A 50,025-nucleotide genomic window follows, 5' to 3' on the forward strand; every position below is an offset into this window, starting at 1 on the left:
GCGTTTTCGATAGAGCAACACGAAAACAAGCGCCATAGAGCTTTTATAGTGAGGGTTTAATATTTGGTCCCACAAATAACGGTCTTTAGTCAAAAAGAAATAAATCCTAGTTAATTGATGAATCATATAAGAATTTCAATTGGATTTCAGGTGAAATATTGATAAAATTCAATTAATCGAACTTTTATTAAAATAATTTATATTTACAAAGAAGGTGTCTGTTTTGGAAAAGAGATTTGAAACATTAGTTTTGCACAGTGTAGAAAAATCAAAGAAACCGATAAAAAGCAAGGTAACACCTATTTATCAAACTTCTGCGTTTACTTTTGAAGATTTAGATGACATGGAGGGGTATTACCAAGGGGAAGGGAATTACTTATATTCTCGTGTTGGCAATCCAAATACCGATGAACTTGGTCAGGCGGTTGCAGCACTCGAAGGCGCCCCTGCAGGTGTTGCCACATCATCAGGGCTTTCAGCTATATTGGCAGCGGTTCTTACCGTGCTAAAAAGCGGTGATCATATCATTGCTGCGGAAGATGTTTATGGGGGCAGCTTCCACTTATTAAAAGAAGAATTAAGTCAACTGGGGATTGAAACAACATTTGTGTCCTTCTCCAATCTGCAGCATGTGGAACAGGCTATTCAGCCAAACACAAAGCTATTGTATACAGAATCGATCACCAATCCCCTTTTAAGAGTGGAGGACATTGAAGCTGTTGTTCATTTTGCGAAAATGCATCAATTAGCTGTGCTTGTTGACAACACATTTGCAACTCCCTTACATTGCAGCCCATTTAAGCTCGGCGCAGATTTAGTCGTTCATAGTGCAACGAAATATATTGGCGGTCATAGTGACGTTACTGCCGGGGTCGTTGTCGGAAGAGCAGATTTAGTAGAAAAGGCGAAAGCGAAAGTCGTAAATCTCGGCGCAAATGTAAGTCCATTTGAAGCTTGGCTTACATGCCGTGGGCTTAAAACACTGGCCCTTCGTATGCGAACCCAAACCACTAATGCAAGAAAACTAGCTGAGGCTCTTCAGGGGAATATAAATATATCCAAGGTGTATTATCCTTTTAATGAAGCAGAGACAGGATATGGCGCAATGGTTACGATCGAGCTTTCAAAAAGTATAGATGTTAATCAATTCTTTAAATCCCTTTCATGGGTAAAATTAGTTCCGACCCTTGCCGGAGTTGAGACAACGGTTTCGCATCCTTTACTGACCTCTCACCGTGCCCTTCCACCTGAAGCAAGCGAAGCGTTAGGTATTACGAGAGAGGTCGTAAGGATCTCTGTTGGCATCGAACATCCGGAAGATATTATTGCAGCCTTTGAGCAAGCGATTAAAAATTCAATAAAATAGTTTCTGAGCAGAAACCATTCATGGCTAGAACGCTGGCCGTGAATGGTTTTTTTATATGTTTCCGAAATTAATTCTCGCTCGCTAATTTTGTTTTGCTACGTCTCAAGTCCTATAATAATTTAAGGTTGAGGTCTATAGATGAAAGTGAAATTTTCCTGTATCTTTATAGAAGAGAAGGAATTTTTTATAGCTGAAACCTGTATTTACTTCATACGTATATATATTAAGAATTTTATCTTTATTCAGCATTAGTCTTTCACTTCTAAAGTGATAAGATTAATGCAAACAGGTATTCAATTCAGCAGGGGGTAAAGCCCTAGCTGAATAAAGATAAGCCTCCGGCGGATGCCTCAGATTTTTTAGAGGAAATTATCGAGCTCGCTCGATAAAAATCTGGGCGCAAATTCGCCCAGGCGAATTTGATTTTAGGAGTCGATTAAATATGAATCAATTTTTAGCATTTCTATTACGAATGTTAATTGCTCTTCCAACATCGTCCAGTGTATGGCTGCTAAGCTATTTTGCCTTTAACCAAACATTCTGGCTCTCAGGTGCCATTGGTTTTGGGGCCGGAGTTCTTGCTTATTTAATGACAGGCATGATACAAAAGCAAAGGTTCTTAAAACGCCATCAACTGACAAGGAAGGAATACCAATTTATTAAGAAAAACATCGATGATTCCAAACGAAAAATTTCCCGCTTGCATAAGGCGCTTTTCTCGATTCGTCATATTCCTTCTTTGAAGCAAAGAATGGAACTAATGCGAACAACGAGAAAAATATACAGGCTAACGAAAAAGGAGCCAAAACGTTTTTACAAAGCGGAACAATTTTACTTTTCCCATTTAGATTCAGCCGTTGAGCTTTCGGAGAAATATGTGTTTTTATCCGCTCAGCCCAAGAAAACATATGAGCTCGACCAGTCACTTTATGAAACACGCCGTACCCTTGAACAGTTGACGGCCATGGTAGAAGAGGATTTATATAAAGTCATCTCAGATGATATTGACCAGCTGAACTTCGAAATTGATGTCGCCAAGCATACAATTAAAACCATAAAGGATTCACGAATTATCGATGAAAGCAGGAGATTAAAATGAGTGAGCACAATCCAACTCTTTTAAAAAACACAAGCAGTACAAACTTAATGGATGATCTGCTATCTAATCCATTTGGGGAAAATCTTGAGCTGACTAGCAAAAATGAACCGATAAAAGAAAAACCTGTTAAGCTGATTGACGTGATTCCAGAAGAAAATAGACAAATGGCATACGAGCTTGCTAAGCAAATTGATCCGACAAATCATCAGGCGATGATCTCTTACGGGACGCCTGCACAGTCAAAGCTATTGTCCTTCTCCAACTCGATGCTCGAACAAGTCCAAAAAAAGGACATCGGGGAAGTAGGGGAAATCATTAGTGAATTAATGATGAAGTTTAATGAAGTGAATCCAGATGATTTGAAGGGGGAGAAATCATCCTTTCTTTCACGTATGTTTGGCAGAATCTCAAGCTCGATACAAGAGACTTTGTCCAGATACCAGAAAACTGGCGCACAAATTGACAGAATTAGCGTAAAGCTTGAACGCAGCAAAAATATCCTGCTTTCAGATGTGGTCATGCTTGAAAGGCTTTATGAGAATAACAAAGAATATTTCCATGCCTTAAATGTTTATATTGCAGCGGGTGAAATTAAGCTCGAGGAATTGCATGATGTAACGATTCCAGCATTAAGGAAAAAAGCCGAAGAGTCGAACGACCAAATGAAGTTCCAAGAAGTCAATGATATGATTCAGTTCGCAGACAGGCTAGATAAACGACTCTATGATTTGAAATTAAGCCGAGAAATTACGATTCAGAGCGCTCCGCAAATCCGTCTAATTCAAAATACGAATCAGGCGCTTGTTGAAAAGATCCAATCGTCTATTATGACTGCTATCCCGTTGTGGAAAAATCAAGTAGCCATTGCCCTAACGCTGATTAGGCAACGCCATGCGGTAGAGGCACAAAAGCAAGTGTCTAAGACAACGAATGAGCTCTTGTTGAAAAACGCTGAAATGTTAAAAACGAACACCATTGAGACTGCAAGAGAAAATGAACGTGGCATTGTTGATATTGAAACATTAAAGAAAACTCAAGAAAATTTAATTTCTACACTGGAAGAGACTTTAAGAATTCAGGAGGAAGGACGCCAGAAGCGCCGCCTAGCTGAGCAAGAGCTGGCAACAATGGAAAGCGACTTAAGACAAAAACTGCTTGAAATCAAAGGATAAATATAGCCTTTAAAAAGGAAGAAGATCTACTAATCAAACGCTTGATTAATAGATCTTCTTTTATTAATTAGTTGTTTGTTCTACACTTTTTTCATTCGTTACTGGTAATTTGATTAGGACCTCTGTTCCTTCATTTATTTTACTATTGAATACGATTGAACCATTATGAGATTGCACAATCTTGTAGCTGACAGTCAGACCTAATCCTGTTCCTTTTTCTTTGGAAGAATAAAACGGCTCGCCGATTTTTTCCAGCCGTTTTTCAGAAATACCACAGCCCTGATCCTTCACAAAAATGGGGACTTCGCCATTCTCTTCCGGTTTTAAATAGACGTCCACTTTTCCTTTGCTTGGGGATGCCTCAATGGCATTCTTGATGATATTGATAAAAAGCTGCTTTAATTGATTTGGTTCGCAGTCTATCGTATATTCTTGAATATCTGAAATAAAATCAATTTGGACATTATATAAATTGGCATCAGATTGAAGCAATGAAATGACCTCAAATAGAATGAGATGGATATCGGCACGGGTAAACTGGACCTGCTGGGGCTTAGCCAACAGGAGCAGCTCCCCGGCTATATAATTAATTCGGTTTAATTCGTCTAGCATAATTTTATGATATAAATGATCTTTTTCGTTCTCCTTCTGAAGCAGTTGAACAAATCCGATGAGCGAGGTAAGCGGATTGCGAATTTCATGTGCCACACTTGCAGCTAGTTCACCAACAACGGACAGCTTTTCTGTTCGTCTTAGTCTTTCCTCCGTTTGCCTAATATGGGTGACATCCTTTCCGTAACCGAAAATCCCATCGATTGTCCCATTTACGATGATCGGAAGATTCGTGCATTGCAATGTGATGATTTCGCCGTTCTTATGGGGCAGCTTAAGCTCATACTTTTGAACACATTCTCCTTTTAGGATATTAGAAATCGCCTTTTGGATTGCCTTTTGTCCTTCTAATGGCAGCGAGTCTTTAATATTTTTGCCAATTATTCTTTGATCATCATAGCCAGTAACAGCTTTAAATTGCGGATTTACATTTGTTATGATTCCGTTCAGATTGATCATATAAACAATATCAGGATTATATTCAAATAGGGATTTATACTTTTGCCTGCTTCTTTTTAGCAGGTTTTCAACGATCTTTCTTTCTGTTATATCTCTTCCAATAATGACTAGACCCTTGCGGCTGCCGTCTTCATGAAAGAGAGGGACTTTAATCGTGTCAAACGTTTTTTGCAGACCATTCGGAAGAGGGATGACTTCCTCAATACGTGTGATCCCTTTATTCTTCCAAGCCTCTTCATCCGATACCTCACAGTAGATTAACGCGTCCCGGTAAAACTCTGTATATTCTGCTAGTTCCGAGTCCTTTTTTCCTTTGTAATCTACATCCTCAAGCTGAAATAATTTTAAGCCAAATTCATTGGCCTCGATCCAGCGCCCTTCCCCGTCCTTGAAGTTCACGAAGTCAACCATTGAGTTGATAAGGGTTGATAATCGCCTTTCTTCTCCTTTAAGTTTGTTTGATCGTTCCATCTTTTCCATAAAATAATAAAATAGCCAGCCGGTTGTAAGTATATAAAGCAGTTCCTTCATTCTTTCGATCGTATTGATAAGTGAAGAAGGCTGAAATTGACTAAGAAGATAGTTGGTGCCAAAAATCCAAATAATACTTATCATTATGTATAGGATAAAGAGTTTCTTTTTGTTCATTTGATTCGTGTAACTCCTGTTCCATACCCGAATGGAGAAAATAATCATTCCATTTCCCTATGTTCGTAATGGTATAGTTATAACTAGAAAAATAAATTTCCAGTCCATAAACATTTTATCCTAGTTTGATAGACAGTAAAAGACAAAAAAAATTACTGGAGTGACATTATATTGTATTTAACCATTGAAGAAACAGCAGAATATTTATCTGTCTCAGTAACATATGTGGAGAACTTAATTTTACAAGGAAAAGTTCGAGTCTTACATGATAGTGAAGGGGCGGTATTGGTCTATAGGGATCAGTTTAAGACACATTTTGAACAGCTGGAGAAATATAAAAATTTAGTCAAGGAATTGGAAAATGAACCAATTCCAGAGGATCGAGATATTAAAGACGAGGACTAGAGTTTTCTTCCCTTCATGAAGTCCATAATAGTAGAGAAGAATAGGGCTGAATTGTATAAGTCACATTATTTTACAAAGAGCCTTTATTTAGTTAATCTAATATTATGAAATTATATTTAGGAGGAAACAAGTTATGTACGATATTACAATAATTGGAGCAGGGCCAGCAGGAGGAAGTGCGGCATTATTCGCTGCTAAAGCAGGAAAAAAGGTATTAGTCATTGATAATGATAAAAGTGTAACGAAGCGTGCATGGTTAGAGAACCATTATGGCGTGCTTGAGATTTCAGGTCCAGATTTAGTCGAGGTTGGGAAGAAGCAGGCTGCTAAATTCGGTGCTGAAATTGTTGAAGCATCCGTTGAAAATATTGAAAAGTCAGAGGCTGGATTCGCGGTTCAAACAGATAATCAGACATATGAATCTAAGCATGTGATTCTCGCAACAGGCTTTTTAACAGATCTTGCCGAAAAAGCAGGATTAAAAACAAAAGATGGTACAGAACCGAGAGTTAAAACGATTTTTGATGTGGATGTAGCCGGAAAAACGAATATTGATGGAATATGGGCAGCAGGCACTGCTGCAGGGGTAAGCGTGCACACGATCATCACAGCAGGAGACGGCGCAAAAGTTGCCATTAATGTGATTAGTGAGTTAAATGGTGAACGTTATGTTGACCACGATGTTTTAAAATAATTTGGATGAGCCAGCCTTTAATGGGCTGGCTTTTTTCGTGCTTATTTTTCGACAAAGCTGCAAGTCATGCTTTATTACCCGTGTCTTTTATCCTTAGTTAAACAAAAATGGAAAAAAATAGATTATTTGTCCTACCTCGGAGTAGTTACAAATTCCCTTCCTTAATATTTAGAATAGTTTAATATTTTTATTAATCTATGTCTTAGGAGGGATTCTATGAAAAAACCATTATTATCTATGGCGCTAGCAACCACATTAGCCTTTGGTGCGGTCGGCACTTCGGCTGTATTTGCGAAGCCGAATGAAGTTGGACAAGCTCAGCCAGTTAATGTATTTGATCACAAAGTCATCGATAAGATTAATGCAGAAAATATTTATAAAAATATTGAACATTTATCTAAAACACCACGTGTGGCTGGTACAGAAGCTGAGGAACAAGCAGTCAAGTATATTAAAGAACAATTCGAGTCATATGGATATGATGTTGAATTACAGCCGTTTACTTTTTATGGCTATACACCTCCAAGTTCGATTGAATTGAACGTAAATGGCTATGATGGAGTGCTTAAACCAAGTTCTTTTACATACACAGTAAGCGGCAATGTTTCGGGTGATCTTGTTTATGCAAACTTAGGAAAGAAAGAGGAGCTTGCCAATACAGATCTGACTGGAAAAATTGCTCTCATCAAACGCGGTGATATTAGTTTCGCTGAAAAAGTGTTAAATGCGGCTGAAAAAGGTGCTGCAGGAGTTATTATTTTTAATAATACGGGCGGTGCAGTAAACGGAACGCTTGGCGAAGCCAATGATAAATATGTTCCGGCTGTCTCTTTAACGCAAGCGGAGGGCGAGGCACTTCTTGCTAAGCTAAATGCAGGAACCGAATTAAGGACAAGCTTGAAAATTGAGGGTGCTAAAGCGGGAGAAAGTCTTTCCCATAACGTAATCGCTACGAAAAAACCGACAAATAAACAAAAAGATACCGGTAAAGTAATTGTCGTTGGGGCTCACCACGATTCAGTTGCAGGTGCACCAGGAGCAAATGATGATGCCTCCGGAACGGCAACGACACTTGAGCTTGCACGTGTATTTAAAAACGTGCCGACTGATACAGAAATTAAATTTATTACATTTGGCGCGGAAGAGCTTGGATTAATTGGCTCAACCTACTATGTTAACAATCTATCAGATGACGAACAAGAGCGCACGATTGCTAACTTTAACCTTGATATGGTTGGAAGCAGGGATGCGGGAGATTTAGTCTTGCTTACTCTTGATGGGAAGCCTAACCTAGTGACTGAGCTTGCCCAGGCTTCAAGCACAAGACTTAACGGAGAACCAACTCCATATGGCCAAGGCGGACGCAGTGATCATGTTCCATTTGCCGAAGCAGGAATCCCAGCAGCATTATTTATCCACAGTCCGTCTGAGCCTTGGTACCATACACCTGAAGATTCCATTGATAAAATCAGCAAAGAAAAGCTTCAGGATGTAGCAGAGATTGTGGGAGCAGCAGTTTATGACCTAGCTCGCTTCGACAACATGGGACCAAAGCCGAAAAAAGGCCCTAAAGTAAAAGCTGATAAAGATCAGCGCCATGAGCAGAATATAAAATAGTATTGAATAATGAAGTCAGTTCTCTATTGTGAGAGCTGGCTTTTTTCTTCATGGATTCAAATAAAATGAATTTGTAAAGATTTCCATGCTAAAATAGGTTTAATTATGTGAAAGTGAAGGAAGAAGGAAATCATTTTGAAAAATATACAAACCTATCTTTTGCTAATAGCGATTATGATGGCTTGGGGATTTAATGTGCCAGTTGTCAAGATACTTGTAGGTTATTTTCCGCCCGTTACCATTACCTCTTTGCGAATTTTTACGGCAGGGATCTCAGTCTTTCTCATTATGGCTTTGATGCGGAAAATTCGAAGGCCGAGTAAGGAAGCATGGAAGTTTATTATTTTTGGCAGCTTGTTCAACGTAGTCGGCCATCATTTCTTCTTATCAGTAGGTCTTACGAATACAACAGCTACAAATGGGGCGCTCATTTTAGGAACGGGCCCATTATTAACGGCCATTCTTTCGTCAGTTATCCTGCGTAATCGGGCAACGTGGATTCAAATTCTAGGATTCCTATTTGGAAGTGCAGGGGTTTCCTTTATCGTTTTATCCGGTGAAGGAGGGTTATCAGGTCTTTCGATAGGTGACTTACATATATTCTTTTCGATTCTTTCACAAGCCCTAAGCTTTATTCTTATTAGCAAGGCAGCGAAATCAATGGATCCACGGTTATTAACCGGATATATGCTGGTCTTGGGAAGTGTTCTTTTATTTTTTATTAGTTTGTGGCAGGAGCCAAAAGGGTTTGAAGGGTTATTCGGAGCCCCTATCCTTCTATGGGTTGCCTTCTTTTCATCGGCATTGCTTTCAACAGCCTTGGGGCATATGTTTTATAATGCAGCAATTAAAAAAATCGGACCCGCAGAAGCATCCATTTTCATTAATTTAAGTACGTTTTTCTCATTAGTTGGTTCGGCTGTTCTTCTGGGAGAAATCATCACCTCCATTCACTTATTAGGTTTGCTATTCATTGTTTCCGGTGTTGTTCTTGGATCAGGTGCATTGGAGGAATTGCTCCGGAAACGGAAGAAAAGGGGGATGGGGCAGACACAAAACGCCAAAAAGGGATTCCTCTAAGGAGGTAATCCCTTTTGCTGTTTCAATAACCTTTGTGAAAATCTACTAAATTTATTGGAAGCCTCTCGTCCTTTAGATAGCTCTTCAAATTCGGGATAAAAATATCCTTAATGACGCGGTTATCATAATGTTCAGTTGATCCGGCTGTATGTGGCGTGATGATTACATTTTCAAGCTCCCATAAAGGACTATCTTCACTAAGAGGCTCTTTCTCAAATACATCCAAGCCTGCGCCAGCGATTTTTCCTTCAGTTAGAGCCTTGATAAGCTCTGATTCTACAACAATATCGCCTCGGCCAATATTAATGAAGAAGGATGAAGGCTTCATGAGGTCAAATTGTTCTTTTCCAAATAATTGCTTTGTTTCCTCTGTTAGCGGAAGCGTTACAACTACATAGTCACATATGGGTAATACTTCATTTATCTGATCGAGCGAATACATCGTATCAACATGTTCTTCAGGTAAGCCAGAACGGCGGAATCCTAAAACATTCATGCCAAATGCCTTGGCAATTTTGGCTGTTTCCTTGCCAATGGCCCCTACCCCAAAGAGACCCATTGTTTTGCCATGCAGTTCAAGCTTTAACCCAGAATGATGCCATGTTTTTGTTTGCTGATTTTTCACATATGTATGTATTTTTCTAGTAAGCCCGAGCATCAGTGCAAAGATAGTCTCGGAAATTGGGAAGGAATGAACCCCATTGGCCGATGTTAACTGGATATAACGATTATTGAATTCTTTCAATGGCATGCTATTTATACCTGCAGACCAAGATTGAACCCAACGCAGCTTAGAATCATGGGATAGCACATGTTCAGTTAATTCTTTCTTCCAGCCTGCTATAATTTCCGCTTCTTGTAAATGATCTTGCCAAACTGTATTATCTTTTCCAACAATAAGCTCCCAGTCTGGAATAACTTCTTTTATGGCTTCAACTGAATCCTCACTTAAATTTTGGGTAACGATTAGCTTTCGTTTCTCCACAAAGACTCCCCCTAATTCATGATATGTATATCATAGCAAAAAAAGGAAGATCCAATAAGGATAAATAGTTCCGTGGAGAAAGGCTGAGCATTCATTTTTTCAAATATGCTAGTTGAAGAAATAAATGCGGACATAAAATCCGTTATTTTCATTAAATGACCTTAATTTATAGGCTAAGCGGATACTGTGTACGTTATTTATGAAAAACAGAAGGAAATGACTGCTTTTTTACAAAATAGAGGAAGCTATGTCCGCAAGCATAAGGAAATCCCCTATTTTCCTACAAATAAGGGACCTTGTGTCCGCCAAGCTTCAGATAGGCAAAATTAATGTACCCCATCGACAAAGCGGCCATAATCTGGGATGGCGATCTTATCAAATTCATTTACTAGCTTTGTTAAACTTTCTGTTAATATATCCCCTGATATTGGTATGCCATGGCCAGTTACAGCATAGGCAGGTTGTAGGGCGAATAGTTTTTCAACCGACTTGCGTGATGACTCCCAGTCAGGAGTTAAGTATCTTGGAGGCCCGCTTATTTCAAATTCCTGTGTTAAAACCTTGTATAGAGATTCTTGCTTAACCGTAACAAAGACATCACCCGCAATAAGGGCACGGTCACTTTCTCTAAATAACGAAATATGACCAGGTGTATGCCCTGGTGTATGAACCCATTTCCAGCCCTGCATTTCAGGAACGTTACCATCCTCAGGAAGAGGGTGAACATGTCCCGAAATATTGATTGCCTCATTTGGGAAAAAAGGAGAGATCTTTGAAATCATTCCGCCTTCAACAGATGAATCAGGTTCTACATAATTTTTCTCCCCGGTTAAGTAAGGGAGCTCTAGTGTATGGGCATAGACAGGAACTTGCCAGTGATTAATTAAATCAATAATGGCTCCAACATGATCGAAATGCCCATGTGTTAAAATAATGGCTTTTGGTTTTGCGCCCTCACCGTAGAGCTCTTCAGCTGCATCGATCATTTTTCTGGCAGATTGGGGCATACCTGCATCAATCAATACCCAATCTCCAGGGGTGTCAGATAGAGTGACAAAACAAACATTGACGATCTGAACGGTATAGCATTGTACGCCTTGAGCGACAGTTTGCAGCATGCCACTTGCAACAGATGTCATCGGCATAAAGCGTTCAGTTGAAGGACTTCCTTCCAAATTCATACGGTTTTCTTCCATTGGGACCCCCTCCTATTCCTTTATTCAAAGTGTCCCCTCGCTTGAAGTGGGGTATACGGATGGTAAGAGAATCCCTGTCAAAAAAACAAAGAGCCCTTTTTGTAAAAGGCTCTTTGTAGATTCATAAAGATGGCGCAGATTATGATAAAAATTCTTGGGGATTTAACCCTAATTCCATACAGATTTCTGAAACGATCTGCTTTTCACTAGGATCGAAATGACCGTCTGCATAGCCAAGTGCGATACAATAACGAGCAACAAGGCGAGCAATTTCAGGCTTCGATCTGACACGTCCTAAAGCTCTAAATGCTTCGGCACGCCCGATAATAGAATCACGTTCGATTTTTTGGACGAAGTAATTAAATTGCTGCATCACTTTGTTTGTATCAAAAACGCGCAATTCTTCGCTTTGATTGACAAATTCCATCATTTTTTGTCGCTCGGATGGGTCCAGTCTTCCATCTGCTAATGATACGAGTGCACATGCGGCAACAACAGCATCCATAACATCCTGGCTTTTATAGCGGGCAAATAATTCTTGAGCTTTTCTTTTTTGCTGATTGGCCCATTGTGTATAATCAGTTTGATTAGGAGACCAGACGTTTCCACAGCTGTTGCATGTGAATTTAAGCTGATTTTTTCCAATAAAACCACCCAATAACCCGATAGGACCAAGGATTAACCCGCCAATTGCTGCCTTTCCCAGACCAAAGCCTTTCTCACCAGTTCTTACATTCGAAGATCCACATCGGGTACAATTAATATTGTCTCCGCCATAAGATTGCCCTGAGGAATATCCTTGACCATATGTAGGCTGATTATAGCTCGCCTGCTGTCCATAGGCTTGCTGATTGTAAGGCTGATTCTGATGCCCAGATTGATTATAGCTTGGTTGATTATAAGAAGGACTGTGTGTATTTGTTTGACCGAAAGTCGGCTGATTATAGGATGTATGTTGTTGGCCTGAAAATGATTGAGCTTGCTGAGAGCTTCCGTATGTTTGATTGATGGGCGGAGCTTGATAAGCAGGTTGTGCAGGAGCAGGCTCATCATCTACATGAACGCCAAAATTTCTGCAAAGTGCGGCTAACCCGCCTTGAAAGCCACTTGCAATGGCATTGAATTTCCACTCTCCGTTATGGCGATATAGTTCAGCTGTCACAATGGCCGTTTCTACTGTAAAATCACGTCCTAGGTCGAAACGAATTAATTCCTCATTTGTCATAGCGTTAAAAATTCTCACATAGGCATTAGAAACTTGTCCGAAGTTTTGCTGTTTTACATGTGCATCATGGATTGTGATGGTGAATGCAATTCGGTGAATAGAAGGAGGAACTTTATTTAATTCGATTGTAATTTGTTCATCATCACTGGCACCAGCTCCGGTGCGATTATCGCCGCTGTAAATAACCGAACCATTTCCGCCTCTAGGATTATTATAGAATACAAAATCCATGTCGCTTTGGACCTTGCCAGAAGGGCCAACTAAAAATGCTGAGGCATCCAAATCATATTGTGAATGACTGTGGCTAACATCCCAGCCCAAACCAGCCACTACAACCTCAAGACCTGGATGAGCCTTTGTTAAATCAACTTTCTGTCCTTTTCGTAACGTAACACCCACTTTAAAAACCACTCCAATCCCTATAGATTCATATAATTAAGTAACTTTTCTCTGAATTTTAATTTCAATTATTATTATAATGCAGAATGGAATCAAAAGGAAAATGATAACATCCTGGCTTTTATTTTAAATGGTATACAGTGAGTTTTATGCAAAAAATGAACGCAGTCAACCATAAAGGAGATGCTTTCATTTTTTTAGATTCCTATAGAAAAAAGGGCACCAAAGAGCGCGATGTTTCCAAAATTTTTAGGCTTCCATGGAAAACTGGAAACAAAGAGCATAATGCCTCCAAATTTTTCAGATTCCTAAGAAAAATGGCCAGGCTCTAATCCGAGGCTGACCATTTTGAGATTATTATATGGAAAAGTGAGAGTTAGATAGTCTTGAAATGCAAACCAACTTTTACCAAAGTGAAGGCTTTACAACCATTAGCCAGAGCATGACCATTAATAGGATTAAATAAAGCCAGGTTGATTTTAAAAGCTTTTGGACAAGCTGCTGTGTATCTTGTCCAGGCTCATGAAATCTTCGGAAAATAGGAGTAAAAGCCCTGGCTAGAAAAAATACGGAACCAAACATTACAGCTAACGTTGCAATAATCCATGATGTTTTCCACGTCCAATGCCCAATAGCTATGAGTAATGCACCACTCCCGACAAGGAGATGTCCGGCGTGCTTCACAAGCCGGACAGAATAGCGGAATATATCCAAGTAGGCTAGCTGGACTTCATGTTCGGCTGCCCGCAATTTTTTCGCAATCGGAATTAAAACGAAAAATGGACCAATGGATAGAACAGCACTGCCTACATGGATGTATAGGATGAAGCGGTATAGTGTATCCATGAAAAATGCGATTATTCCGAGACTGGACGGAACTCATGCACCCATACTCTCATTTGTGGCAGCCATGGCATGCCAGGGTGATAGGATAGAATGGATTGCTTATAATCTTCAACGGTTTCATATCCTTCTTGCTTGGCATGCTCATCCGTTAATTCACCTAAAGATTGTGAATATACTTTTTCAACGACAAATTTATGACCTTGAAGATCCATAATCTCACCAACGTCTGCATAGCGGCCATTGCGGCGCGTAGCCGTTTTCTTTCCTGCTAACACCAATTCAATGTCTGCTGGTAAAGTGATTAGTCGCTCAATTGTACAGGTTTTTGGCGGCAGTGTTTGATTTTCATTTTCGTTTGTCATTATGGGTTCCTCCCTTTGATGTGTTAAAAGTGCAAAAATGTGCTACTCATTATAGCTTAAATGAACTTTTTAGCGAAACGATACGGTTAAATACGTGTTTCTCAGCCGTTGAATTCTTTGGATCCACGTTAAAATAGCCATGACGGAAAAATTGGAATTTGTCCTGTGCTTTAACATCCTTCATATTAGGTTCAATAAAGCCTTGAACGATTTCAAGCGAATTTGGATTTACATAATCCAAAAACGTCTTTTCTTCTGCAGAATCGTCCATTGCTCCTGCTTCCAATTCTGAATCAAGAATTAATGGCTCATATAAACGAAATTCAGCTGGAATGGCATGTTTAGCATCAACCCAGTGAAGAGTTCCTTTCACTTTACGTCCTGTAAAGCCTGTCCCGCTTTTTGTTTCAGGATCATATGTGCAGTGAATTTCAACCACTTGGCCGTTTTCATCTTTAATCACATCATTACACTTAATGAAATAAGCATGCTTTAGACGGACCTCATTACCTGGGTAAAGTCGGAAATATTTGCTTGGCGGGTCTTCCATGAAGTCATCCTGCTCAATATAAATTTCTCGGGAGAATGGAATTTGTCGTATACCCATTTCCTCATTTTCTGGATTAATTTCCGCATCAAGCATTTCGACTTGATCTTCCGGATAATTGGTTATGACTACTTTAAGCGGGTTCAATACGCCCATTGTTCGCGGTGCAGTCAGCTTTAAATCTTCTCTGACAAAATGCTCAAGCATAGCCTCATCAACTGCGCCATAACCTTTGGAAATGCCTGTTGCCTTAACAAATTCGCGGATTGCTCCTGGTGTAAAGCCTTTTCTTCTTAATCCAGAAATCGTTGGCATCCGAGGGTCATCCCAGCCATCAACAAAGCCTTCGTCCACAAGCTGCTTAAGCTTTCTCTTACTCATAACTGTATTCGTAATGTTAAGACGCCCAAATTCAATCTGCTGCGGCTTGCTTTTCGTTTCACATTCTTCAATAACCCAATTATAAAGAGGACGTTGATCCTCAAATTCAGTCGTACAAATGGAATGAGTGACGTCTTCAATCGCATCCTCTAATGGATGGGCGAAGGAGTACATAGGGTAAATACACCATTTGTCCCCAGTATTATGGTGTGAAGCATGAGAAATTCGATAAATGACAGGATCACGCATATTCAAATTCGGCGAAGCCATATCAATTTTTGCACGCAGCACCTTGCTGCCATTTTCAAATTCGCCATTACGCATCTGTTCGAATAAATCTAGATTTTCTTCTACCGGACGATTGCGATAAGGACTTTCCTTTCCTGGCTCTGTCAGGGTGCCGCGGTATTCACGGATTTCTTCCTGAGATAAATCATCCACATAGGCCTTCCCTTTTTTGATAAGTAGAACTGCACGATCATACATTTCCTCAAAATAGTCGGAGGCAAAGCGGAGATCATCCCACTCATAGCCAAGCCATGCTACATCGTTCTTAATAGAATCAACATATTCCTGATCTTCTTTTAATGGGTTGGTATCATCAAATCGCAAGTGTGTCTTTCCGTTAAACTCATCGGCAAGACCAAAGTTAATGACAATGGACTTCGCATGACCGATATGAAGATACCCGTTCGGTTCGGGAGGAAAACGAGTAATGATTTCTTTATGTTTTCCTGATTCCAAATCCTCGATAATAATATTTTTAATAAAGTTTGACGAATTTTGTTCCAAACCGGTATCAGCCTTTCTATATGTAGGTAGTTAATTCTTATTTTACTGTTATTACCCAAGTAAATCAATCGAAGGGAATAACCTTAGCATCTATGATTAATTAGACCTGCTGAAATTGTAATCATAATGAATTTTGCTTAGAATGAAAAGAAAAGCGCAATGAAATGGTTTGTCAAATAAGCAATTGGGGTAAAGAACTAGGATAGACGCATTAGGACTTTTGCCCATTATTTAATTTGTTACATAAGAATACAATATTGTAATCAAAATTGAAAATTTGCCATAAAAATATTTTGTTAGAATAAAAGATAGGAAAAAAGTAGATGAAGCTTCTTGGGCTTTAGCCGTTTCGGCTTGTTTTGATATTAGTGAAAATATCAAGTGTGTGAAAATATTCTGCGGGGGTAGCATGATGATCATAGATGAACAATTAATAGGAAAAAGTTATTACAAGTCATTAGTGGAAGGGAAAGAGAATGTCCATCCCATCAAGGCATTAGGTGAGCTGTATATGGAGGAGCAAAGGAAAGCAATATCGGAACTTTCCTTTATTCGCTTTGCTCAAGGGGAGATTTACTTCCAAAATTGTGATTATGAAGCAGCCATTTTTAAATGGGAGAATATTAATAATGAACTTGAGCCATGGGCAAAGAAGAATATGGCAGATGCTTATTTTAAACTAGAGATTCTTGCTACAGCTGAGGATTTGTACCGGTCCATTCAAACAGACTCAGAATATCTGAAAATGGAAGTGCTATTACAGTTGTTTTCCACTTATGTAGCACGCGGAAAGCTTGATTTTGCAGTTGAGGTGATCAAGGAGGCTGTTTCCTTTAACCCAGACTATCGGGATGTAACGAGCATTGCTAAAGCGTTTTTTGAAAAGCATCAGGATTGGAAAAATGCCATTGAACTTGCTGTGAATGAATCCATCCGGACAGGAGATCTTTCTTGGTTCGACATTCTGCAATCTTATGTCGAGGATGGAAAGATAAAGAAGACAGAACCAAATTATTTCAATGAAGCATTGGTCACTTTATTTAAGGCGGATTTGGCAAAGTTTGAAAGACTGGCTGTTTCCTTATGGAATCAATATCGAAATGGAGACTTATATTTTACTTGGGTTAAAGAATTAAATCACATCCTTCTCCATATGGAAGGCGGAAGCTCCCATTCATGGAAAGAGCTTTCGGCCGTTTATCATGATACATATTTCGAATTAATTAATGGGAAGTATTTAATAAGAGAAATTTCACATTTAATTCCGAATCATTTAAGCAACTGGGTGAAAATGGCTGATTCTGCTTATTCATCCATTGCAGCTGCTTCTGCCCTAGCATGGAGTGAAATCTTCCCTTCGAGTATCGAGCATTCAGCGATTAATTTAGCCGAGAAAAAGGTTAGCCAAGAAATGCGCGACCGAAATGGCTTAACGGATGGATTCGAGTTATTCAAGTCCGTTGTCTCTTGGGCAAGGAAGAATGGTATCGAGATTGGACACCGATTTGAATGGATGGTGAAGGAGCTTCTTGATCTTCAGGCTCCTAATCTATTAATTGCCGGAGCCGCTGGCAATGAGAAATCGGGATTTATCAATCATTTACTTGGTGAAACAATAATCGATGACTCTATTTCAACAACTGTGATGTTCAAGGATGATGAGACGGTTGGCATACAGGAGATTGGCGATGAAGGAGAAAGAGAAATTTCTCATTTATCCGATGTTAGCGACAACGCACAGACTGTGATCCTGTATAAAAAGCCTACACCTTTTCTTCGCGAAAAGCAGCTTGCCTTTATTGATACACCTGGCATAACGGGTCTGAACCGATTCAGAAATGAAGTATTCCAATATTTGCAGCTCGCGGATAGTCTGCTATTCGTACTTAATGCCAATCATGCTTTCACAGAGGAAGAGCTTGATATGGTTGTGAAAATTCGTGAGCAGGCACCTGACCTTCCTATTCATTTCTTGTTAAATGGGGTAGATTCTAATGAGATGGAGCAGGAAGTGATAGACAGTGCCACTTCGAAAGTGAATACTTATTTTTCAAAAGCAAGAGTATTTGCCTATTCTGGCCGTGATGAACAGCTTGAGCCTTTAACTCAATTCTTGAAATCTATCACGAATAACGACAATCTTGAAGAAAAAAGAACGTCTAAGGTTCAGCATTATATTCGCAAAACGATTAAGTTCCTACTGGAAAGACGCGTGGAAATGGAGAATGGTTTCATTGAATCCATTAAATGGAATGATGAGATGGTAACCAAATTAACAGGAGCGACCAATCAATTACGTGATTTGGAGGAAGAAAAAGCCCGAGTCATGAAAAGGTCCTTTACAAAGATAAAAGACGATCTAAAGCTTCAGCTAATGGAGGATATTCCTGAACTGCTTAAAGGGAGTTCAGAATTAATACATGAGGACAGCGATTTTGGGAAGGTCCATGTTCAGCTGAATGCTGAAATGAATAATCGTATTCGTCATCATTTAGATGAAATGATTATGCCAAGCTTCCATAAGGGGATTCATCAGTGGATTAACGAGGCAAGTGATGAATTCACCGAGGCTCAAGAATTCCTGAATGAAATGGGTGCGGGCTTTAATGATCTGTATGAGGAAGAAAAACTAAGTCTCGCATGTGATTTTAAAGTGTTAGATGATTGGCGCAGAGATGCAGATCGGATGACGAGAGGTAAAGTGCATCTAGAAAATATAAATATATTAAACCGCTTTACACCATCACAGTTTATTTTAAAGAGCGCGGGCAGATTGCTCGGAGCTATTCAGCAAAATAAATCAATGCTCCATAATAAATATAAACAATTTATTGAAAATGAGGATTACAGCGAAGTGGCTGCATCGGTTGCAGAACAATTCTTCCAGCCATTTGAACTTTTTGAAAAATCGATAGATAGAGATGTCAGCATGTTTTTTAGTCCGCCGTTAACTGAACTGCAGGAAGCAGTGAAGGAATCAGGAAGTCAGATTGAATTCAATAAAGAGTCTTTGAAGGAAATTAGGGAAAATCCTGAACTATACCGTGATCCGATCACCTTATTCCACCTTAAGCTCATTCAGCTTGAATGGATGACGGATGTCCGAGGAGCGACTTATCAAAACCAGTAAAAGCCCATAATAGGCCGCTCGGCTAGCATTTTAGCCGAACGGCCATACATAACGTTTTAGCAGTCATTCTGCCACTCATAAATAATTAAACCTCTTAAACTTATTTCATCTTGAAGGAGGCGTATTTAGTGAGTTTTAAAAGGAAGCAATATCTTAGCTTAGGCTTGACTATATTTTTTATGCTTCTATTGATGTTTGTCATCCTTTTTATGGCAAATTTAATAAAAGCTAATATGCTAGAGATTGTGAAGGATCGTTACTATAAAGTAAACCAAACTACTGAAATCAGAAGGCTATTCGATCAAACTGATCGCCAGCTTTTGCGGATATTAATTGTTAAAGAAGAACTAAACCCTGAACTGATTGAAAAATCTCTAAAAGATAATGAAGATGGCATTAGATCAGAAATCATTAACTTAGAATCCTCCATTAATACAACTAGAGGCAGAGAGGTTCTAAACGAAATTGAACAATCTTACAATGCCTACAATCAGATGGAGAAGGAATTTATTGAAAAATTCAAAAGCGGTAAATTTGATGAAATGCAAACCATTTATGATAGTGAACGAATCAATCGCGATCGGCTTTTACTCGATTTAGGTGAATTTATTGAATACCAGGAAACATTAATGGATGAATCACTCCAAAGTGCTACAAAAACACATTCCCAGCTCGTCATTGTATTAATATCAGCTGTTACTCTAGCCCTACTGATGATTGTCCTTGTTACACTTTCACTCATTCGAAGCACAAGTAAAACGATGGCAATCATATTAAAGGGGCTCAATCTTATTGATTATAAAAACCTGTCCAAGCTCCCAAGGGTAGAAATTCATACAAATGATGAATTCGGAGATATAGCAAAGTCCTTTAATTCAATGGCAGCGTCTTTAGAAACCTATAATGAAAAAGAAAGAAAATATATTTCAGAAATAACGGAGCAAAATTGGATACAAAGCCATTCTGCCGACATCATTCATCTGTATAGCCACCATGTCAATATTCATTCCCTTGGTGAAGAGCTCATTCGCCAATTGTCCCATGCAATCAATGCCAATCTTGGTGTTTTCTATGTGAAGGAAACGAATAATGGAAGGCCGGTTTATCGAAAAAAATCCTCCTATGCAGAAGACGGTCAACATGTCGGTAGAGAGTTTTTTTATCCAGGCGGGGGGCTAGTAGGGCAATGTGCCGTTGAAAAGAAGCACTATATTCTAAAAGATGTTCCAAGTACGTATCATCTAATTCATACTGGACTTGGAAGTGTGGCACCAAGAAGCATTATGATGGCGCCAGTTTTGGTGAAGGATGAAGTCGTCGCGGTTGTGGAACTGGCAAGTCTAAACGAGTTTACATCTACTCATTTAAAACTATTGGAGGAAGTGCTGGACACGCTAGGCATCGCCATTACAAATATATTAGGCAGAATGGAAATTGCCCGTTTACTGGAGGACTCGCAGACAAAGACAGAGGAACTGCAAATGCAATCTGAGGAATTGCAGTCACAATCAGAGGAGCTGCAAACTCAAGCGGAAGAGCTCCGAATGATTAATGAGCAATTAGAAGAACGCACAAATGATGCAGAGCTGAAGTCGGAGGAACTGAGGTCTGCAAAGGAAGCACTTGAAGAAAAGGCTAGAGAGCTAATGCTGAGTTCGAAATACAAGACTGAATTTCTTGCCAACATGTCTCATGAGCTTCGTACACCATTGAATAGTATTCTGCTGCTCTCAGAAATGCTGATTGATGATCCGAATCATGGCCTTAATGAAGAACAAGTCGAATTTACTAAGGTTATTCATTCAGCCGGTCAGGATTTGCTAGACTTAATAAATGATATTCTTGACCTTTCTAAAGTGGAGGTTGGGAAGCTTGAGATACACTTTGAAGAAGTGAATATGAGTGTTTTTACTGATCATTTGGAACGGAACTTTGTTCAATTCGCTAAGAAGAAGAATCTTGAATTCACTGTTACTGAGATTGAAGGTGTACCAGAAGTAATATTTACAGACGAACAGCGCCTTCAGCAAATGATTAAAAACTTACTTTCAAATGCCTTTAAATTTACTGATTCCGGTTCTGTTTCTGTTACTTTTGAAAAAGCGCACAGCCATGAGATCAGCAGCTTCCCTCAAGCGAATTCCTCAGATACATGGTTAAAGGTGATTGTTTCAGATACAGGAATTGGAATTCCTATAGAGAAGCAGGAGGAGATATTCGAAGCCTTCCAGCAGGTGGATGGAGCAACAATGAGAAGGTATGGTGGAACAGGGCTCGGATTATCTATAACAAAAGAGTTTGCTCAGCTTCTTGGCGGGGTATGTAAAGTAAAGAGTGAAGAAGGGAAGGGCAGCAGTTTCACTTTATTTATTCCAAGCCTACCTGATGGTTTACCGAAAAAAGCAGAGGAAACAGTGATTACTGAAGCTGCTTCTGCCAAAGATTTTGAATCTATTATTGAAGCATCCATTAAAAATCTGCCTAATGATGAACAGGAAGTTAGCCCATCTTCTACGGTTTTACAAGGAAAATCGGTTCTCGTTGTTGACGATGATCATCGGAATATTTATGTGATAAAAAATGCACTTGAAAAAGAAGGCATGCATGTTCTAACAGCCGAAAATGGCATGGAGTGTTTAGACACGATGGTAAAAGAAGAAAAAGTGGATATTTTGTTAATGGATATTATGATGCCTGTTATGGACGGCTATGAAACGATGAGGAGAATCCGTGAGCTTGAAGAATATCAGGATTTGCCCATTATTGCTCTAACAGCAAAAGCCATGAATTATGACCGCAGAAAATGCATAGAATCTGGCGCATCAGATTATATCAGCAAGCCGCTAAAACTAGATCAGCTATTGTCAGTTATGCGAGTGTGGTTATCTTAGAAAGAAAATTATTGGGATGATGAAGAATGTTTAAAGTTAGTATAGAGGATGTAGAGCTTGAACTATTGTTATTAGCTATTTTTCGTCTATCAGGCTATGATTTTCGCCAATATATGAGATCTTCAATCATGAGACGGGTGCAATACCGATTAACCCAGGAACGTTTACCGAGTATTACCAGTCTGACGGAGAAAATTATTCATGATGAAGTATATTTAGAAAAAATATTAAGCGATTTTTCGATTAATGTGACGGAGATGTTTCGGGACCCTACCTTTTTCAAAACATTTAGGAATGAGGTTACTCCATTTCTAAAAGATCTTCCTGAAATTAGAATTTGGCATGCTGGCTGTTCTACTGGGAAAGAGGTATATTCCATGGCCATTTTGATGGAGGAGGAAGGGCTTGGGCACAAAACAAAAATCTATGCAACCGATATGAATGAAAAAGTCTTAGCCAAAGCAGAGCGAGGAATAATTCCTCTGCAGAAAATGCAGTTATATACAAGGAATTACTTGCTTTCAGGAGGCAAAAAGTCGTTTTCCGAATATTATACAGCTGATTGGGAGGCTGCTTATTTAAATCCTGCATTACTAAAACATGTCGTCTTTGCTCAGCATAATTTAGTAACGGACCGATCATTTAATGAGTTTCATGTCATCATTTGCCGGAACGTCCTTATCTATTTCAATACTGACCTTCAGGGACATGTGCTTCAATTATTTAATGAAAGCCTAAGTCAGGGAGGATTCCTTGGGCTCGGCAGCAAGGAATCTATTCGTAAAGACAATTACAGCTTCGAAGACTTCAACCCAATAGAAAAGTTATTCCGAAAGAAATCATCACTTTCCAAATATTAGAACAGCTTCTTTTGATAGAAGCTGTATTTTTTTTTTTACTATTTTCAAGGACTTTTTCATTGTAATGTTACTTATTTTTTGGTAAGTTATTTTTATGTAACATTAGATGATCGGCAGAACAAAAAAACTTCCAGTTTCATGAAAGCAACTGGAAGTGTTCTAAATCTTATTATTGTAAATCGCTATCTGCATCAATTGGGTCAGTCATTCTAACATTTTTAAGGTCCTTGACAATGTCTTCTGTTACAACGACTTGCAGTGTTTCTTTGCCCTTCATGAATTTGAAAACACCATTATTGAAGTCTGTACCTTGTTCCTTAAAGAATATCCCTTCAAATTCGGCTTCTTTTGTATGAATAAAGCTTAGGCGATAAAAATTCTCTTCTTTAACTAGGTATGCACGGACCCCTTTTTCGAAAAGTCCTTCTTGATCTCTAAGAGCACGGGAAACAGAAATGATGTGCAGGTCAACAAATGGAATTTCCTTCAGCAAGGAGTTAATAATGGAGCCCTTAGCTATTTGTTCCCAGCGACTCTGGGCAGTCTGGCCTAGGATAATTTGAGTAATATGCTTTTCACGGGCAACCTCTGCAATTACTTTAGAGACAGGCCGCTTTTCATTATCTTTTAAAATAAATTCCTCAATGCGATGATGTTCAGCTATTTGCTGCCATCTAGTAATATAATCTGATTTTTCTGCATCCAGGTCATCAAAGGGCAAAGGATCAATGGTTAAAATATACAGAGGGCAATTAAGCATGCTCGCAATTTTACAGCCGCGTTGAATAAGGCGTTCACCATTTGGTCCATAGTATACACAGACGAGGATGCTTTCGTCCATACGTCCCTTTACTTTTTTCATTTTCATTTCACCTCGAGTTAGATGCGTTTAATAGAAATTAGATTCGATTAAACTATGTTTGAATATATCTCATGCAGCTGTGTCAAGTCAATCTATTTCCATTATTATATAAGCTTTGTTCATGAATAATGTCGGTGATCAATCCGCTTTATATATTCTTGCTCTTTCTTGTTTTCGTCCCGAATAAAACCCGTTCACATGCACAAGGCTAATAACCATAATCACTAATGTAGCCATTATATAAGAAGTAGCTGTCAAAGACTAATAATGAATGATGAAACAAACATTAATAGAACATTAATAGAAATAAAATCTTTGTTAGGAGGGGATTTGATTGTGTCTTTGCTACCTTTCATGATCTTTCTGCCGTTTATTTTTGCTATAATAACACCTTTTATTTATAAAATGGTTACACCACGAATTCATACGGGCTGGTTTGTCGTTTTTGTCCCGCTAACAGTATTTCTGTATTTGCTACAGTATATTCCTGTCATTTCCAATGGACATACAATTTCCCAATCGCTTCCATGGATTCCTTCATTAAATATTAATATAACAACGTATTTGGATGGCTTGTCGCTTATTTTCGGACTGTTAATTTCTGGAGTTGGGACGCTTGTTGTGCTCTATTCGATTTATTACATGTCAAAAGAGCGTGAAGCACTCCATAATTTTTATGTTTATATGCTTTTATTCATGGGTGCAATGCTAGGCCTCGTTTTTTCAGATAATATTTTAGTTTTATATGTATTTTGGGAATTAACGAGTATTTCTTCGTTTTTACTGATTGCCTATTGGTATCAACGGAAAAACTCTAGATATGGTGCCCTCAAATCAATGCTGATTACGATATTTGGCGGACTTGCGATGTTATCGGGTCTCATTATGCTATCCATAATGACAGATACATATAGCATACGTGAAATATTGAACATGGTTCATGTTGTTACAGACCATTCATTATTTCTTCCTGCTATGATTTTGCTGCTTTTAGGAGCTTTTACAAAATCAGCCCAATTTCCATTTAGTATTTGGCTCCCAGATGCAATGGAGGCACCTACTCCAATAAGTGCCTATTTACATTCAGCAACCATGGTGAAGGCCGGCATTTATTTAGTAGCTAGATTTACACCTGTTTTCGGCGGAAGCAGTGAATGGTTTTGGATCGTCTCAGGGGTTGGGATCATCACGTTAATTTATGGCTCCATTAACGCTGTCAATCAGAAGGATTTAAAGGCATTACTAGCTTATTCGACCATCAGCCAATTAGGTTTGATTATGTCTCTTCTTGGATTAGGTTCTGCTTCTTTGTATTTTGGTCTTGGGGATGAGTCAACGGTCTATGCTTTTGCGGTATTAGCGGCTATGTTTCATTTAATTAATCATTCCACCTTTAAGGGTAGTCTATTTATGGTAATTGGGATTATTGACCATGAAACAGGAACGCGTGATATACGCAAATTAGGCGGATTAATGAGCCTGATGCCTATCTCATTTACTCTAACAATTATCGGAAGCTTCTCGATGGCTGGGCTTCCTCCATTTAATGGATATTTGAGTAAAGAGATGTTTTTTACAAGTGTATTAACGGCAGCAGAGCATCCGGTTTTTGGGATGAAGTCATTTGGTCTGATCATTCCATGGGTTGCATGGATTGCAAGTGTGTTTACGTTTATTTATTGTATGATTCTTGTTTTTAAAACCTTTACTGGCAAACATCGGCCAGAGAAATTAGATAAAGTTGCCCATGAAGCACCGATTGGCATGTTGATTCCGCCGATCATTTTAGCCTTGTTTGTCATTATTATTTTCTTTTTCCCAAATGTCGTTTCGAAAAACTTTCTTCAGCCTGCATTAATGGCGGTTTTGCCTGGACTTTCATTAAGTGAGATGGATGTAACGATCAAGCCGTGGCATGGATGGAATACAGAATTATATATGACACTCGGTGTGATTATCTTTGGTTCCATTATGTATAAATTTAGTAAGCGCTGGACGTTTCTTTATGATTTCTTTCCTAAATCCTTATCGCTGAATCACTTGTATAACCTGTCGTTAGAAGGAACGGAAAGATCTTCATTAAAGGTAACCAATCGATATATGACAGGGTCTATCAGGGATTATTTAGTCTATATTTTTGGCTTCTTCATACTAGTTCTTGGCAGTTCCTTATGGCTTTCAAAAGGGTTTACCATGCAATATTCAAATAATGCAGAGGTTAGCATCTATGAAGGCGGATTAATAATCGCAATGGTCTTTTCAGCCTTTGCTGTCCTTCTTTCAAAATCAAGATTAACGGCCATTATTGCCCTTGGCGGACTAGGCTATCTCGTTTCCTTGTTCTTTGTTATTTTCCGGGCACCTGATCTGGCGCTTACACAGCTCGTTGTGGAGACCGTGACGGCTGCTTTATTCCTGCTATGCTTCTATCATTTGCCGGAATTGCGAAAGGAAGTAAGCAGAATATCATTTAAGATGACGAATTTCATTATTTCTCTTGGGGTTGGCGTCATCGTCACTTTACTTGCTTTGGCCGCAAATAATCATCGGCTTTTCGCATCTATTTCGAATTTCTTTGAGGATTCTTACACGCTTGCAGGGGCAAAGAATATCGTGAATGCTATTCTTGTTGATTTCCGTGGATTAGACACAATGCTGGAAATTCTCGTCCTATGTATTGCAGGTCTAGGAGTCTATACGTTAATAAAGCTTCAATTAGCAGGGAGGGGTCCTAAGGAATGAACCCGAATGATGTAATTTTGCGTTCAGTGACTAAAATGGCCATCGTTATTATTCTAACCTTTTCTATATATCTATTCTTCGGAGGCCATCATAATCCAGGAGGGGGATTTATCGGCGGCTTGAGTGTAGCTGCAGGGCTCGTCCTTCTCTACCTCGCATTCGATATTGAAACCGTTCGAAAAAACATTCCAGTCGATTTCAAGAAAGTAGCTGGTTTCGGCGTTCTGCTTGCTGTTCTTACTGGGATGATCTCGATTTTTTTCGGGAAACCGTTTTTAAACCAAACCTTTGGTTATTTTAACCTTCCTGTTTTCGGAAAAACAGAGCTTGCTACGGCTGTGCTTTTTGATGTGGGTGTTGCCTTAGCTGTTATTGGCACAGCTGTCACGATCATTCTGAGTATAAGTGAGGATGGGTAGAGATGGAAACACTTATATCGATTCTAGTAGGCCTGTTTTTTTCGATTGGCACTTATTTAGTTTTAAGTAAAAGCTTAATTAGGATCATTTTAGGAACTTCGATTATCAGCCATGGGGTCAATCTGTTAATTCTAACCATGGGTGGATTAAAGAAGGGCGGTCCGCCTTTATTAGGCGGGATCAACACAACATTTACGGATTCATTGCCACAGGCACTTATTTTAACAGCCATTGTCATTAACTTTGCCGTGACTGCTTTATTTTTAGTGCTTAGTTACCGAACGTATAAAACAGTAGGGACTGATGATATGGATCAATTAAGGGGAAATATGGATGAATAATCTTGTTATACTGCCGATCATCATTCCGCTAATTGCCGGGCTGGTCTTAATCCTATTCCGGAGAAACATTTTTTTTCAGCGCTTGCTTAGCATACTGGCCATCATGGCTATAGGTGTTGTCTCTGTCTCATTAATGAGTCAGATAAAAGTGAATGGAATTCAGACACTTCAGGCAGGAGGATGGTCCCCTCCTTATGGCATTAGTATTGTAGCGGATATGTTTTCAGCCATTTTGCTTATGAGTGCGAGCATCGTTGCGCTCTTTTGCTTGATCTTCTCCTTTCATTCAATTGGAGCGGAGAGGGAGAAGCATTATTTTTACCCATTTTATTTATTTCTAATTACCGGTGTGAACGGGTCGTTTTTGACAGGTGATATATTTAATTTGTTTGTCTGTTTTGAGGTTATGTTAATTTCATCTTATGTACTGATTTCTTTAGGAGGAACAAAGTTACAGCTTCGGGAGTCCATCAAGTATATCCTGATCAATGTTTTATCGTCTTCTTTATTTCTTGTGGCTATCGCCTATCTATATGCTATGCTCGGGACATTAAATTTTGCTCATTTATCTTTGAGAGTGGCTGAGGCCGGGCAGGATGGATTGCTGACAACGGTTTCCCTATTATTTTTAATTGTTTTTGGCATGAAGGCAGCACTTTTTCTTTTCTTCTGGCTGCCAGGTGCATATAGTGCACCGCCAACAGCCATCGCTGCCATTTTTGCGGCGCTCTTAACAAAAGTGGGGATCTACGCCTTATTTCGTACGTTTACACTTGTTTTCTATCATAAGCCAGAGGTTACCCATTTCATCATTGGGATTCTTGGCGCATTAACGATGCTACTCGGAGCCATTGGAGCAATCGCCTATTGGGATATCAAGAGAATCTTAACGTATAACGTGATTGTAGGGGTAGGTTTTATTATCGCTGGACTTGCTTCCCTAACCCCGAACGGCATAATGGGTTCATTGTACTATCTCATTCATGACATCCTAATTAAGGCGCTTATTTTCCTTTTAGGCGGTGCGATTATCGTCATTACGGGTACAAGTAAGCTAAAGGAAATAAGCGGACTCATTCGCAATCATCCTTATTTAGGCTGGATGTTCTTTATCGCCGCCTTATCGTTAGCAGGTATTCCACCATTAAGCGGGTTCTTGGGAAAAGTCTTCATTACACGAGGAACATTTGAATCTGGGTATTACTGGTTAGGTGGAATTGGATTATTAACGAGTCTAATGGTCTTGTATTCGATTATGAAAATCTTTATGAATGTTTTTTGGGGCGAAACGGCTTTAAGCAAGGAAATGGAAAAGGGAACAACGAAAGGTTTAATGTTTCCATTAGGATGCCTGACTGCTCTGACGATTGCACTCGGATTAGGGGCAGAGGGAATTCATGAATATGTTCAAATAGCCGCAGATGGGTTAATGAATCCAAGACTTTATATTGAAGCAGTAATGGCGGGAGCCAAATAGTATTATGTCCAGCTCCAGCGCCTACCCCCTCGAGGTCATAAGCCGATCCTCCCAGAAAGGAAAGAACACCTTTCCGTGAGGCTCGTCTTATGCTTGTCGGGGGTGACCAAGGCGCTTGCGCATTTCCGGAAGGGAGGAGAAACCTTGCCAGTTCAGGTGTTAATAAATCTTTTTATCGCCTTTTTATGGATGTTTTTTCAGGATGAATGGAGTATATTGTCCTTTTTTGGCGGATATCTAGTGGGAATTATCGTGATATTTTCTTTAAGGCGCTTTTTCCCAACATCCTTTTATTTGAAACGGTTTATCGCCATTATGAAGCTGTTTATCCTATTTTTGAGTGAATCGGTTACATCTAGTATCGCGATTATTAAAGAAGTCATCAGGCCTAAGATCGATGTCACCCCTGGGATATTTAAAATGGAGACGGATCTAGAAGGGGATTTGGAAATTACGTTACTTGCTTTACTATTAACCTTAACCCCAGGCTCTGTTGTTATGGAGGTTTCTCCAAGCAATAAGGTTTTTTATCTCCATGCCTTAAATTTGCCAGACTCCAAGCATGCTGTTTTTCAGTCGCAGATAAAATATGAGAAAGCGATTAAGGAGGTAACCCGATAATGTTTAATCAATTATTATTAGTCTGTTTATTCTTCTTGTCCCTTTCGATCCTTGCTGCTCTCTATCGTGTTATAAAAGGACCCTCTACACCAGATCGGGTAATGGCATTAGATAATATTGGGGTAAACCTGATTGCTAGTGTAGCATGCCTTTCGATCCTTTTGAGGACACATGCTTTTTTTGACATCATTTTATTAATTGGCATCCTCTCATTCGTTGGTACGATTGCCTTTGCGAGATTCATTGAAAGAGGTGTTGTGATTGAACGAAAACGTATACATTGACATCATTGTTGCTGTGTTTCTTTTAATCGGCACGGTTCTGAGCTTTCTAAGCGCCATCGGATTAATTCGGCTGCCTGATGTGTATTCCCGTTCACATGCGGTATCAAAAAGTGCAAGCTTAGGGGTGCTTTGTACATTATTCGGGACCTTTCTTTTCTTCTTGCTGGCTGACGGCTACTTCAGTATTAGACTCATACTAGGCATTTTCTTTGTATTTCTAACCTCTCCAGTGGTAGCGCATTTATTAAATCGGGCTGCCTATCGTTCAAAGGTTGAGCTTACAAAGGAAAGTGTACAGGATGATTTGAAGGAATTTCTAGAGGGGAAATAAGGTGAGAAAAACTGAATGGTGGATATATATGAGAGTCGCTGATAATCTCGAAAGTCGCTGATATATCTATGAAAGTTGCTGAAATATCTTATTGTATGTCTTTGCAATTTCTGATACCTTATTTTAGTAACATTAGATAGCAGGAGGAACCACAGTGGAATACGTCGATCCTATTAAGGATGTCGAAAAAATTAACGCGATGAAAGAAAACTTAAAGAAGCAATCATTAAGAGATTTTTTACTATTTGTATTTGGCATTAACACAGGCATTCGAGTGCATGATTTGCTATGTTTAAAGGTCGGAGATATTTGGGACGGTGAGGAAATAAAGGAATTTCTTTATCTTCATGACGATAAAAGGGATGAGCAAAAGATTCATTATATTAATAGTAAAGTGAAGGCGGCTTTGCAAAACTATTTAGCTACATTTGATTTTATGGAAGATGATTATCTTTTCAAATCCAAAAAGAATCATCTGCCTATTTCGCGTCAGCAGGCTTACCGAATCATTAATCAAGCTGCCAAGGAAGTTGGCATTTGCGGAAAGATTGGCATGCATACACTTAGAAAAACATTCGGCTATCATGCCTATCGAAAGGGTATTGCCATTTCCATCTTAATGTCCATATACAATCATCAAACCCATGCCGAAACATTAAGGTATATCGGCATTGATAAAGATGAGGAGAAATTGATTAAAGTGGATGTTAACTTGTAATATTTTAAAAAAAGGAAGCAACTATTCAAATTGAATAATTGCTTCCTTTTTATTTCGCTTGAATTAATACTACACAAATGTCATCATCTGCGTTGACTTGTTGTTTTTTCGTTAAAATAAAATCAATAGGTTCTTTGCTTTTGGAATCATGCCAATAGGATGAAGCGATGTTCTTAATAAATTCATAGCCGTCTGATTCATGATGATCAATGGTTTCTTCAACCCCGTCAGTACATAATAGCAATTGAATAGAATCTGTATATTTAATAATTGATTTTTTGATTTCGATTTCTTCGAAGAATCCAACAGCACAAGTATTGCTAGAAAGCTCTTTTAGTTCGGTATGATTGACAAGAGCAAATCCAGTTGGATGACCTGCATTTACGTATTCCAGCGTTTTCTCCTTCGTATCAAGAACAAGATAAATAGCCGTAAAATAATAAGGAATTTGCTGGTTTCGATGGTTTAAAGAATTCATCCAGCGGTTAAGCTCCTTCATAACATACTCAGGATCGGCGTATGTTGTGATTGAATCCCTTAATACTGAAGATATAAACATGCATACAAGTGATGCTGATATTCCGTGCCCCATCATGTCAAGCTGTATGGCAGCAAAACGATGATCATTTATTCTATGCCAATAGTACATATCACCTGCTAATTTATACGCGGGTAAGTAGGAAGCCTTTAATAAAAGGTTATCCTTATAAACCGGCTCGCTTAACAAGCCTGTCTGGACATGCATGGATAATTCTAACTCATTTCGGATCTTTTCTTCTTGCTCAATATGCCAGTCCTTCTCGTATTTCAGTCTCAATGCCACTCGAATTCTTGCCAGTAGCTCGGTCTTATTTATCGGTTTCGTCACATAGTCAATGCCTCCAGCATCAAGTGCCTCAACTACCTTATTAGAATCTTCAAGAGCGGTTACAAATATAACAGGAATATCCTTTAAATGAGGAATTTGCTGGAGTTGTTTACATGCTTCAATTCCGTCCATTTCAGGCATCATGATATCCATTAGGATAATGTCTATCTGTTTTCCTATATCTAGTGGCTGTTCCTTTAGCAAAAAAGTGAATAAATCCTGTGCTGAAGTAAATGATAAGTAATCATCATAGCCTGCACGCTTAAGAATGTTTTCGATAACAAACAAGTTCGCCTGGTTGTCGTCCACAATAAGAATCCCCATATAGTCTGCTCCCTTATTTCTTATTGATTTAATCCTATTATATTTTAAAAATGGGTAAAGTTGTTAATGATAAACCTTTTTAATAAAAAAACATTCGGAAGTGTCTAGAAGGGCCAAAATGATAATAGGTATTTAGAACTAACTTGTCCACTACTAGTAAACAAATGTCCTTATAGAGAGGAAAAACTCTTGATTATTTTCTGAATAGGAGTAAAATTAGGGATATATTTTTTACAGGTTAGGAGATGTCAGGATGAAAGTCGTAAAGTTTGGCGGATCTTCTTTAGCATCCGGAAAACAACTAGAAAAGGTCTTCCAGATTGTTGTTTCTGATCCCGCTAGGAAGGTAGTTGTCGTGTCTGCACCGGGTAAGAGATTTGGAGAGGACGAAAAGGTAACAGATCTCTTGATTGAATGTGGAGAGCTCTGTTTGCAAAATAAAGATCCAAAGAAAAAGTTCGATGCTGTTATCGAAAGATATGCTTTAATTGCAGAGGAATTAGATTTATCAGATGAAATTATTCATATTATTCAACAGGATTTACTTGAAAGGGTAAATTCAGATAAAAGCAACCGAGAGAGATTCATGGATTTACTGAAGGCGAGCGGCGAAGACAACAATGCTAAGCTGGTTGCGGCTTATTTCCGTAAACAGGGTGTGGAGGCTCACTATGTAAGCCCGAAGGAAGCTGGGCTTTTGGTGAGTGCAGAACCAGGTCATGCCCAGGTTTTGCCAGAGGCCTATGATCGTTTGTTTGAACTGCGTGAGCGTTCAGGCATCGTGATTTTCCCTGGGTTTTTTGGTTATAGCAAGGAAGGTGAGATTTTTACTTTTTCACGGAGCGGATCAGATATTACTGGCTCCATCCTAGCTAATGGAATTAAAGCAGACTTGTACGAAAACTTTACAGATGTGGATGCTGTATATTCAGTTAATCCTTTTATCGTAGAAAGACCGAAGGAGATCAAGGAATTAACTTATAGAGAAATGCGTGAGCTTTCCTATGCGGGATTCAGTGTTTTACATGATGAGGCACTTGTTCCGGCATTCCGAGCGGGGATACCTGTACATATAAAGAATACGAATAATCCATCGGCACCAGGCACTCGAATTGTTTATGAGCGGGACAATACAAATGGCCCGGTTATTGGGATTGCAAGTGACGAAGGCTTCTGCAGCATTTATGTTAGTAAATACTTAATGAACAGAGAAATTGGATTTGGCCGAAAGCTATTGGAGATATTAGAAAGCTATGGTCTTTCCTATGAGCATACACCTTCAGGAATCGATGATATTTCCATTATTTTAAGGGAAAATCAATTTGCTCCAGGTATGGAAGAGGAGATCATTGATCGAATTAAGACAGAGCTAGATGCTGATGAAGTCGTGATTGAGCATAGTCTTGCGCTTATCATGGTTGTAGGTGAAGGAATGCGCCACAATATTGGTACAACAGCAAGAGCATCAAAGGCTTTGGCAAAAGCGGGGGTTAATATCGAAATGATTAACCAAGGCTCCTCTGAGGTGAGCATGATGTTTGGTGTGAAGGAAATCGATGAGAATCGAGCGGTCCGGGCACTTTATAACGAGTTTTTTGCAGCAGTTACAGTATGAATATAAAAAAGAGTTGGCACACGCCAACTCTTTTACTAAATGGCCTTTTCAAAATTTACACGTTTATTTAATGCATACATAATAGGCATTCCAACTGCCATTACGATGAATTCGCCAATAGCGGTTGTGAGCCATGTAAACATAAATGGCAAGCCAAAGGCAAGATGAAGCTCTAAGGCAATAAGGAACATGGTAAAGGTGAAAACAAGTGTGTTTACTACCATGCGTGCCCAAATATTTTTAATAAATCGGCAGCATGCAATCGTGATTAATAATGAAATCAGTGTTTGTCCGACACCGAAAATAAGATCGTACGCGACCATTGGTGAAAATAATAAATTCGTTAAAAATACACCTAATACCATTCCGAAAATATATTTCTTGTTAAAGACGATTAGATGATTAAACATTTCGGAAACACGAAACTGGATATTAGTAAATCCAAAAGGCTGGATCAGCATGGAGACAGCAATATATAAAGCTGCTAAAATGCCATTTCCGACAAGCGTTTTTACTTTCATATTAAATTCTCTCCTTAGTTTTTTATCGTGGGATGGTTACGAACCACGTGGGCGGGTACCCAAAGATAATATTTTAATAGGCAGATCAAATGCTGTCAATCTACAATTATTGTAAAAAGAGTTTGTGGTTTTCATACAGGAATGAACACTTTGTGAACTTTTTCCCAAAAAAGATTAAGATTCTGTAAAAATGCTTGACATTACAGCGCTAAAGTATTATTCTAAATTTATAGAAAATTCAATACAGGCGGATGACGGTTGTGGGAGAGAGCATTACGACAAGCCACCGAAGGAGCAAGTTCCAAAAAGACCCTTGGAACAAATCTCTCAGGTAGAGGAACCACAACGGGACGCATCTCTGGAGAGCTCGTAAAAACTAGACGACACCCAAGGGGACCCCATTATTAATTTGGGCTTAAACTCTCAGGTAAAAGGACAGAGAAGGGTAAACAATCTTACCCTTTTTCTGTCCTTTTTTTCGTGGATAAATTTAGGGATTGATTGTTAAAATGTTCACAATATATCCAAAGGAGAGAATGATTTGACCAAAGAATATGATGTAGTCATTATAGGTGGCGGTACAGGCGGATACGTTGCGGCTATTCGTGCCTCTCAATTAGGTTTAACAGCTGCGGTTGTTGAAAAAGGAAAGCTTGGAGGAACATGTCTACATGCAGGTTGTATTCCGAGTAAGGCATTACTTCGAAGCGCGGAGGTTTATGCAACGACAAAAAATGCAGAAGCATATGGTGTTATAGCCCCTGAAGTTGGACTTGATTTTTCCAAGGTACAGGCAAGAAAAGCTGAGATTACTGATCGCCTGTTTAAAGGTGTGCAGCACTTAATGAAAAAAGGAAAAATTGATGTCTATGAAGGAAAAGGCAGAATCCTAGAGTCTAGAAACATATTGGTAGATTTGAATAATGGGGAAGAGGAAATCATTCTTGCTCCTAAAAATATAGTAATTGCAACTGGATCACGTCCACGGACACTTCCAGGACTAGAAGCCGATGGAAAGTATGTCATGACATCGGATGAAGCGCTTCAAATGGAAGAACTGCCAAAGTCGATTATTATTGTTGGCGGCGGTGTGATTGGGATTGAATGGGCTTCTATGCTCGTTGATTTCGGATTGGAAGTAACAGTGATTGAATTTGCTGATCGAATTATTCCGACAGAGGATGTAGATATATCTAAGGAAGTACAGCGTTTAATGAAGAAAAAAGGGGTTAAGATTGTTACAGGTGCTAAGGTGCTTCCTCAGTCCCTGGAAAAAGGCGATGGTGTAACAATTAAAGCAGAGCATCGGGGCGAAGAGAAAACCTTTTCTGCAGACAAACTTCTCGTCTCTGTAGGCCGACTACCTAATATCGAGTCGATAAGTCTTGAGAACACGACCATTAACGTTGAGCGCGGGTTTATCGTTACAAACGAATACTATCAAACAGATGAGTCTAATATTTACGCAATTGGAGATGTCATTGGAGGATTGCAGCTGGCACATGTAGCTTCACATGAAGGAATGATCGCGATAGAACATATTGCAGGTGAAAATCCAACGCCGCTGGATCCAACACTAGTATCAAAATGTATATATAGCAGTCCTGAGGTTGCGAGTGTAGGGCTAACAGAGGAAGAAGCAAAGCTGCAAGGTTACGAGGTGAAAACAGGGAAATTCTCATTCCGTGCAATCGGAAAAGCCCTTGTTTACGGCGAATCAGATGGATTTGTGAAAATGGTTGTTGAAGAAGGATCGAAAAAGCTGCTCGGTGTCCATATGGTTGGCCCGCATGTGACAGATATGATTACAGAGGCAGGTCTTGCTCGCGTTCTTGAAGCTACATCAATGGACATTGCTAGAACGATTCATCCTCATCCAACGTTAGCAGAAGCAATCGGGGAGGCTGCATTAGCAGTAGATGGAAGAGCCATTCATGCTTAATTTTGAATTGAGGTGTTACAATGACAACGAGAGAAAAAGGAAATAGAGGCGTATTACTGATTTCGTGCCCAGAAAAGCCGGGGATTATTTCGATCATTTCCAATTTTTTATTAGAGCATCAAGCGAATATTGTTCACTTTGATCAGCATACAACCGACCCTCATGCAGGCAGATTTTTTATGCGGATTGAGTTTGATTTACAAAACTTTGACACATCTATTGAAGGATTGGAACAGGGTTTGCATGAAATTGCTCAAAATCATTCTATGGACTGGCAGCTTAGCAGTTCTAAGAAGAGAAAGAGGATGGCGATTTTTGTATCCAAAATGGATCATTGCCTTCTGGAGCTAATTTGGCGTTGGAAGTCAAAGGAATTGCCTGTTGACATCCCGCTAGTGATTAGCAATCATGCTCACTTAGCTGATGAGGTTGAAAGTTACGGGCTTCCTTTTTACCATATCCCGCTGACTCATGAAACGAAGCAGGAAGCTGAGCAGAAGACATTAGAGCTATTAGATGGGAAAGTAGACTTTATTGTACTGGCAAGATATATGCAAATTCTTTCGCCGAATTTTATATCGAAATACCCGAACCAAATTATCAACATCCATCATTCATTCCTTCCAGCCTTTGTTGGGGCCAACCCATATGTGAGAGCTTTTAACAGGGGAGTGAAATTGATCGGAGCAACCGCCCACTATGTAACAAATGATTTAGATGAAGGGCCAATTATCCAGCAGGATGTTCTGCGCGTAAACCACCGCTACTCGTCAGAGGATTTAAAAGTAGCTGGTCGCCATGTGGAAAGAACCGTTCTCGCGGAGGCAGTTGCTTGGCATGTAGAAGATCGTGTTCTTGTCCATGGGAATAAAACAATTGTGTTTGAGTAACAGCCTTTAGGGCTATGCATATAAATGGGGATACATTCTATGAACCATACAACATGAATAAAGGGAGATATTACAATGAGCAGAAAAAGAGTAACATTATCAAGTTTAATCAGAAAGAATAGAGAAGAACTTCTAAGAGACAGAGATCAGCTTGAGGAAATCGAAAAGCGTATTGATGATAAGCATATTATCACGAAAAAGAAAACTAGCCGTTATGGATTGGAATATAATTAGGTTGTTAAAGTAATTGACAGAACCATTTATTTCAATTATGATTAATGTATTAATTAAATAGTTTCTCCTAAAGGGGAGTAGCTTTAACGGCAAAGTCGTCACTTCGGAGATCTGATCTCCCGGCATTGTCGGCAACTTATTATCGTTGTTAGCAAGACCTTTACCTATTTACGGTAAAGGTCTTTATTTGTTTATTAAACCTTTACCGCTTGCTGGTAAAGGTTTTTTTGTTTGCAAAAAAGGAAATGCTTTATAAAAAAGGGGGAAATAAAATGTTAAAAAGAAGAAAAACTTCATTTGAACAGCTTTTTAAGGAAAACAAGGAAGAAATCATGAAAGATAAGGTTCAATTGGAAATCATTGAAAAACGTCTTGAAAAGAAGGCTGAGTTAGCAAATAAAGTAAAGAAATAAAAAACGATCGCTTAGAAGTAGGTCACTTTATAGAAAAAATGGAGGAGTAACAATGGAATTATCAATTTTATTAGAATATGGCTGGGTATTACTGCTGTTGATTGGGATAGAAGGACTTTTGGCGGCTGACAATGCATTAGTGCTAGCGATTATGGTTAAACATCTTCCTGAGCAGGAAAGAAGAAAGGCATTATTTTATGGGCTGGCTGGTGCCTTTATATTCCGATTCGGATCCTTATTTGCTATTTCATATCTAGTCGATATCTGGCAGGTTCAAGCAATCGGTGCACTTTATTTATTATTTATTGCCTTCAATCATATATTTAGAAAGCTTATCGTGAATAAGGGAAAAGAAAAAGCATCTTCCCAAGAGGAAAAGAAAAAGGCTGGCTTCTGGATGACGGTTTTTAAAGTGGAATTAGCGGATATCGCCTTTGCGATTGATTCTATTTTAGCAGCAGTTGCACTTGCGGTAGCACTTCCGGATACAAGCCTTCCGAACATTGGAGGACTTGACGGAGGAAAATTTATCGTCATTTTTGCCGGAGGATTAATAGGATTAATTATTATGCGATTTGCGGCCAATGTATTTGTTAATCTTCTGCAAAAGAAGCCTGGATTAGAAATTGCAGCGTTTATGATTGTTGGCTGGGTCGGGGTTAAGCTTTCGGTTTATACACTTTCTCACCCGGCATTATCCGTGCTCCCTTCTTCGTTTGCACACTCCATGGAGTGGAAAATCATTTTCTATACTGTCCTCATTTTGATCGCAGCAGGAGGATGGTTTTTTTCGAAGGAGAAAAAGGAAATGGCGACAGAAGGGAAAGCAAGTTAAGGATAAGACTTTGGAGGTTAACCAATTGGTTAGCCTCTTTTGTTTGAAGTGAAAGAATTAAATGCTTGTTGAGGGGTTCAATGTTGGGGTTTTGGATGGAACGGGCTCAAAACACTAACATAGAAGAGCCCAATGTTGGGGTATTGTAAAGATATGACTTAAAACACTAACATGGAATGGTCCAATGTAAGTGTTTTGGAGAGCTCGGGCTTAGAACTTAACATAGAAGAGCCCAATGTTGGAAATTTGCAAGATCGGACTTAAAACACTAACATTGAAAAATATTTTAATCGTAAAGTGAAATAAGATGAAGAGGCTCGAATAATGAGTAGAAAGGAAAACTAGAGGAAATTAGGAACTTATATGAATGGGCATTAAGGCATTATGCATGTTTCTCCAAAAATAGTGAAACCTTTTAAAGAAGCGTTTAATTAAATCTAAAGGGGATGATTACTATGAAGGAGCAACAAAGAGAAAATGAAATTACTCATGTAGAAGCAGAGAATGAGAAACAGCTCATTAGAGAATTTACTAATCCAGAGTCAAAGCAACCAGTCCCACAGCCAAAGGATTTTGAGGACATTGAGTATTAGTAGTTAATAAGTAAAGCCAGTTCCGGGGTGCATGGAATGTTTGAGCAACACGGAACTGGCCTTTTAACTAACTCTTTTTAAAATAATCAGTGAATGCTTGGTAAATTTCGACTCCCTGGTAAAATAACAAGCTTGATGCAGTGAGTGAAAATAAACCGATTAATAAGAAGCGAATCCACATATTACTCTCCTCCTTCGTTTTTTTATGAATAGGAAGGAGAAAAAACCACGTAATTGGATTGATAGAAAATCGGAATAAAGAACATGACTCTTTGGGAAGACCCAATTAATTTACTGCAGAATAGTGATAAAGCAAGTGTAAAAGGCCAAAGAGCTTCAATATTAAAGTTCAGCTTAAAAAGAAACTTTCTTATGTCATCCTTTAAAAGAAAACTTTCTACCGTATCAGATGAAATAACAGCATGTTGTTCATGATCTGCTGTCCATTTTGTATGTCCACCGGGATATTGCGCAATTAGGAACGAGAAAAATATAGAGAGCAGTACAATTGAAAGTAACTTAGTTTTTCTCATATTCCTAGCCCCCCTAAAAAGTGTGTTATTATCATAACGCAGACTTTAGGGATTGTAAATAGGAAAATTCAGACTATTTAACCTCTGTTTTCAGGAGTACTTTTGCCCAGGTTTCCGCACTTAAGTCGAGATGTTTTTTCCAAAAAAGGGAAAACCCACGATTAAAAATAGTTTCGAAGTCATTCTCTGTTATATTTCATCCCAACTGTAAAAATTTCAAATCCTAGCTTTTCGTAATAGGGAGCTTTCTGTTCTTCACTTAACAATTGTATATGCAAATTCGAGGCTCTACCCTTTTCTACAAGCCTTTTGACAATTTCTCCCCCTATTCCTTGGCTTCGATAGTCAGGGTGGACGATGACCCCGCAAATATATCCGTTTATAAGTCCGTCCGAAATGATTCTTCCGGTACCGATTAGCTGTTCTCTATCATAAGCACTTATAACCGACCAGCTTTGAACCATAGCCCTATGTAAAAGCTCTTTCGGCAATTTCAAAAAGTCATTCCAGCCTTCAAGCTGGTAGAGCTGATAAAGTCGGTCAGGAGTAGGAACTTCAGTTGTATAATTAATGGAATTTCCTTCCATATTTATCCCCTCTCATTCATTGATATAAAAATAATTCCCTATTTCATTTAGAATTCCTTTAATATGTAAGATACTTATAAATACTCGAAAAAAGCAAATTATATGAGGTATAATATATGCTGAAAACAAGTAGCATTTGCCAAATTGGAAAGAAAAAGTATTGAAAAAATAACCTATTTCGTATTAATATTTTTTATGTAGATTCAAAGTAGAAAGAGAGTGGTCAATATGGGCCGTAAATGGAATAATATTAAAGATAAAAAGGCATCAAAAGATGCAAATACTAGCCGTATATATGCTAAATTCGGAGTCGAAATTTACGTTGCTGCCAGACAAGGCGAGCCAGACCCGGAAGCCAATCAGGCATTAAAGTTTGTATTGGAAAGAGCTAAAACATACAATGTTCCAAAACATATTATTGACCGTGCGATCGACAAAGCTAAGGGCGGTTCAGACGAGAACTATGACGAGCTTCGCTACGAGGGCTTCGGTCCTAACGGCTCAATGGTCATCGTTGATGCGCTGACAAATAACGTGAATCGTACAGCATCAGATGTGCGTGCGGCATTCGGGAAAAACGGTGGAAATATGGGAGTAAGCGGATCAGTAGCTTATATGTTTGATGCTACTGCTGTTATCGGTCTTGAAGGAAAATCAGCCGATGAAGTGCTTGAAATCCTTATGGAAGCAGATGTAGATGCACGAGATATTTTAGAAGAAGACGAGGCTGTTATCGTCTATGCGGAACCAGACCAATTTCATGCCGTGCAGGAAGCATTTAAAAATGCAGGTGTAAATGAATTTACAGTTGCAGAAATTACGATGCTTGCCCAAAACGAAATTCCATTGCCAGAAGATGCACAAGCAAAATTTGAAAAAATGATTGATGCCCTTGAAGATTTAGATGATGTGCAGCAAGTGTATCACAATGTGGACTTTGGTGAGTAAAATGAGTAACCGAAATGGAGCGTTGTTTAATGACAATGCTCTATTTTTTATTTCTACAAGGATTCTCTTTACACTTAATGAAGAACTACTTTTTCATTACCCGCCAAATCTATCTTTTGCCACTTGTGGTAAAAGAGGAGCGCTTCTATTGCCCGTAAGCCCCCGTATTTTTCTTTTGTGGTAAAAGAGGAGTCCTTTCATTGCCCGTAATCACCCATTTTTACTTATTGTGGTAAAAGAGCAGTCCTTTTATTTCCGTAAGTTCCTCCTTTTTCCTTTAAGAGTAAATGTAGTCCTTTCATTTACCGAAATCCCCCGTTTCCCTTATTTTACTAAATGGTTATTAGCCTTTATGATGATAGTAAGGCATCACATAGATTCCAAATTTTTAGAGTAAGGATGATCATCTGTATGAAAATTTTACTCGTAGAAGATGATAAGACGATTGCATCGGGACTAGAATATTCACTTCAGCAAGAAAATTATTCCCCCATTATTTGTCACCATGCTGCAGCTGCTAAGGATGTCATCACAAAAGAATTAGACCAAATCCATTTATGCTTGTTTGATTTATCTCTCCCAGATGGTAGCGGATATGAATTGTGCAAGCTTGTGAAGGAGCGGAGCGATGTCCCTGTCATTTTTCTCACAGCAATTGATGATGAAGTGAATGTCGTAATGGGATTAGATATGGGAGCGGATGATTACATAACGAAGCCTTTTCGTATTCGCGAGCTTCTTTCCAGGATGAAATCTGTGCTAAGAAGGTACAATAAACAATCCACGACAGCTAGTCTTGAGCTGGGAAACATCAAAATTAATACACTTGAAGGAAAGGTTTATAAAAATGGGAATGAGGTTGTTTTGACAGCTTTAGAATATCGTCTGCTGCTCATCTTTTTCAATCATATTGGACAAGTCTTAACAAGAAATCAGCTATTAGAACAGATTTGGGATGTGGCAGGGGACTTTGTGAATGATAATACTTTAACGGTTTATATTAAAAGATTGCGGGAGAAGCTTGAGGATCAGCCGCAACATCCAACGATTATTAAGACAGTGCGCGGCTTGGGATATAAGGTTGGTGATTAGCTTGCTTCGGAATAATGAAGTGAAAGTACTTATACTTACATTGTGCTCAATTAGCATTGCGGCCATTGCCGCAGCCTCTTTTATCTCCTTTCCTGCAGTAATTCTTGTTTTCATTACCTCTGTTTTGCTAGTGGGAGTCAGCTTATGGTTCACAGGCTGGAGATACCGAGAGATCGAAAAGCTGTCCGGTTATTTGCGGCAAATTAGCGGAGGAGATTATTCACTAGATGTTCGCGATAATCGTGAAGGTGAGCTTAGTATTCTAAAAAACAATATTTATAAAGTGACGCTTATGTTATCCTCCCAGGGAACTCTATTAGAGCAGGATAAAATCCGTTTAATGGACGCGATATCAGATATTTCTCATCAGCTAAAAACGCCGCTTACCTCCATGGTTATGATGGCAGATTTATTGAGTGAACCGAAGCTTCCTATTGAAAAAAGAACAGAATTTACACGGAACATCCAAACACAGCTTGAAAGAATAGAATGGCTCGTTTCATCCTTATTGAAACTATCAAAAATTGATGCTGGAACTGTTCAATTCAAAAAAGATCAGATATTAGTAGAAAAACTAATAGAAAAAGCACTAGAGCCTATGCTTATTCCAATGGATATTAAGGAACAGACTCTTTCGATAAAGGGCGAGAAAAATGTTTCGTTTTGTGGTGACCTTAATTGGACAGCAGAGGCACTCATTAATATTTTGAAAAATTGTATCGAGCATACGCCAAATGGAGGCACGATTTTCATCTCTTTTTCCGAGAATGCTTTATTTACTGAGATTGTCATTGCTGATAATGGCAAGGGGATACCGAAAGCGGATCTGCCATATATTTTTAAACGTTTTTACAAAGGGAAAAATGCGGGGGAGGACAGCGTTGGGATTGGTTTAGCTATGGCCCATAGCATTATCGCGACTCAAGACGGTGCAATCGATGTGAAAAGTGAGAAAGAGAAAGGGACACAGTTTACGATAAAGTTTTACAAGCAGGTAATTTAGGAGGCTATATTCGTGATTATTATGCATAGGGACGAATACATGAGTATGACCGCAAACAAAATTCATTAATAAAGCCATTTCGCTAAGTGACTAAATTGTCACTTGAAAGTCACTTCATAGTCATTTTAGACAGATAAACTGAACTCATCAGTTACATAATGGAGGGTTTACAATGGAAATTTTGAAAATAGAAAATCTGTCTAAAATTTATGGCAAAGGGGAAACGGCTGTTAAAGCACTTGATGATGTTTCGTTCTCAGTCGAAAAAGGTGAGTTTGTAGCCATTATCGGTCCATCAGGTTCAGGAAAATCAACACTGCTTCATATGCTTGGAGGCGTGGATAGACCAACGAGTGGAAGAGTGCTAGTGGACAATACTGATATTTATCAGCTTAATGAAACACAGCTTGCTATTTTCAGACGAAGGCAAATAGGGCTGATCTATCAATTCTATAATTTAATCCCAGTTCTAACGGTTGAAGAAAATATAACTTTGCCGTTGCTTCTAGATGAACATAAGGTTGATAAAAAGCAGTTTGATGAGCTCGTAAAAATTTTAAACTTGCAAAATCGTTTAAACCATTTGCCGAATCAGCTATCAGGCGGGCAGCAGCAAAGGGTTTCTATTGGCAGAGCGCTTATAAGCAATCCAGCCATTATGCTGGCAGATGAACCGACTGGCAATCTTGATAGTAAGAACAGCGGGGAAATTATTGATCTGTTAAAGATGTTTAATAAAACCTTTAATCAGACTTTGATTGTTATTACTCATGATGAACGAATCGCTTTGCAGGCTGACCGGGTCATTTCTATAGAGGATGGAAGGATCGCCAAGGACGAGGTGATTCGACCATGAATATTGTCAATAAGTTAACAATTAGACATTTAAAGCAAAACAAGAGAAGAACTTTAGTTACGATTATAGGTGTTATCATTTCTGTCGCGATGATTATGGCCGTGACAACGCTAGGTATCTCCTTTTTAGATTTAATGAAAAGACAGACAATCGCAAATGAGGGAGAATGGCATGTTCTTTATAAGGACGTAAATAAGGAACAGCTAGAGGCGATAAAAAGTGATGAAGATTCAAAAAAAGTCATCTTAACAAAGGATCTTGGCTATGCCTATTTGGCAGGGAGCCAAAATGAAAATAAACCATATTTATTTATAAAAGCATATAATTCTGAAGGGCTGCAAAATTTCCCTATTGAGTTAAGCAGGGGAAAGCTGCCAAAAGCAGAAAATGAGGTTGTTCTTTCAGAAGAAATTGTGAATAATGCTCGGGTTGAATACAAGCTGGGAGATCAAATAAAGCTTCAAGCTGGGGAAAGGCAAATAACTAATCAGGAAGGCTTACTAGTCCTATCTCAAACCGATCCATTACAAACAGAGAACGGAAAAATAATTGAAACATTAGAAGAAAAGAAAACAGAAAACTATACAGTTATTGGCATTATGAAGAGGCCTGAATGGGAGCCAACATGGTCACCAGGATATACAATTATCACCTATATAGAAGATAGTAAAATAGGTGCAGAGGATAAGACAGATGCGGCGGTCATTTTAAAAAAGGTAAATCGCTCTTTATATGCTCATGGTGAAGAATTCGCTGAAAACAACAAGATTAACAAGGTTTATTTTAATAATAATTTATTGCGCTATTACGGGGTAACGAATAATGACAACTTAAATGCTACGCTTTTTTCTTTATCGGCCGTCATTATGACAGTTATTATCGTTGGCTCTGTTTCACTCATCTATAATGCATTTGCTATTTCAGTCTCAGAACGTTCCCGACATTTAGGCATGCTGTCGAGTGTTGGAGCAACGAAAAGGCAGAAGAGGAATTCGGTATTTTTTGAGGGCTTTGTAATAGGTGTAATTAGCATCCCAATCGGAATATTAGGAGGTCTTGCTGGGCTTAGCATAACCTTTTTGTTCATTAATTCCATTATTCAAGGGGCATTAGGAGTTACTCAGAAATTAGAAGTGACCCTTACACCAATGACGATCTTCATTGCCTGTGGTGTATCCATTTTGACGATCTTTATTTCAACGTATATTCCGGCGATTAGAGCCTCGAAAATTTCTGCTATTGATGCCATTCGGCAAACTTCAGACGTCAAACTGACTGGCAAGGCTGTGAAAACATCAAAGCTCATTCGCAAGCTATTTGGGTTTGAAGCAGAAATAGGGCTAAAGAATTTAAAAAGGAATAAACGAAGATACAAGGCAACCGTCTTTTCACTTATTATCAGCATTGTACTATTTTTAGCTGTTTCATTTTTTACTGATCATTTAAAGAAATCTCTCGTTCTATCGCAGGATGGTATAAATTATGATCTACAAGTGTCATTGAACTCAAAGGAGTCTGCTGATGATGTAAAGCTAATACAATCGTTTGCAAATCTGGACAATGTGACAGAATCTAATTTTACGAGGAAAATAAGAAATGTGAATTCTTGGATAGAAGAAACATCTATTACGGATATACTGAAGGACAGTGTCAAAAACGATAAAAGTATATTAAAGGATGGAAAGTATCCATACTATATCAATTTAATATCTTTAGATGAAGAAAATCTTCGCTCCTATGCACAAACGGCTGGTGTGGAGTATGAAAAGTTATTGAATCAAGATCAATTTGCAGCAATTGTCATTGATACCATTCCATACGAGGACAATGAAGCGGAAAAGTTTGTGGAGATGAAGGCCGTTTATAAGGAAATTGGCGATGTCATTGAGCTGAACTATATGGATACGTTAACAGGAAAAGAAGAATATTTAAATCAAGTTGTTGTTGCCGGACTGACAGGTCAGCATCCAATGGGCGTTATGCCTGCTGGGCCTGGTGGACTGAATTTGATCGTTTCTGAAGATGTGATGGAAAAGATTGTAGGCGAAAATAATGTGATGGATATACAGACTGCTCTGTTTCTAAAAAGCTCAGATCCAATGGAAACACAAGAGAAAATTGAAGAATTGAAAGAGAGCTATATGTATGTCTTCAATATTTATTTAGGAAGACAGCAGGAAGAACAAACGATCATGATTATGTCCGTCTTTACTTACGGTTTTATTGTTTTAATAACGGCGATTTCAATCGCAAATATATTTAATACAATTTCAACGAGCATTTCCCTTCGAAAACGTGAATTTGCGATGCTGAAATCAGTCGGAATGACACCAAAGGGCTTTAATAAAATGATTAATTATGAAAGCATTTTTTATGGAATCAAGTCATTGCTTTATGGCCTGCCAATTAGTGTGGTTGTCATGTACCTCATTCATCAATCGTTAATGAACAGCTTCAGCTTTAAATTCACGCTTCCTTGGATCGATATTATTTTCGTCATCGCCGCTGTATTTATAATTGTTGGCGCCGCCATGCTATATTCCAGTGCGAAAGTGAAAAGAGAGAATATTATTGATGCTTTGAAGCAGGAGAGTATTTAAAGGTTTAAACGCCCATCTGCATAGACAGTTGACCATGAAGGTAGTTATAAAAGGTTTAAAACGCCCCTTCGTACAGAAAATCCGCCTCAAAGGTAGTTAAAGTAATATCGCAATTGACGGGGCAAAAGTAATTGTGAAGATTTGTACTTAAACTTGGGGGGGTCAGTGGAAGAAAGTAAAAACTTTTTAAGCAACAAATTTATCCCTAGGTTAAAAAAGGCTTTCGATCCTTTTTGTCCAATCCATTAGATGCTTCCTTTCATATGTTGAAATGCAAGTATTTTTCGTGATGAAAGAGGTGAATTTTTCTATGGGGATTAGAAATAAATGTGATAAATGTATATGCGATCAACTAAGTATGTTGGAAGAAAACACAGATGTAGACATCATTGTAGGCGGTGTAAGGCTGGAAGATATAACTTTTAAAAACTTTGACAACAATAATTGCTGCGCCGAGTTTGAAGGTGTAGAAGAAGAAGAGGGTCAAACAATCACTTTAACTATTTTTGTAGATTGCCGTGATATTCAAGCGCTTCTTATTGAAAAAAACTAAATTAGTGGGGCTGACGGGTGCTTTCCTTCAAGAAGGAATAGCACCCTTTATAATTGATGTAAATGAGCAGTATACTTGAATACGATTAATGATAAAATTGAGAAGTATGAAAGACGTGAAAAAGAATATAAACTAGTTGGTTACGATGAAATGGGTTTTAAGATGAAGAAAGGGAGTGCAAAACTATGGATTTTGAAACAGTTATGCAAGAGCTAGAAGCCCTTGGGAAGGAACGAACTAAAAAAATATACATATCCAATGGTGCTCACGAGCCGGTTTTTGGCGTGGCTACAGGTGCTATGAAACCAATCTCAAAGAAAATAAAAATAAATCAACATTTAGCTGAAGAGCTTTTTGCGACAGGTAACTATGATGCCATGTACTTTGCAGGTATTATTGCAGACCCAAAAGCCATGACTGAGTCAGATTTTGATCGTTGGATAGATGCATCGTATTTTTATATGTTGTCCGATTATGTAGTGGCAGTCACTTTATCTGAGTCAGATATTGCACAAGACGTTGCTGATAAGTGGATTGCAAGCGGTGATGAGCTGAGAATGTCAGCGGGCTGGAGCTGCTACTGCTGGCTTTTAGGAAATCGCAAAGACTATGAGTTTTCCGAAAGTAAGATTTCCAATATGCTTGATAATGTAAAAAATACCATTCATGATTCGCCAGAACGCACGAAATCCGCTATGAATAATTTTCTATATACCGTGGGGATTTCCTATTTGCCGCTTCATGAAAAGGCAGTCGAGACCGCAAAGGACGTAGGTATAGTAGAGGTCAAACGTGACAATAAAAAAAGCAGCTTCCTAAACGCATATGAAAGTATTCAAAAAGAAATTGATAGAGGGAAGCTTGGTTTCAAACGAAAATATGTAAGATGTTAATAATTTGCTTTGCATCGGGGTGTTGATCCAAGAAGGATTGACGCTCTTTTTTGTAGAAGTTACTGAGCTAAAATATTTTTATAGAGAGGGGAGATTCTATGGAGGTTATTCATAAAATAAATGATATTAATTTTGGGGTTGCAACCCAATTTGATAGTAAGTATCTTACTCCGATCATACAAAATTTATTGCTTAAAGCGGAAAATGAATGGGATGACTATAATGAAGTATATCACTGCTGTCAATTAATTGAGAATGTCAGAAAAAATAAGAATATGAAAATGGATTTCCATGTAATGATGGAAGATAAAAATTATTTAGGAATTGCTCTTGTTACTAGCGGAATTATCGATTATAAAGTCTTTTTTAAAGAGCCTATATCTATAAGTAAAAATGATAAAGATGTCTTGATATTTAACTATTTTCATATATCTCAAGAAGGTAGAGGGAATGGCCAAATATGGTTTAGAGATATCATTATGCCGTATTATAAATCAAAAAATTTTAAAACAATATATGTAAAATCAAGTCATCAAAAGGTATTTTCAATGTATTGTCGTTTAGGTACAGAAATTGGAGAATATACGAGCAGTAGTGATAATCAGTTATTTATGAGGAAAGGAAAAATATTCAAAATTACACTTTAAGCTCTTTCCAACCAAGCACGGTTATTAAAAAAATTTACACTTTCCGTTCTTGGTGGAGGAATTCCTCTGTCCAAGACGGAAAAGTTATAGGGGCAGTAGGAGTACGGCAGCACAGTTCCACATGATGTGCAAGTTGCAGTTGAAGCTGTGGCTGTCCCTGCTTTACTACCGATATGATAATTTACAATATCCCCAATTACCACTGCGAAAAAATAGATAATGAATAGTAAAAAAATGTTAAGTTACCCCCATCGCGGCAAGAGCACCACATGCAAACAGTAAAGAATCACCCACCCGGTAAGAAAGGGAAAATCACAATTCCCGTTTCCACAAATACGATTAAAAATACAATTTTTCAAGTCTTTTGTAATAAAAAGGACTTTCTCGTTAAAAATAGCACAAGTAAAAGCAAGCAAAGAACCATTAGGACATCCATCCATTCATAATAAGGCGACATGTCGTTATTAATCGCTACATCGACTATTTTAGAACTTGAGGCTCCGCCATCGGCACCGAGGTAAAACCATGAAAAATCCCAAAACCAATGAATTCCTGCCACAAACCATAAGGATTGAGTCACGACATAACAAATAGCAAAAAACAATCCTGCAAAGAAAAGAAAGCCTATTCTAGAAATATCGAAATTTCCATCAATCAAATGCGCCAGAGTAAATAAAACTGCACTAATGAATACAACGGACATGGATGAATGAGGTAACATGCCTACAAGATAACCACGGAATACTATTTCTTCAGCAAAACCGATATATGCTGTTGAAATCAATAAAATAATAGTCGAAAGAATGAGTGCATTCGTATCTACAGATAGATATTGTATTCTAATTGTACCTGTGCTGTACATTACGCTGAATCGAAGTGTTTGATAGAGTATTCCTATTAAGCAACCAAAAAGAAAATAACGCAACCATCCATTTTTCACTTGTAGCCCTAATTGAGACAGACCGCCTAACCTTAGCCATTTGGATATAAAGTGCATTAAAATAATTGAGCACAAGGCAGAAATAGCCCATAATATGTCGTTCTTTTGTGTGACAGTAAAGATGATTGTACGCCAAAGGAATACGAATCCTAAAAATCTAAATACCACGAGTTTCCTCCACACTTTTAATCATTAGTATATTTATCAACCCTATTTACTTTGTGGATAACAAACTTTTCATTATCAACTTAAATTTGATTTTCTATTCTTTACCTATTTTTATTGATATTTCTTTAAAAATGTCCGGCCAGCTATCTATATTTCCCGGCGATTTACCCGTTCGTAAAATAACAATATTATTTTCCGGAGACATATATAGGCACTGTCCATACTTTCCCATTGCAAAAAAGTCTAAACTACCATTATGATTCGGTGTACTATACCACATGTATTTATATCCTATATTACTATTTTCTAAGAATGAGCCTTTATATTCACCATTATTTAAAGGGAATTCGCTAAGTGTAGATAGTTTTATCCATTTTTCATTTAGTATATGCTGCCCATTCCACGTACC

At 38.5% G+C, this 50,025-nt stretch carries 46 protein-coding genes, 2 pseudogenes and 3 riboswitches; of the genes and pseudogenes, 33 read left to right on the plus strand and 15 right to left on the minus strand.

Annotated features, from left to right (window positions below; translation table 11 throughout):
* The first annotated feature begins 223 nt into the window (after positions 1–223).
* The 3 genes from V7164_RS06315 to V7164_RS06325 all read left to right on the plus strand — a co-directional run bounded on the left by V7164_RS06315 (position 224) and on the right by V7164_RS06325 (position 3,637).
* Positions 224–1,366, plus strand: a complete 1,143-nt coding sequence (locus V7164_RS06315) for a trans-sulfuration enzyme family protein (protein WP_335353673.1) — start codon at positions 224–226, stop codon at positions 1,364–1,366.
* Positions 1,367–1,808: 442 nt separating this feature from the next.
* Entirely contained in the window at positions 1,809–2,465 is a 657-nt protein-coding gene (locus V7164_RS06320; protein WP_335346409.1) for a 5-bromo-4-chloroindolyl phosphate hydrolysis family protein, read from the plus strand.
* Positions 2,462–3,637, plus strand: coding sequence for a toxic anion resistance protein (locus tag V7164_RS06325; protein WP_335346410.1), 1,176 nt, complete (start codon positions 2,462–2,464; stop codon positions 3,635–3,637). The genes V7164_RS06320 and V7164_RS06325 overlap by 4 nt, the downstream gene beginning before the upstream one ends.
* A gap of 63 nt (positions 3,638–3,700) precedes the next feature.
* Here V7164_RS06325 and V7164_RS06330 read toward each other — a convergent pair whose 3' ends face one another.
* A complete protein-coding gene (locus tag V7164_RS06330) occupies positions 3,701–5,356 on the minus strand; it encodes a PAS domain S-box protein (protein ID WP_335346411.1) in 1,656 nt (551 codons plus the stop codon).
* A gap of 171 nt (positions 5,357–5,527) precedes the next feature.
* On the opposite strand from V7164_RS06330, the gene V7164_RS06335 reads away from it, so the two are divergent.
* The 4 genes from V7164_RS06335 to V7164_RS06350 all read left to right on the plus strand — a co-directional run bounded on the left by V7164_RS06335 (position 5,528) and on the right by V7164_RS06350 (position 9,152).
* A complete protein-coding gene (locus tag V7164_RS06335; RefSeq protein WP_335346412.1) occupies positions 5,528–5,761 on the plus strand; it encodes an excisionase family DNA-binding protein in 234 nt (77 codons plus the stop codon).
* A gap of 133 nt (positions 5,762–5,894) precedes the next feature.
* Positions 5,895–6,455: an FAD-dependent oxidoreductase gene (locus tag V7164_RS06340; protein WP_335346413.1), complete on the plus strand. Its 561-nt coding sequence runs from the start codon at positions 5,895–5,897 to the stop codon at positions 6,453–6,455.
* A 216-nt stretch (positions 6,456–6,671) separates the two neighbouring features.
* Positions 6,672–8,072, plus strand: coding sequence for a M28 family peptidase (locus V7164_RS06345; RefSeq protein WP_335346414.1), 1,401 nt, complete (start codon positions 6,672–6,674; stop codon positions 8,070–8,072).
* Positions 8,073–8,207: 135 nt separating this feature from the next.
* Complete coding sequence (locus tag V7164_RS06350) at positions 8,208–9,152, plus strand: DMT family transporter (protein ID WP_335353674.1); 945 nt, start codon at positions 8,208–8,210, stop codon at positions 9,150–9,152.
* A gap of 22 nt (positions 9,153–9,174) precedes the next feature.
* On the opposite strand, the gene V7164_RS06355 is transcribed toward V7164_RS06350, so the two are convergent.
* The 6 genes from V7164_RS06355 to V7164_RS06380 form a co-directional block, all read right to left on the minus strand.
* Positions 9,175–10,137 (minus strand): D-2-hydroxyacid dehydrogenase, encoded by a 963-nt coding sequence (locus V7164_RS06355; RefSeq protein WP_335353675.1) that lies wholly within the window; start codon positions 10,135–10,137, stop codon positions 9,175–9,177.
* 326 nt (positions 10,138–10,463) lie between these two features.
* On the minus strand, positions 10,464–11,333 hold the full coding sequence (locus V7164_RS06360; protein WP_335353676.1) for an MBL fold metallo-hydrolase: 870 nt from the start codon (positions 11,331–11,333) through the stop codon (positions 10,464–10,466).
* A gap of 139 nt (positions 11,334–11,472) precedes the next feature.
* Positions 11,473–12,957, minus strand: a complete 1,485-nt coding sequence (locus V7164_RS06365) for a TerD family protein (protein WP_335353677.1) — start codon at positions 12,955–12,957, stop codon at positions 11,473–11,475.
* A 405-nt stretch (positions 12,958–13,362) separates the two neighbouring features.
* A complete protein-coding gene (locus V7164_RS06370; RefSeq protein ID WP_335353678.1) occupies positions 13,363–13,803 on the minus strand; it encodes a hypothetical protein in 441 nt (146 codons plus the stop codon).
* A gap of 11 nt (positions 13,804–13,814) precedes the next feature.
* Positions 13,815–14,165: an ASCH domain-containing protein gene (locus V7164_RS06375; protein ID WP_335346418.1), complete on the minus strand. Its 351-nt coding sequence runs from the start codon at positions 14,163–14,165 to the stop codon at positions 13,815–13,817.
* A gap of 49 nt (positions 14,166–14,214) precedes the next feature.
* A complete protein-coding gene (locus tag V7164_RS06380; protein ID WP_335346419.1) occupies positions 14,215–15,885 on the minus strand; it encodes a glutamine--tRNA ligase/YqeY domain fusion protein in 1,671 nt (556 codons plus the stop codon).
* Positions 15,886–16,294: 409 nt separating this feature from the next.
* Here V7164_RS06380 and V7164_RS06385 point away from each other — a divergent pair, with 409 nt between their 5' ends.
* The 3 genes from V7164_RS06385 (at position 16,295) to V7164_RS06395 (ending at position 22,766) form a co-directional block, all read left to right on the plus strand.
* Complete coding sequence (locus tag V7164_RS06385; protein ID WP_335346420.1) at positions 16,295–19,015, plus strand: dynamin family protein; 2,721 nt, start codon at positions 16,295–16,297, stop codon at positions 19,013–19,015.
* 128 nt (positions 19,016–19,143) lie between these two features.
* Entirely contained in the window at positions 19,144–21,906 is a 2,763-nt protein-coding gene (locus V7164_RS06390) for a response regulator (RefSeq protein WP_335353679.1), read from the plus strand.
* 26 nt (positions 21,907–21,932) lie between these two features.
* Positions 21,933–22,766, plus strand: coding sequence for a CheR family methyltransferase (locus V7164_RS06395; protein WP_335353680.1), 834 nt, complete (start codon positions 21,933–21,935; stop codon positions 22,764–22,766).
* Positions 22,767–22,935: 169 nt separating this feature from the next.
* Here the strand turns inward: V7164_RS06395 and V7164_RS06400 are convergent, their stop codons facing one another.
* The gene (locus V7164_RS06400; RefSeq protein WP_335346423.1) at positions 22,936–23,628 is read right to left on the minus strand and encodes a universal stress protein; all 693 of its coding nucleotides are present in this window, start codon (positions 23,626–23,628) and stop codon (positions 22,936–22,938) included.
* A 336-nt stretch (positions 23,629–23,964) separates the two neighbouring features.
* On the opposite strand from V7164_RS06400, the gene V7164_RS06405 reads away from it, so the two are divergent.
* The 8 genes from V7164_RS06405 (at position 23,965) to V7164_RS06440 (ending at position 30,561) form a co-directional block, all read left to right on the plus strand.
* Positions 23,965–26,370, plus strand: a complete 2,406-nt coding sequence (locus V7164_RS06405; RefSeq protein ID WP_335346424.1) for a Na+/H+ antiporter subunit A — start codon at positions 23,965–23,967, stop codon at positions 26,368–26,370.
* Entirely contained in the window at positions 26,367–26,789 is a 423-nt protein-coding gene (locus V7164_RS06410) for a Na(+)/H(+) antiporter subunit B (protein ID WP_335346425.1), read from the plus strand. The genes V7164_RS06405 and V7164_RS06410 overlap by 4 nt, the downstream gene beginning before the upstream one ends.
* Positions 26,790–26,791: 2 nt before the next feature.
* Complete coding sequence (locus tag V7164_RS06415; RefSeq protein WP_335346426.1) at positions 26,792–27,130, plus strand: Na(+)/H(+) antiporter subunit C; 339 nt, start codon at positions 26,792–26,794, stop codon at positions 27,128–27,130.
* Complete coding sequence (locus V7164_RS06420; protein ID WP_335346427.1) at positions 27,123–28,607, plus strand: Na+/H+ antiporter subunit D; 1,485 nt, start codon at positions 27,123–27,125, stop codon at positions 28,605–28,607. The genes V7164_RS06415 and V7164_RS06420 overlap by 8 nt, the downstream gene beginning before the upstream one ends.
* A 144-nt stretch (positions 28,608–28,751) precedes the next feature.
* On the plus strand, positions 28,752–29,228 hold the full coding sequence (locus V7164_RS06425; protein WP_335346428.1) for a Na+/H+ antiporter subunit E: 477 nt from the start codon (positions 28,752–28,754) through the stop codon (positions 29,226–29,228).
* Complete coding sequence (locus V7164_RS06430; protein ID WP_335346429.1) at positions 29,228–29,512, plus strand: Na(+)/H(+) antiporter subunit F1; 285 nt, start codon at positions 29,228–29,230, stop codon at positions 29,510–29,512. The genes V7164_RS06425 and V7164_RS06430 overlap by 1 nt, the downstream gene beginning before the upstream one ends.
* Positions 29,490–29,843 (plus strand): monovalent cation/H(+) antiporter subunit G, encoded by a 354-nt coding sequence (mnhG, locus tag V7164_RS06435; protein WP_335346430.1) that lies wholly within the window; start codon positions 29,490–29,492, stop codon positions 29,841–29,843. The genes V7164_RS06430 and mnhG overlap by 23 nt, the downstream gene beginning before the upstream one ends.
* 154 nt (positions 29,844–29,997) lie before the next feature.
* Positions 29,998–30,561: a tyrosine-type recombinase/integrase gene (locus V7164_RS06440; RefSeq protein ID WP_335346431.1), complete on the plus strand. Its 564-nt coding sequence runs from the start codon at positions 29,998–30,000 to the stop codon at positions 30,559–30,561.
* A 49-nt stretch (positions 30,562–30,610) separates the two neighbouring features.
* On the opposite strand, the gene V7164_RS06445 is transcribed toward V7164_RS06440, so the two are convergent.
* On the minus strand, positions 30,611–31,753 hold the full coding sequence (locus V7164_RS06445; protein WP_335346432.1) for a PP2C family protein-serine/threonine phosphatase: 1,143 nt from the start codon (positions 31,751–31,753) through the stop codon (positions 30,611–30,613).
* A gap of 253 nt (positions 31,754–32,006) precedes the next feature.
* Here V7164_RS06445 and V7164_RS06450 point away from each other — a divergent pair, with 253 nt between their 5' ends.
* Complete coding sequence (locus V7164_RS06450) at positions 32,007–33,368, plus strand: aspartate kinase (protein ID WP_335353681.1); 1,362 nt, start codon at positions 32,007–32,009, stop codon at positions 33,366–33,368.
* A gap of 35 nt (positions 33,369–33,403) precedes the next feature.
* Here V7164_RS06450 and V7164_RS06455 read toward each other — a convergent pair whose 3' ends face one another.
* A complete protein-coding gene (locus V7164_RS06455) occupies positions 33,404–33,889 on the minus strand; it encodes a QueT transporter family protein (RefSeq protein WP_335346434.1) in 486 nt (161 codons plus the stop codon).
* A gap of 8 nt (positions 33,890–33,897) precedes the next feature.
* Positions 33,898–33,942: riboswitch (PreQ1 riboswitch) on the minus strand.
* 198 nt (positions 33,943–34,140) lie between these two features.
* Positions 34,141–34,242: riboswitch (glycine riboswitch) on the plus strand.
* Positions 34,243–34,338, plus strand: a riboswitch (glycine riboswitch).
* A 92-nt stretch (positions 34,339–34,430) separates the two neighbouring features.
* Here V7164_RS06455 and lpdA point away from each other — a divergent pair.
* The 6 genes from lpdA (at position 34,431) to V7164_RS06485 (ending at position 38,796) form a co-directional block, all read left to right on the plus strand.
* Positions 34,431–35,831, plus strand: a complete 1,401-nt coding sequence (gene lpdA, locus V7164_RS06460) for a dihydrolipoyl dehydrogenase (protein WP_335353682.1) — start codon at positions 34,431–34,433, stop codon at positions 35,829–35,831.
* Positions 35,832–35,851: 20 nt separating this feature from the next.
* Positions 35,852–36,721 (plus strand): formyltetrahydrofolate deformylase, encoded by an 870-nt coding sequence (gene purU / locus V7164_RS06465; RefSeq protein ID WP_335346436.1) that lies wholly within the window; start codon positions 35,852–35,854, stop codon positions 36,719–36,721.
* Positions 36,722–36,796: 75 nt separating this feature from the next.
* Positions 36,797–36,955 carry an FbpB family small basic protein gene (locus V7164_RS06470; RefSeq protein ID WP_335346437.1) on the plus strand — a complete coding sequence of 53 codons (159 nt, stop codon included), beginning with the start codon at positions 36,797–36,799 and terminating at the stop codon, positions 36,953–36,955.
* Positions 36,956–37,227: 272 nt separating this feature from the next.
* On the plus strand, positions 37,228–37,368 hold the full coding sequence (locus V7164_RS06475; RefSeq protein ID WP_335353683.1) for an FbpB family small basic protein: 141 nt from the start codon (positions 37,228–37,230) through the stop codon (positions 37,366–37,368).
* A 52-nt stretch (positions 37,369–37,420) separates the two neighbouring features.
* Positions 37,421–38,203: a TerC family protein gene (locus V7164_RS06480; RefSeq protein WP_335353684.1), complete on the plus strand. Its 783-nt coding sequence runs from the start codon at positions 37,421–37,423 to the stop codon at positions 38,201–38,203.
* A 455-nt stretch (positions 38,204–38,658) separates the two neighbouring features.
* Positions 38,659–38,796, plus strand: a complete 138-nt coding sequence (locus V7164_RS06485; protein ID WP_335346440.1) for a hypothetical protein — start codon at positions 38,659–38,661, stop codon at positions 38,794–38,796.
* A 203-nt stretch (positions 38,797–38,999) separates the two neighbouring features.
* Here V7164_RS06485 and V7164_RS06490 read toward each other — a convergent pair whose 3' ends face one another.
* A complete protein-coding gene (locus tag V7164_RS06490) occupies positions 39,000–39,329 on the minus strand; it encodes a hypothetical protein (protein WP_335353685.1) in 330 nt (109 codons plus the stop codon).
* A gap of 179 nt (positions 39,330–39,508) precedes the next feature.
* On the minus strand, positions 39,509–39,916 hold the full coding sequence (locus tag V7164_RS06495; protein ID WP_335353686.1) for a GNAT family N-acetyltransferase: 408 nt from the start codon (positions 39,914–39,916) through the stop codon (positions 39,509–39,511).
* A 228-nt stretch (positions 39,917–40,144) separates the two neighbouring features.
* Between V7164_RS06495 and V7164_RS06500 the strand changes: the two genes are divergently transcribed.
* From V7164_RS06500 to V7164_RS06535, 8 genes are all read left to right on the plus strand, one after another.
* A complete protein-coding gene (locus V7164_RS06500; RefSeq protein WP_335343998.1) occupies positions 40,145–40,864 on the plus strand; it encodes a YebC/PmpR family DNA-binding transcriptional regulator in 720 nt (239 codons plus the stop codon).
* Positions 40,865–41,275: 411 nt separating this feature from the next.
* The gene (locus tag V7164_RS06505) at positions 41,276–41,956 is read left to right on the plus strand and encodes a response regulator transcription factor (RefSeq protein ID WP_335353687.1); all 681 of its coding nucleotides are present in this window, start codon (positions 41,276–41,278) and stop codon (positions 41,954–41,956) included.
* 1 nt (position 41,957) lies between these two features.
* Positions 41,958–42,959, plus strand: a complete 1,002-nt coding sequence (locus V7164_RS06510; protein WP_335353692.1) for a sensor histidine kinase — start codon at positions 41,958–41,960, stop codon at positions 42,957–42,959.
* 172 nt (positions 42,960–43,131) lie between these two features.
* Positions 43,132–43,815: an ABC transporter ATP-binding protein gene (locus tag V7164_RS06515; RefSeq protein WP_335353688.1), complete on the plus strand. Its 684-nt coding sequence runs from the start codon at positions 43,132–43,134 to the stop codon at positions 43,813–43,815.
* Positions 43,812–46,415, plus strand: coding sequence for an ABC transporter permease (locus V7164_RS06520; protein ID WP_335353689.1), 2,604 nt, complete (start codon positions 43,812–43,814; stop codon positions 46,413–46,415). The genes V7164_RS06515 and V7164_RS06520 overlap by 4 nt, the downstream gene beginning before the upstream one ends.
* A gap of 310 nt (positions 46,416–46,725) precedes the next feature.
* Positions 46,726–46,968, plus strand: a complete 243-nt coding sequence (locus V7164_RS06525) for a penicillin-binding protein (RefSeq protein WP_335344002.1) — start codon at positions 46,726–46,728, stop codon at positions 46,966–46,968.
* Between the two features lie 185 nt (positions 46,969–47,153).
* A complete protein-coding gene (locus V7164_RS06530; RefSeq protein WP_335344003.1) occupies positions 47,154–47,861 on the plus strand; it encodes a DNA alkylation repair protein in 708 nt (235 codons plus the stop codon).
* A gap of 98 nt (positions 47,862–47,959) precedes the next feature.
* The gene (locus V7164_RS06535; protein ID WP_335344004.1) at positions 47,960–48,508 is read left to right on the plus strand and encodes a hypothetical protein; all 549 of its coding nucleotides are present in this window, start codon (positions 47,960–47,962) and stop codon (positions 48,506–48,508) included.
* A 149-nt stretch (positions 48,509–48,657) separates the two neighbouring features.
* On the opposite strand, the pseudogene V7164_RS06540 reads toward V7164_RS06535, so the two are convergent.
* The 3 genes and pseudogenes from V7164_RS06540 to V7164_RS06550 form a co-directional block, all read right to left on the minus strand.
* A pseudogene (locus V7164_RS06540) lies at positions 48,658–48,860 on the minus strand (cytochrome O ubiquinol oxidase); the annotation flags it as partial.
* Between the two features lie 3 nt (positions 48,861–48,863).
* Positions 48,864–49,616 (minus strand): CPBP family intramembrane glutamic endopeptidase, encoded by a 753-nt coding sequence (locus V7164_RS06545; RefSeq protein WP_335344005.1) that lies wholly within the window; start codon positions 49,614–49,616, stop codon positions 48,864–48,866.
* Between the two features lie 94 nt (positions 49,617–49,710).
* Positions 49,711–50,025, minus strand: a pseudogene (locus tag V7164_RS06550) (hypothetical protein); the annotation flags it as partial.

This window comes from Bacillus sp. JJ1474, from assembly GCF_036965225.1.
Taxonomy (GTDB): domain Bacteria; phylum Bacillota; class Bacilli; order Bacillales; family Cytobacillaceae; genus Cytobacillus.

Coding starts and splice junctions, on each gene's coding strand:
- V7164_RS06325 (WP_335346410.1), top strand. CDS start 2,462: ATGAGTGAGCACAATCCAACTCTTTTAAAAAACACAAGCAGTACAAAC.
- V7164_RS06505 (WP_335353687.1), top strand. CDS start 41,276: ATGAAAATTTTACTCGTAGAAGATGATAAGACGATTGCATCGGGACTA.
- V7164_RS06430 (WP_335346429.1), top strand. CDS start 29,228: ATGTTTAATCAATTATTATTAGTCTGTTTATTCTTCTTGTCCCTTTCG.
- V7164_RS06470 (WP_335346437.1), top strand. CDS start 36,797: ATGAGCAGAAAAAGAGTAACATTATCAAGTTTAATCAGAAAGAATAGA.
- V7164_RS06410 (WP_335346425.1), top strand. CDS start 26,367: ATGAACCCGAATGATGTAATTTTGCGTTCAGTGACTAAAATGGCCATC.
- V7164_RS06490 (WP_335353685.1), bottom strand. CDS start 39,329: ATGAGAAAAACTAAGTTACTTTCAATTGTACTGCTCTCTATATTTTTC.
- V7164_RS06475 (WP_335353683.1), top strand. CDS start 37,228: ATGTTAAAAAGAAGAAAAACTTCATTTGAACAGCTTTTTAAGGAAAAC.
- V7164_RS06415 (WP_335346426.1), top strand. CDS start 26,792: ATGGAAACACTTATATCGATTCTAGTAGGCCTGTTTTTTTCGATTGGC.
- purU (WP_335346436.1), top strand. CDS start 35,852: ATGACAACGAGAGAAAAAGGAAATAGAGGCGTATTACTGATTTCGTGC.
- V7164_RS06360 (WP_335353676.1), bottom strand. CDS start 11,333: ATGGAAGAAAACCGTATGAATTTGGAAGGAAGTCCTTCAACTGAACGC.
- V7164_RS06520 (WP_335353689.1), top strand. CDS start 43,812: ATGAATATTGTCAATAAGTTAACAATTAGACATTTAAAGCAAAACAAG.
- V7164_RS06480 (WP_335353684.1), top strand. CDS start 37,421: ATGGAATTATCAATTTTATTAGAATATGGCTGGGTATTACTGCTGTTG.
- V7164_RS06500 (WP_335343998.1), top strand. CDS start 40,145: ATGGGCCGTAAATGGAATAATATTAAAGATAAAAAGGCATCAAAAGAT.
- V7164_RS06535 (WP_335344004.1), top strand. CDS start 47,960: ATGGAGGTTATTCATAAAATAAATGATATTAATTTTGGGGTTGCAACC.
- V7164_RS06445 (WP_335346432.1), bottom strand. CDS start 31,753: ATGGGGATTCTTATTGTGGACGACAACCAGGCGAACTTGTTTGTTATC.
- V7164_RS06530 (WP_335344003.1), top strand. CDS start 47,154: ATGGATTTTGAAACAGTTATGCAAGAGCTAGAAGCCCTTGGGAAGGAA.
- V7164_RS06320 (WP_335346409.1), top strand. CDS start 1,809: ATGAATCAATTTTTAGCATTTCTATTACGAATGTTAATTGCTCTTCCA.
- V7164_RS06515 (WP_335353688.1), top strand. CDS start 43,132: ATGGAAATTTTGAAAATAGAAAATCTGTCTAAAATTTATGGCAAAGGG.
- V7164_RS06525 (WP_335344002.1), top strand. CDS start 46,726: ATGGGGATTAGAAATAAATGTGATAAATGTATATGCGATCAACTAAGT.
- V7164_RS06375 (WP_335346418.1), bottom strand. CDS start 14,165: ATGACAAACGAAAATGAAAATCAAACACTGCCGCCAAAAACCTGTACA.
- V7164_RS06370 (WP_335353678.1), bottom strand. CDS start 13,803: ATGGATACACTATACCGCTTCATCCTATACATCCATGTAGGCAGTGCT.
- V7164_RS06495 (WP_335353686.1), bottom strand. CDS start 39,916: ATGGAAGGAAATTCCATTAATTATACAACTGAAGTTCCTACTCCTGAC.
- V7164_RS06395 (WP_335353680.1), top strand. CDS start 21,933: ATGTTTAAAGTTAGTATAGAGGATGTAGAGCTTGAACTATTGTTATTA.
- V7164_RS06385 (WP_335346420.1), top strand. CDS start 16,295: ATGATGATCATAGATGAACAATTAATAGGAAAAAGTTATTACAAGTCA.
- V7164_RS06455 (WP_335346434.1), bottom strand. CDS start 33,889: ATGAAAGTAAAAACGCTTGTCGGAAATGGCATTTTAGCAGCTTTATAT.
- V7164_RS06330 (WP_335346411.1), bottom strand. CDS start 5,356: ATGAACAAAAAGAAACTCTTTATCCTATACATAATGATAAGTATTATT.
- V7164_RS06345 (WP_335346414.1), top strand. CDS start 6,672: ATGAAAAAACCATTATTATCTATGGCGCTAGCAACCACATTAGCCTTT.
- V7164_RS06420 (WP_335346427.1), top strand. CDS start 27,123: ATGAATAATCTTGTTATACTGCCGATCATCATTCCGCTAATTGCCGGG.
- V7164_RS06450 (WP_335353681.1), top strand. CDS start 32,007: ATGAAAGTCGTAAAGTTTGGCGGATCTTCTTTAGCATCCGGAAAACAA.
- V7164_RS06485 (WP_335346440.1), top strand. CDS start 38,659: ATGAAGGAGCAACAAAGAGAAAATGAAATTACTCATGTAGAAGCAGAG.
- V7164_RS06400 (WP_335346423.1), bottom strand. CDS start 23,628: ATGAAAAAAGTAAAGGGACGTATGGACGAAAGCATCCTCGTCTGTGTA.
- V7164_RS06340 (WP_335346413.1), top strand. CDS start 5,895: ATGTACGATATTACAATAATTGGAGCAGGGCCAGCAGGAGGAAGTGCG.